The following is a 57671-nucleotide window of genomic DNA, read 5'->3' on the forward strand; positions in this document are numbered from 1 at the left end:
GGAGGTGCAATATGACAATACAATGGTTTCCAGGTCATATGGCCAAAGCAAGAAGAGAAGTTACCGAGAATCTAAAGCTTGTAGACATTATTTTTGAACTGATAGATGCACGTTTACCATTGTCTTCAAGAAATCCTATGTTAGACGAGGTAGTCCATCAAAAAACGAGACTACTTATTCTAAACAAAGTGGATATGGCTGATGATATGCAAACCAAAAAATGGATAGCTTATTTCGAGTCAAAAGGGCACCCTACTGTTGCAATAAACTCTTTGGAAGGGAAAGGACTCCAAGCGGTTTTTAAAGCCTCTAAAGAGCTTTTAAAGCCTAAATGGGACCGTATGAAAGAACGTGGGATTAAACCTAGACCAATTAGAGCTATGATTGTAGGCATTCCGAATGTTGGAAAATCTACTTTAATTAATCGCTTTGCCAAAAAGAATATTGCTAAAACCGGAAACACTCCAGGTGTAACCAAAAGACAGCAATGGATTAAAGTAGAAAAGGAAATAGAGCTATTAGATACGCCGGGTATTTTATGGCCTAGATTTGAAGACCAAATAATAGGCTATAAACTTGCTTTAACTGGCGCCATTAAGGATGCTGTTATCAACATGGAAGACTTAGCAGTATATGGGCTACGTTTTTTAGAAGAACATTATCCAAAGAGAATGGAAGAGCGATATAATATTACAAAAATCAGTGAGGATTTAGTAGACACTTTTGATCATATTGGTAAACTCAGAAGATGCTTTGCATCCGGCGGTGAAATTGACTATGATCAAGTGGCTGAGCTAATTGTTCGTGATATAAGAAATCAGCAATTAGGTAAGCTGACCTTCGATTTTGTAGATGAATATGAGTGAAAAAATTCCCTTTTTACCTTCTGGTAAAGAGGGTTTTCTCGATTTATAATATTTTTAACCGATACATACAGAAAGCAAAAGAAAGCTGAAGTGATTTTAATGTTACGTTTACAAGAAATAAAAGAAAAATTAATAGTTGCAGATGGCACAGAAGACTGGTTTAAAGAACTTGAAGAAGATCAACGGGCTGGAGCAAAGAAATTATTGGAAAGCTGGAAGAGAAAACAACAAGTCCAAAAACTAGAAAAAGAAGCTCATATTGAGAAGGTAATGTTTGATAAAAATTTTGTTGTTAATCGAAGTGGACTAATAGCGGGCGTAGATGAGGCCGGAAGGGGGCCGCTAGCAGGTCCAGTTGTAACTGCCGCGGTTATTTTAAGAGAAGATACAAATAACTTAATAGGATTAAATGACTCTAAACAAATATCCAGAGCAAAAAGAAATGAATTAGCTATGAAAATAAAAGAGAATGCTATTAGTTACTTCATACATTTTCAATCAGTTGAAAAAATTGATACGCTAAATATATATGAAGCAACAAAACAATCGATGTCAGAAGCTGTGCTTAGCTTAAAAATCCAACCGAGTGTTGTATTGGTAGATGCTATGAAACTACCAATAGATATAGAAAATCACTCCCTTATTAAAGGAGATGCTAAAAGTTTAGCAATTGCAGCTGCTTCTATTTTGGCAAAAACAGCAAGAGATGAATATATGGATAAACTTCACGAGGAGTATCCTGTCTATCTTTTCAATAAACACGCAGGCTATGGTACAAAGGAGCATATAGCAATGATTATGCAGCATGGTCCAAGTGAGCATCATCGAAAAACTTTTGAACCGATTAAATCTATATTAAAAAGCGAGGTGAAAGTATGAGTGGACCTTCTTTTTCGTCCATCCAATTGAACGCACCAAATGTTATTTCATCGAAGGTATCAGTTCCTATGAAAGAAGGACAAGTCATACATGGAACAATTAAAAACCTATTCCCAAATCAAACAGCAGAAATTCAAATAGGGAACCAAAAGATAATCGCAAAACTTGAAACGCCTTTAAAAACTGGGGATGCTCATTTCTTTCAAGTAACAAAGGCAGCACCTGAAATTCAGCTCAAAGTTGTGACTGGTCCCTTAAGTGGAGGAAATTCACTTGCCCATCAGTCTCAGCAATTGCTCCAGGCAATGAATTTAAGTAAATCAAGTGAGATGCAGGCAATCATTCAATTTTTTATAAAAGAACAATTACCTATCTCTAAGGAAATACTTATACAGGCTGAACAGCTGATTAAGAATTTACCTCCTAATGCCACCTTAAAAGGAGGACTAGAAGCAATTCAAAAAATGATAGAGTTAAAAATTCCAATGACGTCTAAAATGTTTGATACTTTATTGAGTGGTAAAACTACTACTGGTTTTCCTTCACTTATAACTAATTTGAAAACTGCATTACAGCAGGAACAACAACTTTCTCCATCACAAAAAGAAGCTATTGTCCAAAACCTACAGAAGATAGGGGAACCTTTTCATCTTCCTGTAGCAGGTGCTCTATTAGGTAAACAATTACAAACTCTTCTAAATACACAGCTTCCATCTGCTGTTCGTTTACCTATATTACAACAGCTTATAAACGCTTCTATCTTACCTTCTGAGGCGACATTGAATAATCCAGTGCCAATTTCAAATAACCCAGCATTAAAACAAACGGCAGGAGAAATCATTAGCAAATTAATGCAGCCAAATATAGAAAATAAACTGGTTGTTGAGCAGTTGCGAAGCTGGATTCAAAATCAGCCTTTGCTATCATCATCTCAAAAGGAACAAGTGTTAATGAATATTAAAGAAGGAGAAGCAAAACCTAATCTAGTAGCTCATTCATTAGTTAAGGTCTTCTCTGAGCAAAGCCAGCAAGCAGTTTTTAAAATTGACTCAAACGGTCTTACACCAAAAGATCATTTAGTGTCTATATTGGGAAAAGGAATGACTATTGATTCCATTAATCAAACTTTAGAGCAATTAACCAATCTTAATAAGGACTCTCCTCTTATCCAGTTTAGAAATCAAGCAGAGCAAACAGTACTGAGTCAACTAGATGGTAAAGCCTTTGAAATGGCAATGAAAGAAACTCTAAAAATGCTTGGATTTAGCTATGAAGGAAGTTTAGCGAGTGGGAAAGATGAAGTGCGTCAACTGGCAAGCCATCTGAAACCGCAACTTGTAGAACTACTACAAATGCCTAATATATCGGCTATTGTTAGAGATGGAGCCGAATCGATTGTTAGTCGGATGAATGGTTTGCAGCTCCTATCGGGAGAAAATGGTCCTCAACATCAATTATTAATGCAAGTTCCTTTAGAATTTTTAGGTAAACGAATGGATGCAACTCTTGAATGGAATGGGAGAATGAAGGAAGATGGGAAAATAGACTCGGATTTTGCTCGAATAATGTTTTACCTTCAATTAGATTCACTTAAAGAAACTGTAGTAGATATGCAAGTCCAAAATAAAATAGTGACGATTAACCTCTTTAATGATGATCAGACGATTGAAACGATAGCTAACAAACTTAAGCCTACATTAAAGGAGGGATTGGCAACTGCTGGTTATCAATTGTCTGGGATTTTTATAAAAACCTTTGCACAACAAAAAATGTCGAGCTTATGGCCAAATAACTCATCTTCCTCCAAAGAGCAAGGAGTGGATATTAGGATATGACAGAAGGAAAGTTTAAAAGGAAAGAAGCTATTGCCTTAACATATAAGCCTGGTCAATCGGATGCTCCTACTGTAGTAGCTAAGGGGAAAGGGAAAATAGCAGAAAATATATTAGAGAAGGCATTGGAGCATTCTGTACCTATACAAGAGGATGCTAGTCTAGTAGAACTGCTAGGAAAACTAGATATTAACCAATCCATACCCGAAGAACTTTATCAGGCGGTTGCAGAGGTTTTTGCATTTGTGTATAGGGTAGATAAAGAAAGAGGAGAGAAGTAATATTTTGTCCTTTTTATCACAGAATAGATTATGCAAGAGAAAGTTCTATAAAAGATTTAGAAGCTACGGATAGAAAATAATCTTTTTTGTAAATCGGTGTCGTATAAGCTTATTTTGAACAAATATTTTAGCAAAATAGGAAGTGCATTGTCGATTTCTAAAGATTGAATATTCTATGTTTTTTGTAGTTATAATACTTTTATGGACAATTTGTGACAGCTTTATTACAATGATAAAGGTAGCAAATAGTGACATAAGTTTGAGGGAGGATGTATAAATGAATATCCATGAATATCAAGGTAAACAGCTCCTTAGACAATATGGCGTAGCAGTTTCTAACGGAATCGTTGCTTTTTCACCAGAAGAAGCAGTGGAGGCCGCTAAGGAATTAGGTTCTGACGTTATTGTTGTTAAAGCCCAAATTCACGCAGGTGGACGCGGTAAAGCTGGTGGGGTAAAAATTGCAAAGAATTTAGACGAAGTACGTGAATATGCAAAAGAGCTTTTAGGTAAAGTTTTAGTAACTCACCAAACAGGACCAGAAGGTAAAGAGATCAAGCGTCTACTTATCGAAGAAGGTAGTAAAATTAAAAAAGAATATTATGTAGGTTTAGTTTTAGACCGCTCAACATCTCGTGTAACATTAATGGGCTCTGAAGAAGGCGGTATGGACATTGAGGAAGTAGCAGCAAATTCTCCAGAAAAATTATTCTATGAGGAAATTGATCCTGTAGTAGGATTAACTGGTTTCCAAGCTCGTAGAATGGCTTTCAATATGAACATTCCGGCTAAACTTGTAAATAAAGCAGCTAAATTTATGCTTGGTCTTTACCAAGTTTACAATGAAAAAGATGCTTCTATCGTTGAAATCAATCCATTAGTAGTAACTGAGGATGACAATGTATTAGCATTAGACGCTAAGTTTAACTTTGACAGTAATGCTTTATACAAACACAAGGACATCTTAGAGTTACGTGACTATGATGAAGAAGATCCAAAAGAAATCGAAGCATCTAAATATGACCTAAGTTATATTTCACTAGATGGAAACATCGGATGTATGGTTAATGGAGCAGGTCTAGCTATGGCAACAATGGATACAATTAGCTACTACGGCGGCTCACCCGCTAACTTCCTGGACGTTGGGGGCGGTGCTACAGCTGAAAAGGTTACAGAAGCATTCAAAATTATCTTAGCTGACAAAAATGTAAAAGGTATTTTTGTTAATATCTTTGGTGGTATTATGAAATGTGACGTAATTGCAGAAGGTGTTATCATTGCTGCAAAAGAAGTTGGACTTCAAGTGCCATTAGTTGTTCGCTTAGAGGGTACAAACGTAGATTTAGGTAAGAAATTATTAAATGAATCAGGCATCAATATTGTTGCAGCAGATTCAATGGCAGACGGTGCTCAAAAAATCGTTAATCTTGTAGGATAAGAAAGGCAGGGACATAAAATGAGCGTATATATTAATAAAGATACTAAAGTAATTGTTCAAGGAATTACGGGCTCAACTGCTCTTTTCCATACAAAACAAATGCTAGAATACGGCACTAAAATCGTTGCTGGGGTTACTCCTGGTAAGGGTGGAACAGAAGTAGAAGGCGTACCTGTATTCAATACAGTAGCGGATGCTGTTAAAGATACAGGAGCTAATGTATCTGTAATCTACGTACCTGCTCCATTTGCTGCTGATGCAATCATGGAAGCTGTTGACGCTGAGCTAGATATGGCTATTTGTATTACTGAACATATTCCTGTATTGGATATGGTAAAAGTTAAGCGCTATATGGAAGGCAAGAAAACACGTTTAGTGGGACCAAACTGCCCAGGTGTTATTACAGCTGATGAGTGTAAAATCGGGATCATGCCTGGATATATCCATACAAAAGGACATGTAGGCGTAGTTTCACGTTCTGGTACGTTAACATATGAGGCGGTTCATCAATTGACTCAAGCAGGCATCGGTCAAACGACTGCTGTAGGTATTGGTGGAGACCCTGTAAATGGTACAAACTTTATCGACGTGTTAAAAGAATTTAACGAAGATGAAGATACTTATGCTGTAGTAATGATCGGAGAAATCGGTGGTACTGCTGAAGAAGAGGCTGCTGAATGGATCAAAGCTAACATGAAGAAACCAGTAGTAGGATTTATTGGTGGACAAACTGCACCTCCTGGAAAACGTATGGGTCACGCTGGAGCAATTATCTCTGGTGGCCAAGGTACGGCAGAAGGTAAAATTCAAGCAATGGAAGCTGCTGGTATGAAAGTGGCTGCTACTCCATCTGTAATTGGCGAAACGTTAATCGAAGCTATTAAAGAAGCAGGAATTTACGACGCTTGTAAAACACATTAATTAAAAAAGTGCGGCTCATCGAATGATGGGTCGTACTTTTTATAAACTAATAATTACCCATTTACCTGTTAGAGCATACATATGCTCATACTTTTCGTATAAAAAAATTCATAAAAGGGGTTAATTGATGATAGAACAAACTTTCCAAAGAAGATTACTCGCTCTACATTATGTATTTCCTGTACCTCTCCCTAAAGTAATTCCACTTCTAAAAATAGATCCCGACTTATCCCAACTAGAAAACATTCAACCATCCCTTCTTGCTAAATTGTGTAATATCCCCATTGAAAGAGCTATTCACTTGAAAAATATGTATAAAGAGTTAGTTTATCACCCTCTTCTTGAAACCTATGAGAATCATAATATTCTCCCAATCGCTTATAATGATAATTATTACCCAGAAAGTCTTTTGAAATTATATGATCCTCCAGTGATTTTATATACTAAAGGAGATGTAAGCTTACTAGCTAACATTAAAAAGATTGCTATAATTGGTTCTAGAAAGGCAACTTCCTATTCAGAAAAAAGTATAGAAAAAATACTACCCCCTCTAATTCAACAAAATTATGTTATTGTAAGTGGTCTCGCGAGAGGTGCGGACACGCTGGCCCATAGAAAAACAATAGAAATGGGCGGAAAAACTATTGGGGTATTAGGTACAGGTTTTTCTAATATTTATCCAAAAGAAAATGAGGATTTAGCGAACTTTATGTCGAAGAGTCACCTACTAGTAACTGAATACCCTCCCTATATTACTCCAAAAAAGTGGAATTTCCCCATGAGAAACCGGATTATTAGTGGTTTGTCGTTAGGTGTCGTTATTACAGAGGCACATAAGAAGAGTGGTACAGTTTCTACAATGGAGCATGCCTTAGAAAATGGAAAAGAAATTTTCGCAGTTCCAGGATCTATTCATTCAGACCTATCAGAAGGCCCACATCACTTGATACTAGAAGGGGCAAAGCCTATTTGGGATGGCCACCAAATTCTCGAGGAAATGAGATAAAAAGTATAAAATTTTAAATTTAGAATTGAAAAGTCTTGCAATTACTAAGAAACTGTTATACATTTTGCAACAGGTATTTGTTTTGCAGATTGAAGCGAGTTACCTTCTATAAGGAGGCACATCTATGTCGGATTATTTAGTTATAGTAGAATCGCCAGCGAAGGCAAAAACGATTGAGCGATATTTAGGAAAGAAATATAAAGTAAAAGCATCGATAGGACATGTTATAGATTTACCAAAAAGTCAAATGGGTGTCGATGTAGAAAATAATTACGAGCCAAAATATATTACAATACGTGGTAAAGGGCCAGTCCTACAGGATTTAAAAAATGCGGCCAAAAAAGCAAAGAAAGTTTATCTCGCGGCTGACCCCGACAGAGAAGGGGAAGCAATCGCCTGGCATCTAGCAAAATCTCTAAACGTAGATTTAGAGTCAGACTGTCGTGTTGTATTTAACGAAATAACAAAAGATGCTATACTAGAATCATTTAAGCATCCTAGACCGCTTGATAAGGATTTAGTAGATGCCCAACAGGCAAGACGAGTTCTAGACCGTCTAGTAGGATATAATATCAGTCCTATTCTATGGAAGAAAGTTAAAAAAGGTCTTTCAGCAGGTCGTGTACAATCCGTTGCTCTGCGACTAATAATTGATCGTGAACGAGAAATCGAAAAATTTATCCCAGAGGAATATTGGTCTATCGAGGGTAAATTTGAAAAAGGTAAAAAAGCATTCGAAGCTCTTTACTTTGGCAAAGAAAAAGAAAAAGCAAAGCTTACCAATGAAGATGAGGTTAAGGCTGTATTAAATCTCATGAAAGGCAAAAATTTTGACGTTACTAATGTTACTAAAAAAGAAAGAAAGCGTAATCCTGCGCCTTCATTCACTACCTCCTCACTACAGCAAGAGGCAGCTAGAAAATTAAACTTTAGAGCTAGAAAAACAATGATGCTTGCTCAACAGCTTTACGAAGGAATTGACCTTGGTAAAAAAGAAGGTACTGTTGGTCTTATAACTTATATGCGTACGGATTCTACTAGAATTTCGGATACAGCTAAGGCAGACGCTGCTGAATTTATAAAAAGTGAATATGGATCAGAGTTTCTTTCGACTAAGAAAGCGGAGAAGCAAGATAAAAAAGCCCAAGATGCGCATGAAGCTGTTCGACCTACAAACGTACTAAGAACACCTGATTCGTTAAAGGCAATATTATCTCGAGATCTTTTCCGTTTATATAAACTTATATGGGAAAGATTCGTTGCAAGTCAAATGGCTCCAGCCACTTTGGATACAGTTGCAGTAGATTTGAAAAATGGAGAAGTCATTTTTAGAGCTAACGGTTCTCAAGTGAAATTTGCTGGTTTTATGAAGGTCTACGTAGAAGGCTCAGATGACCAAACAGACGACAAAGATAAATTGTTGCCTGTTATGGAAGTTGGAGATAAAGTAAGTGCTACAGAGATCGAGCCTAAGCAGCATTTCACTCAACCACCACCAAGATACTCCGAAGCGCGACTTGTTAAAACCTTAGAGGAACTAGGCATAGGTAGACCATCTACATATGCTCCAACTTTAGATACAATACAAAAAAGAGGCTATGTAGCTCTAGAAACGAAGAGATTTGTTCCAACAGAGTTAGGTACTATTATTCATCAGCTTGTATCAGAGTTCTTTCCGAAAATCGTAGATATTGAGTTTACTGCTCAAATGGAACGAGATTTGGATAGTGTAGAAGAAGGTCAAGTTGAATGGAAGAAAATTATTGATGCATTTTATGTTGAGTTTGAAAAACACTTGGAACACGCAGAAGCTGAAATGGAAAAAATCGTTATAAAAGATGAGCCTACTGGTGAGGATTGTGAAGAATGTAGTTCTCCAATGGTATACAAGCTAGGGCGCTATGGAAAATTCATGGCTTGTAGTAATTTCCCGGACTGTAGAAATACAAAAGCAATTGTTAAAGAAATTGGTGTGAAATGTCCATCATGTGAGGAAGGGCAAATTGTTGAGCGTAAAAGTAAAACAAAACGCTTATTCTATGGCTGCAATCAGTATCCTACATGTGAGTTTCTTTCTTGGGATAAGCCAATTAGTAGACAGTGTCCAAAATGTAATGAAATGCTAGTAGAGAAGAAGTTGAAAAAAGGAATACAAATACAATGTGTTGCGTGTGATTATAAGGAAGATCCGCAAAGCTAGAAAGAAGGATACGACATGACTGAAATAGTAAACGTTATTGGAGCAGGTTTAGCCGGAAGTGAGGCTGCTTGGCAAATAGCTAGCAGAGGAGTTAAAGTACGTCTCTTTGAAATGCGACCTGTCAAACAGACTCCAGCTCACCATACAGATAAATTTGCTGAGCTTGTTTGCTCAAACTCTCTTAGAGCAAATAACTTAACCAATGCTGTTGGGGTTATTAAAGAGGAAATGCGTATGTTGGATTCTCTGATCATCTCCTCAGCGGACAATAGTAGTGTTCCTGCAGGCGGTGCACTTGCCGTAGACAGACATGATTTTGCGGGTAGAGTTACTGATTCTATTAGAAGCCATCCATTAATTGAGATTGTAAATGAAGAAGTAACCGAAATACCGGAGGGCATTACGGTGATCGCTACAGGTCCTTTAACATCCCCGGCCCTAGCAGAGAAGGTAAAAGTGGTTACAGGTCAGGATTACCTTTATTTCTATGATGCAGCTGCACCAATTGTAGAAAAAGATAGTATTGATATGGATAAGGTATACTTAAAATCTCGCTATGATAAAGGGGAAGCAGCCTATTTGAACTGTCCTATGACGGAGGAAGAGTTTAATCGCTTCTACGATGCTCTTATTGAGGCAGAGGTTGTACCTTTGAAGGAATTTGAAAAGGAAATTTATTTCGAGGGCTGTATGCCAGTAGAGGTCATGGCTGCAAGAGGTAGAAAGACATTGCTATTTGGTCCTATGAAGCCGGTAGGCCTAGAAGATCCTAAGACAGGCAAAAGACCATATGCTGTAGTCCAACTAAGACAAGATGATGCTGCAGGCACTCTTTATAATATCGTAGGGTTTCAAACACATCTAAAATGGGGTCCACAAAAAGAAGTACTAAAGCTAATTCCTGGCTTAGAAAATGTAGAAATCGTAAGATATGGAGTAATGCATCGCAATACGTTCATTAATTCGCCATATGTTTTAAAGCCAACCTATCAGCTAAAAGCTAATGAACAAATCTTTTTTGCTGGTCAAATGACAGGTGTTGAAGGCTATGTGGAATCAGCTGGAAGTGGGTTATTAGCTGGCATAAACGCTGCAAAATTGGCAAAAGGTGAAGAACTAGTTGTATTCCCAGCCGAGACGGCTCTAGGGAGCATGGCCCGTTATATAACAGAAGCCAACCCGAAAAATTTCCAGCCAATGAATATTAACTTTGGTTTGTTCCCAGAGCTACAACCTAAAGTAAGAGATAAGAAAGTACGCACAGAGCAGATGGCTAATCGAGCACTAACAACGATTCAAAATTTTATGAAAAGTACATCGATATAATTGCTAAAAGCCTCTAAAAAGTTGTATACTTTTAGAGGCTTTTACAATAGATGAATTGGAGTGGTTACTTGTGATTGGTAAAGAGGAACTTCATTCTTTTATTGCACATATACAATTAGAAAAAAATTATTCTAATCTAACAGTTCGAGAGTACGAAAAAGATATTATTCAATTTTTAAAGTTTATAGAGGCGGAGGGTGTCCAAGAATTAAATGACGTTGAATATATTCATGCTCGGTTGTATATTACTAAGTTGTATGATGAAAATTTAGCAAGAACGTCTATTTCTAGGAAAATCTCGTCAATCCGATCTTATTACAAATTTTTAAACAAGGAATATAGTATTCGAGACGATGCTTTTCAATCTTTGTATCATCCGAAAAAAGAAACGAGATTACCACAATTTTTCTATGAAGAGGAAATGGAAAAGTTATTCGAGAAAAATAAAGGGACAGATCTATTGTCTGTTCGAAATATTGCCATACTTGAATTATTATATGCAACTGGGATGCGTGTGAGCGAACTTATTTCCATTGAAAACAGTCATATAGATAGTAGTTATGGTGTAGTGCGGGTTATGGGTAAAGGAAGAAAAGAGAGATACATACCAGTGGGAGACTATGCACTTGCTGCAGTTGAAGAGTATATGCACACTAGCCGACCTAAGCTGATGAAAAAGACTTCTCATCCATACTTATTTGTGAACAATCGAGGTGAGCATCTTACTACTGATGGGGTGCGTTATATCTTGAATAGTATGATTAAAAAAGCTTCTATGCATACAACTATATATCCCCATATGCTTCGCCATACATTTGCTACTCACCTACTTAACAATGGTGCTGATTTAAGAAGCGTCCAAGAGCTGCTAGGGCACGCTCATCTCTCCTCGACTCAGGTTTATACTCACGTAACGAAAGAGCATTTAAGAAAAACTTATATGAATGCCCACCCAAGGGCGTAACTACAGGAGGTCATACAATGGGTTCAATTCATGCAACTACTATATTTGCAGTTAGTCATAATGGAAGCTATGCAATGGCAGGCGATGGTCAAGTTACTTTAGGAAATCAAGTGGTAATGAAGCATACAGCAAAAAAAGTTAGAAGATTATTTAATGGTCAGGTTATAGCAGGTTTTGCAGGTTCTGTTGCAGATGCTTTTACGCTTTTCGAGATGTTTGAAGGAAAATTGTTAGAGTACAATGGTAATCTTCAACGAGCAGCAGTAGAGTTAGCTAAACAATGGCGTGGAGATAAAATGCTTCGCCAATTAGAAGCGATGCTTTTAGTAATGGATAAAAAGCACTTGTTGCTTGTCTCTGGTACCGGAGAGGTTATAGAACCCGATGACGGTGTTTTGGCAATAGGCTCAGGTGGAAATTATGCATTAGCAGCAGGAAGAGCATTAAAACAATACGCTGGAGACAAGTTGACTGCAAAGGAAATTGCAGAGGCTGCTTTGAACACAGCTGCAGACATTTGTGTGTTTACAAACCATCAAATAATTGTGGAGGTATTAGGTGAACATGAAGGAAACTAACTTAACCCCTAAACAAATAACAGAGCACTTAAATAAATATATTGTAGGCCAAGAAACAGCAAAGAAGGCTGTAGCAGTTGCTTTACGCAATCGTTATAGAAGACAAATGTTAAACGAAGAAATGAAAGCAGAAGTAATCCCGAAAAATATTTTGATGATTGGACCTACAGGTGTAGGGAAAACTGAAATTGCAAGAAGGATTGCCAAGCTAACAAAAGCCCCTTTTGTAAAGGTAGAAGCGACTAAATTTACGGAAGTAGGGTATGTAGGTAGAGATGTAGAGTCTATGGTTAGAGACTTAGTTGAGGCTGCTATTCGTATTGTAAGAGAAGAAAAAATGGAAGAAGTTAAGGATCAGGCTATACGTTTAGCCAATGATGCTATTGTAAAGCTTCTTGTACCTTCTCTTAAAAAGAAGAATGCGGGACAAAATCCATTTGAAGCTTTATTTGGTGGAAAGCCTGAAGATGATTCATCAGACACCGAGGATACAGATGTACGTATAAAACGTTCACAAATTGCCGAAGATTTAAGAGATGGCAAGTTAGAGGATGAAATAGTAACGGTAGAAGTGACAGAACAGTCACCATCTTTATTCGACGCCCTACAAGGTGGAGGAATGGAAAGCATGGGCATGAATATGCAAGATGCTCTTTCTAACTTAATGCCTAAGAAAAAGAAAAAAAGAAAAATGAAAGTAAGAGACGCTAGAAAAGTATTAATTCAAGAAGAAGCGGGTAAATTAATAGATAACGATGAGTTGTCACAAATTGCCATTGAAAAGACGGAGCAAACAGGTATTATTTTTATAGATGAAATGGATAAAATCGCTAGCAAAAATGGTGGAAGCTCTTCTGCTGATGTATCTCGTGAAGGGGTACAAAGAGATATATTACCAATTGTAGAAGGTTCAACAGTTACGACAAAATATGGAGCAGTAAAAACAGATTATATATTGTTTATTGCTGCTGGTGCTTTCCATATGTCTAAGCCTTCTGATTTAATCCCTGAACTTCAAGGACGCTTTCCAATTCGTGTAGAGCTTGAGAAGCTTACGAAGGAAGACTTTGTCCGAATTCTAAAGGAACCTCATCAGTCGCTAATAAAGCAGTATGAGGCTTTGTTATTAACTGAAGAAGTAACTATTTCTTTTTCAGATGAGGCAATTGAAAGAATTGGGGATATAGCATATCAGGTAAACCAAGAAACCGATAATATCGGAGCAAGACGTCTTCACACGATTTTGGAGAAAATTTTAGAAGACCTATCTTACGAGGCTTCAGATATTTCACCTGCTCAAATACAGATCACTCCTGCTTATATTGACTCTAAACTTGACAATATTGTGAAAAACAAAGATTTATCACAATTTATACTTTAAAATCCGATTCTTATTACTTTCAAAAACAATTAAAAACCTTTAGAATATTAAAATAAATAGGAAAATTACAATGGAGGCTTTATTTAAATGAATTTATTAGACAAAACACGCAAAATTAACTCGATGTTACAGGCATCTGCTGGGAAACCAGTTAACTTTAAAGAAATGGCTGCAACATTAAGTGATGTAATAGAATGTAACGCATTTATCGTTAGCAGAAAAGGAAAGCTATTAGGACACGAAGTACACCAACAAATCGAAAATGATCGTATCATTAAAATGATGGAAGAACGTCAATTCCCTGAGGAATATACAAAAAATCTTTTCCACGTTAGTGAAACGTCATCTAACTTAGATGTATATAGTGAACACTCTGTATTCCCTGAGGAAAATAGAGAATTGTTTAAAGATGGTTTAACTACAATTGTTCCTATTATCGGTGGTGGAGAACGTCTTGGTACACTTATTCTAGGACGTCTTAAAGATGAGTTCCAAAACGATGATTTAATCTTAGGTGAGTATGGTGCTACTGTAGTTGGTATGGAAATCCTACGTGAAAAATCAGAAGAAATTGAAGAAGAAGCTAGAAGTAAAGCAGTAGTACAAATGGCTATTAACTCATTATCATATAGTGAATTAGAAGCTATTGAGCATATCTTTGAAGAATTAGACGGAAACGAAGGACTTTTAGTAGCATCTAAAATTGCTGACCGTGTAGGAATCACTCGTTCTGTAATTGTTAACGCTCTTCGTAAACTGGAAAGTGCTGGAGTTATCGAATCAAGATCTCTTGGTATGAAAGGAACTTATATAAAAGTTCTTAATGATAAATTTTTAGCAGAACTTGCACAACTTAAAATGCGATAATAACCTAATAAATGGAGCCTACTCTAGAAAATTCTAGAGTAGGCTCTTTTTTTATTCTAAAAATGGATTTAGATGGATATATTTTTTCCAGGATAAGACACATTTCTACAAATTTGACAGTTGTTTTGTCGATTGTCTATAAAAAAAGGATAAAAGTCCTATGAAATTTCAAGAAATAGAATAGACACTGTGTTACATTTTCTTTACAATAAGATTATTGTGATTTTAATAGAAAATTAATAAAAATGACTCATAAAAAATAGATAGGGGGGATAAAGAATTGGGAATTTTTAACGGTACTATTGAGAATTTAGAACGAGGTTTGAATTTCGCATCTATGAAACAAAAGACTATAGCGCAAAATATAGCGAATGTTGACACACCAAATTACAAAGCCAAAAGTGTTAACTTTAATGAATTTTTAGAAAATGCTAAGAAGTCTTCAATATCTGCCTACCGCACGGAAGAAAAGCATTTTAACTTTCAAGCTAGTCAAGCCTCACCTGGAGCATTTGATTATTCCAATTTAAGATATAGCAGTAATGGGAATGGGGTAGACATGGATAAGGAACAGGCTAATTTAGCGACGAACCAGCTATACTATAATGCTTTAGTCGATCGTGTTAGCGGTAAGTTAAATAGTCTACAAACAGTTATTAAAGGAGGCGGTTGATAGTGTCTATATTTCATGGGATGAACACTACTGCGTCGGCACTTACAGCTCAACGTTTACGAATGGATGTTATTTCTTCTAATATGGCTAATGCAGAAACGACACGAGCGAAAATGGTCGATGGGGAATGGCAGGCATATAGAAGGAAAACGGTAACTCTACAACCAATCGAAGGTTCTTTTTCTAGCATTTTAAATGTAGCAAGAGGAACTTCTAGTAAAAGTGGGGTAGGCAATGGAGTTAAGGTGTCGGGAGTTAAAGAGGATGCAGAAACACCTTTTAAACTTGTATATGATCCAACACATATTGATGCTAACGAGGAAGGATATGTAGCAATGCCTAATGTCGATCCTTTAAGAGAGATGGTTGATCTTATCTCTGCTACTCGTTCATATGAGGCGAATGTCACTGTTTTTAATGCAAATAAGGCAATGCTTTCAAAGGCACTTGAAATAGGAAAATAGAAAGAAGGTTTAACGCTTAATGGCTATTGAATCAGTATCTATGTTTAATGTTGGCCAAGTAAATGCACCTTTGGCAACAAATAAGTTGAGTCCATCTCAAGCACAAGAAAACTTTGGTGATTTCCTTCAAAGTGCTATTAACTCGGTAAATGATACACAGAAGGCTTCAGATGTAGCAACAAACAAACTAATAAGTGGTGGAAACATTGAACTTCATGAAGTAATGATCGCATCACAGAAGGCAAGTATCGCATTAAATGCAACATTAGAGGTTCGTAATAAAGTCGTAGAAGCATATCAAGAAATAATGCGTATGCAGGTTTAGACCTCGGTTATTGTAATATATCGAGCTAAAATATTCACCATAACCGGAGGATAAAAATGAATGAGCGTATAACAAAAATTAAAAATGATATAACAACCTTTTGGAAGAGTCGGACTAAAGGTCAAAAAGGGACTATAATTGGCGGATTTCTAGGTGTAATAGTTCTTGCTGCGGTCCTGACCTTTTTTCTAACAAGAACGGAAATGGTTCCTTTATATTCAGAGGTAACACCTTCTGAAGTAGGACGCATAAAAGAAAATTTAGATTCTAAAGGTATACCAAATGAAATTGCTGTTGGAGGAACTTCTATATTAGTTCCAAAGGAACAGAAGGATACTTTATTGGTGCAAATGGCTGCAGAAGGATTTCCGCAATCAGGAATGATTGATTATAGCTTCTTCTCTCAAAATGCAGGCTTTGGGATGACAGATAACGAGTTTAATGTATTAAAGCTGGCTACTACTCAAACTGAACTAGCCAATTTGATTAAAAGCGTGGAAGGTGTTAAGGAAGCAAAGGTAATGATTACCTTACCTGAAGAAGGGGTATTTTTATCTCAAAGCAATGAAACAGCAAGTGCCTCTATCGTGCTAAACACAGAACCAGGCTATCAATTTTCAGAGACACAAATAGCGTCCTTATACAATTTAGTTTCTAAATCTATACCGAACTTATCTACTGAAGATATCGTTATAAGAAACCAATTCCTAGAATATTTCGACCTTCAGCAGGCAAATGGTTCTGGCGGTACAACTGTCACAGATCAAATGACATTGAAGAAGACCATTGAGCGAGACTTGCAACGACAAGTGCAAACTATGCTTGGCACCTTAATGGGTCAAGATAAAGTAGTAGTATCCATTACTACAGATATCGATTTTAAACAAGAAAATCGGGAAGAGAATCTCGTAGAGCCAGTCGATGTAGAAAATATGGCTGGAATTGAAATTAGTGCTCAGCGTATTTCTGAAACGTTTACCGGTAATAATCCAGTAGCTGGCGGTACTCCTCAAGGAGAGGATGCTACTGATAACTTCACCAACTATGTAGAAGGCACTACTGCTGATGGGGATTACGAAAGATCGGAAGATACAATAAACAATGAAGTAAATCGGATCAGAAAAGAAATTGTCGAAAGCCCATATAAAATTAGAGACATAGGTATACAAGTAATGGTTGAACCACCAGATGCAGAAGATGTTGCATCCTTACCGGACGATATACGAGGAGACATCGAACAGATGCTTGCTACGATTGTAAGAACCTCTATTGACAAGGGCGTAGGAGAACTAACAGAGGAACAAGTCGAAGACAAGATTGTAGTTTCGGTTCAAGAGCTGAGAGGGAAAACCTCGGTTGCTGAAGTATCTTCTCCAACAATCCCTTGGTGGATATATGTAATTGGTGGAATATTATTAGTCTCCATTATTCTTCTAGTCATTAGTTTACTTCGTTCAAGAAGAAGTGATGAAGAGGAAGAATTACTAATTGTTGAAGAGGCAAGAGAGATACCAAAAGTTGATGATATTAATAATGAAAAAGAAACAGAATCTACTTTAAGACGTAAGCAGCTAGAAAAAATGGCAAAAGACAAGCCAGAGGAATTTGCAAAGTTATTACGTACTTGGATAGCAGAGGATTAAGGAGGGACGGCTATGAGTAAAAAAGAGAAAGAAAAAGAATTAACAGGTAAGCAAAAAGCCGCGCTCCTATTAATTTCTCTAGGACCAGAAGTGTCTGCTTCCATTTATAAGCATTTAAATGAAGAAGAAATTGAACGATTAACTCTAGAAATATCTGGAGTGAAAAAAGTAGAGCCAGAAATAAAAGAAGGTATTATAGAGGAATTTCATCATATTGCTCTAGCACAGGATTATATATCACAGGGTGGTATTGGCTACGCAAGGACAGTTCTTGAAAAGGCACTTGGTAGTGAGCATGCTCAAGCCATTATCAACCGTTTGACGTCCTCCTTACAAGTCCGTCCTTTTGATTTTGCTAGAAGAGCAGAGCCAACGCAGCTGTTTAACTTTATACAAAATGAGCATCCTCAAACGATTGCTTTAATCTTATCTTATCTTGAACCACAGCAGGCGGGGATTATTTTATCTTCCCTGCCTCAAGAAGTACAAGCAGATATCGCTAGAAGGATTGCAACAATGGATTCTACTTCACCGGAAGTGATTAGTGAAATAGAATCAGTGCTTGAGAGAAAACTTTCCTCTACTGTAACTCAGGATTTTACAGAAACTGGCGGTGTAGATGCAGTTGTAGAAGTACTAAATGGTGTTGATCGAACTACTGAAAAAACCATTTTGGATGCTCTAGAGATTCAAGATCCAGAGCTTGCAGAAGAGATTAAAAAGAGAATGTTTGTATTCGAAGATATCGTTACGTTGGACAACCGTTCTATTCAAAGAGTTATACGTGATTGTGAAAATGAAGATCTAATTCTTTCTATGAAGGTATCGAGCGAGGAAGTGAAGGATATTATCTTCCGTAATATGTCTACGCGTATGGCAGAAACGTTCAAAGAAGAAATGGAAGTCATGGGTCCTGTTCGATTACGTGATGTAGAAGAAGCTCAAAGTAGAATTGTATCGGTTATTAGACGTTTAGAAGACGCAGGTGAAATTATCATTGCCCGTGGTGGAGGAGATGACATTATTGTCTAAAATTTTCCGAAACGTACAAATGGATGGAAATGCTGAAAAATTTCGTCCGATTCATATAAGAAATCTCACTGTAGAAGAGACAAGTGATGAAACACCGCTCGCTATAAAGGAAAACTTCAATATAGAGCGTAGCAAAATGTTGGAAGAGGTCAACCAAGAAATAACGAATAAACAGAAACAGCTGCAATTAGAAGTGGAAAATACTCGGCAACAAATACAACAGGAACTAAATGAATGGAATAACCAAAAGCTTAGCTATCAACAAAGTGCTTACGAAGAAGGATTTGCACAAGGTGTAGAAGAAGGTAGGCAAAAGGCACTAGCTGACATGCAAAGTTCACTAAAAACAGCCAACGAAGCGATGCAAACAGCATATGAAAATGCTGCTGCCTATTTACAGCAACAAGAGCAAGTAATTCTTGAGTTGAGTATTCGAAATGCAGAGCGCATTATTGGGGTTAAATTAGAGGAAAATCACGATTTATTTTTGTCTATTGTTCAAAGGGGCTTAAAAGAAGCTCGTGAAATGAAAGAAATAAAAATATATGTATCCCCGTATTATTTCAATCTAGTGTCTAAAAATCGAGAAGAGCTTGCTTCGATCTTCCCAATAGACGTGCCATTTATGATTTTCGTGGACGAGGAAATGAATGATACAGATTGTTATATTGAAACAAATCATGGTCGAATAGTTGTAAGTATTGATGAACAAGTAAAAGAGTTAAGACGTAAGCTTGTTGATATTCTTGAAAGCATGGAGTGAGAGTAATGAAAGCAATCGATTTAATCCAACAAATACCAAAAGTCTCTACTTTTAAAAAGTACGGCCGTGTAAATCGTGTAGTTGGATTAATGATTGAGTCGCAAGGCCCTGAGAGCTCTATTGGAGATGTATGTAAAATCCATATTAATTCTGCTAAAAATGGTCCATCTGTCATTCTTGCTGAAGTAGTAGGCTTTAAAGAAGAAACTGTAGTCCTGATGCCTTATACAAATATACGAGAAATTTCCACAGGGTGTTTAGTAGAAGGAACAAACAGTCCTTTAGAAATAAAAGTAGGTCCTGAGTTAATTGGGAAAGTACTTGATTCCATGGGTAATCCTATAGATGGAACCGTGCTACCTAAAGGCTTAAGTACGGTTGGTACCGAACAAGATCCTCCAAATCCTTTAACTAGGCCACCTATTCATGAGCAAATTGAGGTGGGTGTGAAGGCGATTGATGGTATGCTAACAGTTGGAAAGGGACAAAGGGTTGGTATTTTTGCTGGTTCAGGTGTAGGTAAAAGTACCCTACTTGGGATGATTGCAAGAAATACGAATGCTGACTTAAACGTAATTGCCCTTATTGGAGAACGTGGCAGAGAGGTTCGAGAGTTTATTGAACGGGATCTTGGCAAAGAAGGATTGGAAAAGTCAATCGTGGTAGCTGCTACTTCTGACCAGCCAGCTCTTATGCGTATTAAGGGAGCATTTACTGCAACTGCTATTGCAGAGTATTTTCGAGATAAAGGCTTAAATGTCATGCTAATGATGGATTCGGTTACCCGAGTAGCGATGGCTCAAAGAGAAATAGGATTAGCAGTTGGTGAACCTCCAGCTACAAGAGGATATACTCCCTCCGTATTTTCTATTTTACCTAAGCTGTTAGAACGAACGGGCACAAATGAAAAAGGAAGCATTACAGCGTTCTATACGGTACTCGTAGATGGAGACGATATGAATGAGCCTATTGCTGATACAGTCCGAGGAATACTAGACGGACATATAGTGCTTGATAGGGCGCTAGCCAACAAAGGGCAGTTTCCTGCTATCAATGTGTTAAAAAGTATAAGTCGTCTAATGAACCATATTTCAGATGAACAGCATGTGAAGGCTGCTGAAAGGCTGCGTGAGCTTTACTTTACTTACAATAAATCAGAGGATTTGATCAATATAGGGGCATACAAGCGAGGAACTTCCAAAGAGATTGATGAGGCCATTCAATATGAACCTTTAATTACTGCTTTTTTAAAGCAAGGATATTTGGATAAAGTTTCTTTGGACAATAGTGTTCATGAATTAGTGATGTTATCAGGCGGAGGAGCTTAAGATGGTTGCTTATCAATATAAATTTGCTAAGGTGCTTACGGTTCGTGAACAGGAAAAGTCAGAAACAGAAATAGCATACAAAGAATCAGTTAATGCCTTTGAACAGGTTGCTACGGAACTATACAATCTTTTGAAAAAAAGAGAGTCTACTCTAGACACTCAAAACGATTTGCTGTCCAATGGATTAAGTATTGATGGAATACATCATTATTCTAATTTTCTAGAGAGCCTACAAAAAAGAATCGAAGTTATACAAAAAGAGGTTATACAGGCTAGATCTAAGATGAACTGGTATGAGGAAAAACTGTTGGAAAAAAGCTTAGAGGTTCGGAAGTTCGAAAAAATGAAAGAAAAGGATTTTGAAAGTTTTCAACAAGAACAGTATCGCATAGAAGCGATTGTTTTAGATGAGATTTCTTCCTTAAAGTTTCAAAACAAAGAGATTAGGTGAGTAAAGCATGGCAAAAAAGAATAATCAAAAGAAAAGCCTTCATACGATGGACAACGGGCCAAGAAAAATCGGCTTAGGCAAGAAAATATTATATTTGTTTATTATACCGCTTCTCTTTGCTTTGGCTCTCCTTTTAACTTTTGCCCAAATAACAAATATTAATGTATTTGAAAAAGCTAAAGAACTTACATCATTTGGTGAGGATAAGCCATTGGATGACAATACAAAATCAATCCGCTTAGAAGAGCGAGTTGTTTCACTGCAAGCAGAGATTCAGCAAAAAGAAGTACAAATTAACCAACTTCATGACGAAATAGAAAACTCTGAGAAATCCCAAGAATCCCTGTTGTTAGAACAGGAAAACCTTTTGCAGGAAATTGAAGAACTGAAGAGACAAAATGAGCAATCTAAGAGAGATTATGCCGAGGTAGTTTCTACCTTCGAAAAAATGTCTGCAAAATCAGCAGCTCCCGTTATCTCGAATATGAGTGACGCAGAGGCAATGAGAATTTTGGCGAGTTTAAAACCAGATACTGTTGCAAAAATTTATGAAAAAATGTCACCTCAGGATGCTGCTAAATATACTGAGCTAATGACCAAGCAGTAAATCGTGTTTTGCATGTGAGAGGAGGTGAAAGAAAAATGAACATAGCGATTGTTAATATGAGACCTCCTGTAGCTGTGCAACCTAAAACAGAGTTACCAACAGGTAACAGTCAAGCCTTTGGAAATGTATTTGGACAAATTCTTTCCAGTCAGTCTGTACCATCTGTAAATGTGGAAAGTCCTGTGAATACAGAGCAAAGTCTTATCCAAGATTTACTTTCTCTATTAGATGTCGAATCCATAGAGGATGCACAGAAATTACTTCAAACGGATGAACTACTAGTAGATTCAAATGACTTACATCAATTGTTAAATAAACTGCTAAGCAAACTTGAAGATTTGGAGAATCCAGATCAGAAACAGGATGTCTGGGAAATTCTTGCGAATGTAATGGAACAGCCTCAAAAGCTTGTTGACTCTATCCTTTTAACTTTAAATGGGCAAGCATCGAATAATGTTACAAGTCCAGTGGAAGCAAAACAAGCAGTAGAACTTTTAAAGATAGTCCAACTTATAGGAAACAAAAGTGATTTGACATTCAAACAAGAAACGACACTTTTTGATCTAAAACAAACGTTGGAAACTTTAAAGGAAAACTTAACAAATTTACCATTAACACAAGGTAGAAACTCTACTCCCGTAGCTAAAGCATTTATACAACAAGTGGTAATGCATCAATCAGTAACTAAAGGAATGAGTACAGAAGTAGTAACAGAAAGTAAAGAAACCACTTCTGTAAATCAAGGTCAGACAACCACTGTACAAACAAAAGTAGAGACAGTGTCCATGACTCTCCCTACACAAAAATCTGCCCAGTCAGAGGAGTTTCTAAAAGAACTTCAAAAGGTGATGAATCGGGTACAATTTGGACAAGCAGCAGGAGCCAATAGATTAGTAATTAAGCTATATCCTGAACAGCTTGGAACGATCCGCATTGAGTTGATACAAAAGGATGGAATCTTAACTGCAAAAATGCTTGCATCAACTGCCTTAGGGAAAGAATTGCTTGACACGCATTCTGGTCAATTAAGACAAGGACTGGCAAACCAAAATATACAAATAGAGAAGCTGGAAATTACCCAGGCTTTGCAGGATGCAGCTAAACAGGAGAAAAACCAAGGTTTCCAAGACTCTACTTTTAAACAACATAGACAGCATGATGAACAAGAAGAAGACTCGGATGTTTCAGATACACAAACCACGTTCCAAGAATTCCTAAGTGAAATAGAGGTATAAAAATGGCTGATTTAACACCAATTACAAGCAATATGTACCTGTCATCTAAGAAAACGACAAAAACAACGGGTAATAGTACGCTCGGAAAAGATGAATTTTTAAAAATATTGATGACACAGCTTCAAAATCAGGATCCTACAAATCCAATGAAGGATAACGAATTCATTGCTCAAATGGCACAGTTTTCTTCCTTAGAGCAAATGACGAACTTAACGAATGCCTTTGAAAAGTTTGCCCAGGCACAAGAACAAACCCAAATGATTGAATACAGCAATTTTGTTGGTAAGCAAGTAAAATGGCACGAGCTAACAGATAAAAAAGATGAAGATGGTAAGCCAATTACGAATGAAGGAACTGGCTCTATAGCTGGAGTTAAATTCGTAGATGGTAGTGTAGAATTTACTCTATCTGATGGAAAGAAAATCACACCAGGCAATATTTCAGAAGTATTATCAAGCAATGCAAGCTCTAATAGTTTAGTAGAGGCAAGCATGATGATTGGAAAAACTATTGGTTATACTGCTGAAGCTGGACAAACTACAGGTGTTGTTGAATCCGTCTCTAAAAAAGATGGTGCGATTGTATTTAATCTTTCTGGTGGTACAACGATAACAGCAGATAAAATTAATTCTATTCAATAATAAATAGAACGGAGACTTGCAATGGACCAAGTTACTATTAACCGTGTCTCCATGCAGCCAGGTATCCGTCAACCAATAACAGCTAAGCAAGTCACACCGCCCAAACAGGCGTTTTTACAGCATTTACATGAAGCCACGGTAAAAACAGAATTAAAGGTAAGCAAACATGCCAATCAGCGATTACTAGAAAGAAATATTCATATTTCAGATGCGCAGTGGCAGCTTGTAAGTGACAAAGTATCAGAAGCGCGCTCCAAAGGTGTCAAGGACTCATTAGTATTGATGGAACAAGCAGCCTTAATCGTTAGTGCAAAAAATGCCACGGTTATTACTGCAATGGATCGCAAGGAAGCAAACAATCAATTGTTTACCAATATAGACGGCACAATAGTGCTAGGATAGCAGGACCTTTAAAGGATGCTATGTGCAGTGGACTGATTGAAGCTAGCACACAAATCGAAGGGAGAAATTCATCAATGATTCGCTCAATGTACTCAGGTATCTCAGGACTTAAAAACTTTCAAACAAAATTAGACGTAATAGGTAACAACATCTCTAACGTAAACACATACGGATTTAAAAAAGGTCGTACTGTTTTTAAAGATTTGATCTCACAAACAACTTCTGGTGCTTCTGCTCCAACAGATACAAGAGGGGGAGTTAACCCTAAACAAGTTGGATTAGGTTCTCAATTATCAGCGATAGATACTATTCATACAGGAGGTTCTTTGCAATCTACTGGTAATACATTAGATTTAGCTATTTCGGGAGATGGATTTTTTAATGTAGCAAATGAAGATGGGACCGATGTTCTTTATACTAGAGCTGGTAATTTCTATATGGATAATGAAGGCTTTATAGTTAGTGGTGACGGTAGGTATTTACTTGACGATAAGGACACAACGATTAAAATTCCTACCGATGCCCAAAGTATGTCTATAGGTCAAGATGGATCAGTTAAATTTGTAAATGCTGCTGGTGAGTTAGAGGGAGATCAATTCATCCGTCTTACAAAATTCTCAAATCCCGGCGGGCTAGATAAAGTTGGTGGTAACTATTACAGAGAATCTGCTAACTCAGGAAATGCAGCAGATGGTACTAAAATTGATGGTAGACCAACAGCTACTGGTTTAGGCTCAATTGAATCAGGTTTCCTAGAAATGTCAAATGTTGACTTATCTGAAGAGTTCACAGACATGATTGTAGCGCAACGTGGATTCCAAGCTAATACTCGTATTATCACAACTTCAGACCAAATCTTAGAGGAATTAGTTAACTTAAAACGATAAAGAATAGTTTAACAGCTTGACAGTAAGGGAGGGGTGGGCCGTTCCTTGAATGGCCCGGCCCTTAAATAAATGATTAGTTTAACTCGTTTAAACGGTAAAGAGTTTTCGTTAAATGCATTATACATAGAGACGATTGAATCTTTTCCAGATACTACGATAACGCTAACGAACGGTCATAAATATGTGGCGTTAGAATCACGAGAAGATGTGTATGAAAAAATCGCTCAGTTCTACAAGGAAATACATATTTTATCGAATCCTTATTTAAGAGGTGAACAGGATGAAGAATAACAACAAGCTATTAACAATGATGCTAATTATTTTAGTTTCTCTTACTTTGGTAGGTGTGGTTGCAATTTTACTATATTTTCAATTCAATAAAGGTGAAGAAGCAAACGAACCTACAATTGATGAGATTGTCGAGTCTTCTGTGGACATTCAGGAAATTACAACTAATTTAGCAGGCGACAAATTTATCCGGATTTCTATGAAAGTTCAAACGGATAGTACAAAGGCGGCAGAGGAGCTTACAAAACGCGATTTCCAAGTGAAGAATATTTTGATCACGGAGCTTTCGGAAATGACGCCAGAGGATTTAGAAGGTAAGCAAGGAAAGCTAACCTTAGAGTCCTCGCTTAAAACTAAAATAAATGAATTGATGAATGAAGGAGAAGTACAGCAGGTTTATATTACTTCTTATATTATTCAGTAAAGTACTTTTTTGAATGGAGGTGGGCAGATTGGCAGGAGATATATTATCTCAATCAGAAATAGATGCATTGTTAAGTGCCCTTTCGACAGGTGAAATGACAGCGGACGAAATGAAGAGCGAACAGGAATCAAAGAAAATTCGTACTTATGATTTTAAGAGAGCTCTGCGTTTCTCGAAAGACCAAATACGAAGTTTGACACGTATACATGAAAATTTCGCACGTCTTTTAACCACATTTTTTTCTGCCCAGTTAAGATCATATGTTCAAATATCTGTAGTGTCCGTAGACCAAATTCCTTTTGAGGAGTTTATACGCTCTGTACCTCATATGACACTCATAAATGTGTTTGAGGTTCCGCCTCTAGAAGGCAACATTCTAATGGAGATAAATCCCAATATCGCATACTCCATGCTGGATTTGTTAATGGGAGGGAAGGGTCAGACGCATACAAAGGTAGATAATCTAACTGAAATAGAAACAAAAATAATGACAAATCTCTTTGAAAAATCCTTTGATAATTTAAGAGAAGCATGGAGTAATATAGCGGATATTGATCCAATCTTAACGGAACTAGAGATAAACCCGCAATTTTTACAAATGATTTCTCCAAATGAGACGGTAGTTGTCATATCGTTTAATACGGTTATTGGAGAAACCAGTGGAATGATTAATATTTGTATTCCTCATGTAGTATTAGAACCAATTGTACCTAACCTATCTGTACGCTACTGGATGCAAACGAATAAAAAAGAAGTGTCACCGGAACAATTAGCAGTCCTTAAAAAACGTGTTAAATCAGCAGAAATACCAGTTGTGGCTGAATTAGGTTCTACTGAAATCACAATGGAAGATCTTTTATATCTTCAGTTGGGCGATGTCATTCAATTAAATGCTAAAGTGGAAGATGCTCTTACAATTAAAGTAGGAGATATACCAAAGTTTAAAGCACAGCCCGGTAAGCTTAAAAAGAAAATGGCAGTACAAATAATTGAAACTTTGAAAGGAGGAGAGGATGATGATGAGTGATGATATGCTCTCCCAAGAAGAAATTGAAGCCCTCCTACGTGGAACGGTTGACAATGTGAAGGAAGAAAAAGCAAACATAAATACAACGAATATTGAAGATTACTTAGACTCTTTTGCTATAGATACGTTAGGGGAAATCGGTAATATTTCCTTTGGAAGCTCTGCTACTGCTCTATCTTCCTTATTAGGTCAAAAAGTGGATATTACTACTCCACATATTAGCATGATTAATAGAAGCAAGTTAGTGGAGGAATTTCCACATCCTTATGTCGCCGTACAAGTCCAATATACTGCTGGACTAATAGGTATGAATCTATTAGTTATTAAGCAGTCAGACGCTGCAGTAATTGCTGACTTAATGCTAGGTGGAGATGGGATAGATCCAAGCCCTCAACTAAGTGAAATTCAATTAAGTGCCGTACAAGAGGCTATGAACCAAATGATGGGCTCTGCAGCTACTTCAATGTCCACTGTATTCAATAAAAAGGTAGATATCTCTCCACCTTCCATAGATATTTTAAATCTGATCGAAGGGGAAGGCGAGGAAGCGATCCCTAATGATGACTTGCTTATTAAAATATCTTTTAGACTACGAGTAGGAAGCTTAATAGATTCTAATATTATGCAGCTTATACCATTAGAGTTTGGTTTAAGCCTTGTTAAGACACTTCTGGGAGAGGGAGAAGATGCTCAGCCAGAGGCAGCAGCAACGATATATGAGGAAAGAGTAGAAACTAACCACGTATCTGCTCCTGTGCCAGACTATTATGAGGCACCACCAGTTCAACAATCAGTTGTACCACCAGTTCAACAGCCAGTAGTACCGCAGCATCAACCAAGACAAAGTAATACACCACCTGTAGAGGTGCAACAAGCTCAATTTGCTAGTTTTGAAGCAACAAATCTTACACCTAATGAGTCTAGAAATTTAAATTTACTGCTTGATATTCCTCTTCAAGTAACAGTAGAATTAGGTCGTACTAGAAGAACGGTGAAGGAAATTTTGGAACTTACTAGTGGTTCTATCATAGAGCTGGATAAATTAGCCGGAGAGCCTGTAGATATCCTTGTAAATAATCGTCATATTGCCAAAGGGGAAGTAGTTGTAATTGATGAGAACTTTGGTGTTCGAATTACAGATATTCTAAGCCAGGCGGAACGAATTAATAATTTACGTTAAGTAATGGAGGAGACATAATATGTCGAAGAGAATTTTAATAGTGGACGATGCTGCATTTATGCGCATGATGATTAAAGATATTTTATCAAAAAATGGTTTTGAAGTAGTGGGTGAAGCCGCAGATGGTGTACAAGCAGTAGAAAAGTACGCTGAACTAAAACCTGATTTAGTGACGATGGATATTACGATGCCTGAAATGGATGGTATCGAGGCTTTAAAGAAAATTAAAGAAAAAGATCCTAGTGCAACTATTATTATGTGTTCTGCTATGGGACAACAGGCGATGGTTATTGATGCTATTCAAGCTGGGGCAAAGGACTTTATCGTAAAACCTTTCCAAGCTGACCGAGTAATTGAAGCAATCTCTAAAGCGATAGGGTAAGAAATGATGTGGAAGCTTTACCTAAGTATTTGTATTGCATTTCTTTTATCAATCTCTGTCCCCTTAGCCACGGAGGCAGCTGTAGATTCAAATGAGAGTATTAAAGAGAGTTTTGAACGTATAAACAAGGGAACTGCCCCAGACGCAGAGTCCGAGGAAAACAAAGAATTAGATCAGGAAGAAAATACTCCACAAGAAGCAAGTTCAAGTGGAGTATCTATTACAGCTTGGGATTACATTAAAATGATTTTTGCCTTGTTATTTGTCATTGCTTTGTTGTATGGGTTATTACGTTTCATCAATAAACGAAATAGAAGCTTCCAGCATAACCAGCTCATCCATAATCTTGGAGGAGTTGGGGTTGGTCAAGGCAAGTCAATTCAGTTAATGCAAATTGGCAACTCTCTCTATCTAGTAGGAATTGGAGAAAATATAAATTTACTGAAAGAAATTACAGATCCTCAAGAAATAGAAGAGTTAACAAAGCTATATGAGGACAAGCTTGGAACTGCTCAAACGCTTCCTTATATTATGGAGTTAATGAATAAACTAACAAAAAACAAGACTCAAAAGACAAAAAATAACGAAAATCCTTCATTTAATGAAACTTTTCAAAAGAAGCTAGAAGATATAAAAAGAGACCGTAGTGAAGTATTAAAGGATTGGAAGACAAAGGAGCGCAAAAACAATGAATGATTTCGTCCAATTCTTCTCGGACAGTGATCCGTCAAATGTCTCCACTTCTATCAAATTAATGCTTTTACTAACGGTTTTATCTTTGGCACCGAGTATTTTAATATTAATGACTTCCTTTGCTAGAATCATGATTATTTTGTCTTTCGTTCGTACAGCTTTAGCAACCCAACAAATGCCACCTAACCAAGTATTAGTTGGTTTAGCCTTATTCTTAACGTTTTTTATCATGGCACCAACACTCCAGGAAGTGAATGAAACTGCCTTGACTCCTCTCTTTGATGAGGAGATTACGTTAGAACAGGCTTATGAAAATGCTAGTGGACCATTTAAGGATTTCATGAGTGAGCATACAAGGCAAAAGGATTTAGAGCTATTTCTAAGATATACCGAAGCAGAACGACCAGAATCGATTGATGATATTCCATTGACAGTGATGGTACCTGCTTTTGCTTTAAGTGAAATTAAAACAGCCTTTCAAATAGGCTTTATGATCTTTATCCCTTTCTTGGTAATTGACATGATTGTGGCAAGTGTCCTGATGTCGATGGGGATGATGATGTTACCACCGGTAATGATATCCTTACCATTTAAGATTTTATTGTTTGTGTTAGTGGACGGATGGTATTTAGTTATGAAGTCCATCCTACAAAGTTTTTAGGAGCTGATTGTATTGAGTAACGAAATGGTAATATCAATTGCAGAAAGAGCCATTTGGGTCATTCTTCTTGCATCAGGTCCTCTTTTGTTAGTGGCTTTAATAACAGGTCTTGCAGTATCTATCTTTCAAGCAACAACACAAATTCAAGAGCAGACTCTTGCATTTGTTCCTAAAATTATTGCAGTTTTAGTGGCTATCGTCTTTTTTGGACCATGGATGCTATCGCAAGTGACCTCCTATGCTGCAGATATTTTTGAAAACTTAGTGAGATATATTGGTTAGTTCAATGGAAGAAATCATACCTAGCCTAACTGTATTACTATTAATTATTGCAAGAGTTTCAGCGTTCATGATTACATTGCCACTGTTTTCACATCGTACTATTCCAGCTACGCATAAAATTGCCTTTGCAGTAATTCTTTCGTGGATGATGTATTACACGATGGATGTGAGTCCTTTTGATATTAACGGAGAATACATACTATTAATCATCAAGGAAGTAATGGTAGGTTTGTTTGTAGGGTTACTAGCCTATATCATTCTTTCTGCAATTCAAATTGCCGGCGGATTTATCGACTTCCAAATGGGGTTTGCAATCGCCAACGTAATAGACCCTCAAACTGGAGCACAAAGTCCGTTGATAGGACAATTTTTAAATATTATTGCACTTTTATTATTGTTAGCTTTAAATGGTCATCATTTGCTCTTAGATGGAATTTTTTATAGCTATCAGTTTATCCCTATGGAAACGACTTGGCTTGCTTTTGGACAAGAAAATTATGTGGAATTCATTATGAAAAAATTTGCGGGAGTTTTTGCAGTTGCCTTCCAGATGTCTATTCCTATCGTGGCGACTCTATTTCTAGTGGATATCGCTTTAGGAATAACAGCTCGTACAGTTCCTCAGTTAAATATTTTTGTAGTGGGATTCCCTATAAAAATTGGGGTTACGTTTATTGTGTTATTAGTCATGATGGGAGTCTTACTGGCTGTTATGCAAAAAGTATTCGAGATGATGATCATCGCTATGCGAGATTTAATGATAATTTTAGGTGGTGGCTAATATGTTGATGCTCCGATTGGATCTACAGTATTTCGCAGGAGAAAAGACAGAAAAGGCTACTCCTAAAAAAAGACAGGACTCTCGGAAAAAAGGACAAGTGCTAAAAAGTCAGGATGTCACAAGTGCCATTGTGTTACTAGCAGTATTCGTCTTTATGTTTTTCTTTGCAGGATTTTTACGAAATGAGATTTTTACTTTCTTCAATGTTACTTTTACAAAGTATATGTTAATGGATTCAATTTCCATCCCCATAGCTATTGAGATTTATAAGGATATGCTAATGGAAATGGCTATGATTTTGCTTCCTATCATGCTAGTAGCAGTAGTTGCTGCTGTTGCTGCAAATTTCTTTCAGTTTGGCTTGCTGTTTACGACGGAGCCTTTGAAATTTGATTTGAAGAAAATAGATCCGATAAAGGGACTTAAGCGAATCTTCTCGATGAGGGCGGTCATTGAACTATTAAAATCCATTCTTAAGATTACATTTATAGGATCTGTTACAACGATGATTTTATGGATGAACCTTGAGCAAGTCCTCTCTTTGTCCTTCAAAACTGCTTGGGATACCTTATCAACGATAGGCTGGCTTACAGGGATGATGGGTATTGTCGCTTCCCTTGTCTTGTTGTTTATATCGATCTTAGATTTCTTCTATCAGCGTTTTGATTACGAGAAAAATTTGAAGATGTCTAAGCAGGATATAAAGGACGAACATAAGAACTCAGAGGGAGATCCTATTATTAAATCACGTATTCGGCAGAGACAAAGAGAAATGGCCATGCGTCGAATGATGCAGGAAATTCCTACAGCTGATGTTGTTATTACGAATCCTACTCATTATGCTATTGCACTAAAGTACGATGACCAATCAATGGAAGCCCCAATCGTAGTGGCGAAAGGTGCCGATTACGTTGCTCAAAAGATTAAAATGATTGCTAAGGAAAATGACGTGGTAATGGTTGAAAATCGGCCACTGGCTAGAGGAATGTATGACCAGGTTGAAATTGGTCAACGAATTCCCGATGAATTCTTTAAGGCGGTAGCTGAGGTATTAGCTTATGTGTACCGCATTAAACAAAAAATTTAAAGATTGAGGTGGAAGTATATGCAAGTCCGCGATATATCCGTTTTAGCAGCAGTAATTTCTATTGTGGCTATGCTCGTGATACCTCTTCCTCATTGGTTATTGAGTTTTTTAATCATTGTTAATATTACTATTGCTCTTTTAATTTTAATGACGGCAATGAATATGCAAGAGGCATTACAATTTTCTGTCTTCCCAACATTATTATTATTAGTAACCTTATTTAGACTTGCGCTTAATGTTTCCACTACACGCGCGATTTTGGCTGAAGGGGATGCGGGGAAAGTAGTAGAAACGTTTGGAACTTTTGTTACAGGTGGGAATATGTTAGTTGGTTTAGTAGTTTTTGCAATTTTAGTTATAATCCAATTTATCGTAATTACTAAGGGGGCGGAACGTGTATCAGAGGTTGCTGCCCGTTTTACCTTAGATGCCATGCCTGGTAAACAAATGAGTATTGACGCTGACTTAAATGCCGGAATGATTTCGGAAAAGGAAGCAAGAGAGAGACGTGAAAAGGTAAGTGGAGAAGCCGACTTTTATGGAGCAATGGATGGTGCAACCAAATTTGTAAAGGGTGATGCGATCGCTGGTATTATTATCGTAATTATTAACTTACTATTTGGTATTATCATCGGTGTAGTTCAATTTGGACTACCTTTTGGTGAGGCTGCAGTTTTATTCTCCACAATGACTGTTGGGGATGGACTTGTGTCCCAGATTCCAGCTCTCCTAATATCGACTGCTACTGGTATTGTTGTTACAAGAGCTGCATCTAAAGGTAATTTAGGTGGAGATATTACAGGACAGTTATTAAGTCAGCCTAAGCTACTTTATGTAGCAGCTGCCTCAATTGCACTTCTGGGAATTGTGACTCCTATAGGAGTAATTCTTACTTTTCCTATCTCGGCTATTTTAGTTATTGGGGCTTATATGATGGGTAAAACAGAAAAAGAGGATCCAGAAGAGCTAGAGGAGTTTCAGGAGGAAGCAGCTACAGATAATATGAAGAGCCCAGAGAATGTTATTAATCTATTAAATGTAGATCCTATAGAATTTGAATTTGGCTATGGTTTAATTCCACTTGTTGATACAGCACAGGGCGGAGATTTACTAGATCGCGTAGTAATGATCCGAAGACAACTTGCACTAGAGCTCGGTATAGTAATTCCTGTCGTACGTATACGAGATAATATTCAGCTACAGCCAAACGAGTACCGCATCAAAATAAAAGGAAATGAAATGGCTCGAGGAGAATTGCTGTTAGATCACTATCTTGCTATGAGTCCTGGAGACGATGATACGATCGAAGGGATTGATACGATTGAACCTTCTTTTGGATTGCCGGCTAAATGGATAACTGAAGCGGTCAAGGAAGAAGCAGAGATTATGGGATATACAGTCGTAGACCCACCTAGCGTTGTTTCTACTCATATGACAGAAATTATCAGAAACCATGCCCATGAGTTACTTGGTAGACAAGAGACGAAGCAGCTCATTGATCACATTCGTGAAACATCACCAATTCTAGTGGACGAATTGACTCCAACTCCGATGACGATAGGAGAGATTCAAAAGGTACTAGGAAACTTACTAAGAGAGCATGTTTCAATCAGAAACTTGCCAATTATTTTCGAAACACTTGCAGATTATTCAAAAATGACATCCGATGTCGATATATTAACTGAATACACTAGACAAGCTTTAGCAAAACAAATAACTTCTCAATATGCTGGGAGCAGTAATACACTCAAAGTTTTAACGGTGTCTGGTAAGGTAGAGAAAATGGTTGCTGATAGTATTCAACAAACTGAGCATGGTAACTACCTTTCAATTGATCCTACTGATTCGCAAGCTATATTGGAATCTATGGCAAGAGAGGTGGAACGAGCTTCTCTGATGGAGCAGTCGCCGATAATATTATGTTCACCAGCAGTAAGAATGTACTTAAGACAAATGACCGAAAGATATTTCCCTCAAATCCCGATTCTTTCGTATAACGAACTAGAATCATCTATTGAGGTACAAAGCGTTGGGGTGGTGAATGTTGAATGAAAATGAAAAAATATATCGCAGCCACTATGCCTGAAGCAATGAAGGCTATTCGAAAAGAATTAGGAGACGAAGCAGTAATCTTGAGTTCTAAGGTTGTATACTCAAAGGGTTTTCTAGGGATGTTTAAAAAGAAATCCATTGAGGTTTTAGCTGGAATGGATAGTATAGAACTTCCAAATAAAGCACCAAATTTACCGACTGTTCAACTTGATCCAGATTCTAATCAAACATCCGAGATAAAAAAAGAATTAGAAGATATAAAGAATATGGTTAAATCGATTCAACGTCCACAGTTGGAACAACAATATTCGGAAGAACTTCATACACTTATTCACCACCTTAAGCAACAGGAACTAGCAGAGGAGCTTATCACACGAGTAAGTGATGAGCTTTTTGTGCATGGTAAAAAAACGATTGATGAACAATTAGACTTCACAAAAAACTATTTAAATAATCTCCTAAGTGACCTTTCATTTGGGGGGATCTCCTACGAAAGAAAATTTATTAATGTTCTAGGGCCAACAGGTGTTGGTAAAACAACGACGATTGCGAAAATGGCGGCCCGTGCAGTTCTTGAAAAGAAGAAAAAAGTAGGTTTTATCACAACAGATACTTACCGCATTGCCGCAATAGAACAATTAAAAACATATGCGGGTCTTCTACAGGCACCTATCGAAATTGTCTACAGTCAAAAAGACTTCCAACAAGCTGTTCATCAGTTTGAGAAATTGGACCTGGTCTTTATCGATACGGCAGGTAGAAACTATAAAGAAGTTAAATTTGTAGAGGACTTACAAAAGTTAATCGATTTTAAGGACAACACAGAAACTTTTCTCGTACTTTCTTCTACCTCTAAAGAAAGAGATATGGAAGTAATAATAGAGCAATTTACAGAGTTTCCAATTGAAAAACTGATATTTACTAAAATCGATGAAACAAATTCTATTGGCTCGATGATTAATTTAATGGTTAAATATAACAAGGGACTTGCTTACTATACAGATGGGCAAGAAGTACCGGAAGATATTGTAGAGGCTAGTCAAGATGGAATAGTCGAGTTGCTATTAAAGGGGATTCATAATGAGAGATCAAGCTGAGGAATTACGATTGAGAATGCTTAGCAATCATAGTCAGTTAGGCCGTTCAATTGCAGTAGTTAGTGGAAAGGGTGGTGTAGGGAAAAGTAATTTTTCTACAAACTTCACATCGATGCTAAGTGCGCAAGGGAAAAAAGTAGTCTTAATCGATATGGACATTGGAATGGGTAATATTCACATTTTACTTGGAAAATCGGCACCTCATAATTTAAAAGATTATTTAGTGGGAGAAAAATTATTAGAAAGTGTCATGTTTGATGGACCAAATGGACTGAAATATATATCTGGAGGTTCAGGGCTAAATGGAGTCTTAGAGTGGTCGGACAGTATGTTTGACCGGCTAATTGAAGCGTTTGAATTTCTTCAAAAGTCCTATGATTATATTATCTTCGATATGGGTGCTGGGGCAACATCTCAAACATTAGACTTGTTAGTTGCATTAGATGACATTATCGTCATAACAACGGCAGAGCCTACATCAATTACGGATGCCTACTCTATGATGAAATATATATATCTTAAAGATCCACAGAAAAGCTTCTTTCTTTTATGCAATCGAGCTTTTTCAAAAGAAGAGGGAGAAGATACGACGGCTAGATTGAAGTTGGCTATGTCCAAATTCCTTTCTAAGGATGTTGTTGTTCTAGGGAGCTTACCAGAGGATCCCACCGTACGTAAAGCAGTCCAACAGCAGGTACCTTTTTCCATTTTATATCCGCAAAGTGAAATCTCTAAAAAGCTTTCCTCTATTGTTAGCAAGTTTACTGAAGAACAGTTGGAAGTAGTTCCTTCTAATCCGAGTAAGTTTATTGATAAATTGAAAAGCTTATTTAAAGGAGGCGGTAAGTAGGATGGGACCAAAGAAAAAATTACTTATCGTGGATGATTCAGCTTTTATGCGTAAATTAATCGGAGACTTCTTTAAGGAAAGCAAAACAATTGAAGTAGTAGGTATAGCCCGAAATGGATCAGATGCCCTCAGAAAAATTAAAACACTACGTCCTGATGTTATTACGATGGATGTAGAAATGCCAGAGATGAATGGGATAGAAGCACTAAAACAAATAATGATTGATTCTCCTGTTCCAATCATTATGCTTTCTAGTACTACTCAACGGGGTACGGAAAGTACTTTACTAGCTATGGAATATGGTGCAGTAGACTTTGTAGCTAAACCTAGCGGCACCATATCTTTAGATTTACATAAGATTAAAGATGAATTAGTTGAAAAAGTAGAACATGCTTCAAGAATCACTATAAGTAAATTAAAAAAAGTAAAACTACCAACAAGAGAAGAGCCAAAGGTAGCGGTGAACCAATCTGTTACACATAGGCTGCTAAACAAAAAAAAAATGGTATTGATTGGTACTTCTACAGGGGGACCACGAGCTTTACAAGAGGTTCTACCCAATTTACCAGGAGATTTAAAGGCTCCTGTTCTAATAGTCCAGCATATGCCTCCTGGGTTTACTAAATCACTTGCGGATCGTTTAAACCAACTATCCGAGATAGAGGTAAAGGAAGCAAGTGAAGGAGATATTATTCGGAATGGACATGCCTATATAGCTCCAGGTGGATATCATATGCGCATAAAAAAAGTAGGAACCGCTTATACGATAAAACTAGATGACGTAGAGCCCCCTAGAGGAGGACATAGACCGTCTGTGGACGTTCTATTGGAAGACAATAGCAGCTATAATGACTTTGATAAAATCGTAATCATTATGACTGGTATGGGTTCGGACGGCTCTAAAGGCCTGAAGCGGTTAGTTGAGGCTGGTAATGTAGTAACAATTGCTGAATCCTCGAATACATGTATTGTTTATGGCATGCCTAAAGCAGCAGTAGAGACAAAATTAGTGAACGAAGTCGTAGATTTAGAGAGAATTGCAAACACAATCACACGGTATTTACCTTAAAGGGGAGTTAAGTTCATGGATATCAATCAATATTTAGAGATGTTTATAGAAGAAAGTAAGGAGCATTTACAGGCATGTAATGATCATTTACTAGAACTAGAGAAAAATCCCCAGGATCTTTCTATTGTTAATGAAGTATTTCGTTCTGCTCACACATTAAAAGGCATGTCTGCAACTATGGGGTACGAGGACATAGCTAATCTTACTCATAAGATGGAGAACGTTCTAGACGAAATACGAAATAGCCGTTTAAATGTTACTCCAGAGCTTCTTGACGTAGTTTTCGTAGCGGTGGACCAGCTAGAAGAAATGGTCTTTAACATTGCTGAAGGCGGAGATGGAAAACTGAATGTAGAAGAGACTGTAAGAAAGCTTCATGAGATTGAAACCGGAGAAATAGAAGTTGCTGCTACTGTTGTAAATAATGTTTCTTCAACCTCTCTAGAAAATTATTTAACTTATGACGATTATGAAATGACTGTCATACAGCAATCTGCAGAACAAAATTATTATTCATATGAGATCTCTATCAAACTTCGTGAAGATTGCTTGCTTAAAGCTGCCCGCGTGTATATGGTTTTTGAGCTACTTGAAAAAATGGGGGATGTTATTAAATCTTCTCCTTCAGTTGAAAAGCTCGAAGATGAGGATTTTGATGAGCAGTTCTATGTAGCCTTCGTTACGACGGAGACGCAAGCTGATGTCCAGAAGAAGCTGATGAAAGTATCAGAGGTTACGGAAGTAATCGTAAACACGGTTAGCCTGGAACAATTAAAGAAACGACAAAGTGAAGCATTTGAAAAAGAAGGAAGCACTGTCATAGAACTACAGACAGAAGAGAAACCAACAACAGAAGTCAAGGCTACCGGCGAAAAACAAGTAGCTACAAAGAATAACCAGACCCACGGCAACAAAACAATTCGGGTTAACATCGAGAGATTAGACATTTTAATGAACTTGTTTGAAGAGTTAGTAATTGATAGAGGTAGGCTTCAATCGATTTCTGAAAATCTCCATGATAGTGAATTAGAGGAAACGGTAGAACGTATGGCAAGAATTACGGGTGATTTACAGAATATTATTCTCACAATGCGTATGGTACCAGTAGATACAGTATTTAATAGATTTCCTAAAATGGTTAGACAGCTGGCAAGAGACTTGAACAAAAAGATTAATCTACAAGTTATCGGTGCAGACACAGAATTAGATCGTACGGTAATAGATGAAATTGGAGATCCACTTGTTCATCTTATTAGAAACTCTTTAGATCACGGCATTGAAAGTCCTGAAATTCGAAAAGCAAAAGGTAAACCGGAAGAGGGTACTGTTATACTTCGAGCTTATCATAGTGGTAATCACGTCTTTATTGAAATCGAGGACGATGGTGCAGGGATTAGTCGTGAAAGAGTATTGAAAAAAGCAATAGCTAAAAACATTGTTACACCAGAGGCCGCAACGGCAATGAGTGATAAACAGGTTGCGGAGTTAATATTATCATCTGGTTTTTCGACGGCGGAAGTTATTTCTGATGTATCAGGACGTGGCGTAGGTCTTGATGTAGTAAAAACAACGATTGAATCATTGGGAGGATCTATTGATATTTCTTCTACTGAAGGACAAGGGTCCTTGTTTTCTATTCAGTTACCTTTAACGCTGTCTATTATTTCAGTCATGTTAGTGGAACTAGGAGAAGAAATTTTCGCTGTCCCTCTTTCTTCTATTATTGAGACCGCAATCATTCGTTCTTCCGACATTTTAAATGCTCACAATCAGAAGGTCATCGATTTCCGTGGCAAAGTTGTGCCGCTTGTATTCTTAGAAGAAGTATTTGAAGTTCCTAATGAGCGTCTAGAGGAAGAATTTCATTCCGTAGTGCTTGTAAGAAAAGGAGATAAAATGGCTGGCTTAGTTGTTGATTCATTTATTGGCCAACAAGAGATTGTATTAAAAACTCTTGGAACATACTTGTCTAGTGTCTTTGCTATTTCAGGAGCAACTATTCTAGGAAATGGGAAAGTAGCCTTAATAATTGATTGTAACGCTTTAATAAGGTAGGGGGAAAAATAATGACAGAGGCTTTAGAAACAGAAAACTTAAAAGTAGTTGTTTTTCAATTAGCAGACAAAGAATACGTAATACCAGTAAGCCAAGTACAAGGAATTGAGAAACTGATTCATATAACAAGAGTTCCCAAGACTCCTTCTTTTGTAAAGGGTGTCATAAATTTACGTGGTGTAGTTACACCTATTATCGATTTGAAAAGCAGATTTGGTTTAGGTGAAAGTAATTTAAATGATTCCTCTCGAATTATTATAATTTCATTAGATGATATGAATGTAGGGGTCATCGTAGACTCTGCAAATGATGTATTAGATATTCCGAAGGATTCCATTGAACCACAGCCAGAAGTAGTTGGAGGATTAGAACAAGACTTTATAGCAGGTGTTACTAAAATTGACAAGCGTCTATTAATATTGCTGCATCTAGATTTAGTTTTAAACCCTATTAAGACAGGAGCTTAGTCTAATGTTTGAAAAGCAAATTACTTCCGTCCATCTGGATGTCCTACGAGAAATTGGGAATATTGGAGCAGCTCATGCTGCTACTGCACTCTCCATGCTATTAAACAAAAAAATAGACATGAATGTTCCTAAGGTAGAAATGGTGACCTTCGATGAAATGATGGAGCTAGCTGGCGGAGCAGAAAGTGTTGTGGCAGGTATATATCTTCGAATTGCGGGAGATGTCAATGGGAGTATGTTCTTTGTATTACCTGTGGAGCAAGCAAATCAATTTATTCGAAGATTAGTTCAAGATGACCAAATAGATTTCGAAAAGGCTCAAGTAACTGAGATTGGCGCATCTGCTCTTCAAGAACTAGGTAACATATTATCAGGCTCTTATTTATCCGCTCTCTCTGATTTTACAAAGCTAAATATATATCCATCTGTTCCTGCATTGTGTGTAGATATGGTAGGAGCAATCATCAGTTTTGGTCTTGTAGAGCTTTCACAAATAAGTGATTATGTTATTGTCATTGATACAGCTATTAATGAGGAAGAAATGGAAAATGGAAAAAGTGTCCACGGACATTTCTTCTTACTTCCAGATCCAGAATCATTTCAGACGATCTTTCAAGCCTTAGGAGTAGAATAATATGATGGAACAAGCTCAAATGGCAGCGGTGGTGAAGGTAGGAATTGCTGATATGAACATTGTAAAGGCTCCTCAAATTATAAGGACCACAGGCTTGGGGTCTTGTGTTGGAGTAGTTTTATATGATGATAAATCTCAGATAGCTGGTATGGTTCATATAATGCTTCCTAACTCTTCTTTAGGTAGAGGTGAAAACATTAATGCGGCCAAGTTTGCTGATACGGGTATTCAAGCGCTTATTAACCTCTTAAAGCTTGAAGGGGTAAGTAGTGATAGACTACGAGCTAAAATAGCTGGCGGTGCACAAATGTTTCAATTTTCGTCCAGTAGAGACACGATGAGAATAGGTCCTAGAAACGTAGAAGCAGTAAAAGAATATTTAAAAAAATACTCCATCCGAATAATTTCAGAAGATACTGGAGGGAATAGCGGGAGAACAATTGAGTTTGATCCTCTAACCAAGCTGTTAAATGTACGGACGGTTAACCAAGGGGTGAAAAATATTTAATGGTTGGAACGATTATGTCTAATTTTTGGATAGCGTTGCTAACATTTAGCATTCTTTTTCTCTTCTCTTACCCATTTATAGAAGGGGCAATTATTCTTATACCGTTTATTTTGTGGGCTATCCTATCTTTCTTTATAACTTTTGGGGGACGTGCAATTTTATCTTATGTACTAGACGATAGAATGAAAAAAATAGAAGTTGAGGTTCCTTTTACCCAGGATAGTTCTCAAACTACGGTTGTCGGATCAAAAGAATACGCTGAAATTATAAAAGATATGTTAAATGAGGAATCTTAAGTGGGGGGCGATTTTTCTTCGTCTCCCCTTTTTATACGAAATTTTGGTATAATATCCATAAATAATAGAATGCAGTGTCGAAAGGAGGATATTTGTGTCAAAACAAAACTTGACAGAGGAGCAGCTCCTTTGGAGAAGATGGACTGAAAGCAAGGATCCTCAAGCGGGCGATTTACTTCTAAAAAAATATACTCCACTAGTTACGTATCATGTGCAACGGATCGGTGCGGGTATACCTCAAAATGTTTCGAGAGATGAGCTCAAGAGCCTTGGTATGATGGGCTTATTTGATGCATTAAATAAGTTTGACCCTTCTAGAGATCTGAAGTTTGATACGTATGCATCCTTCCGGGTAAGAGGGGCTATAATAGATGGGCTAAGAAAAGAAGACTGGCTCCCTAGATCATCTCGTGAAAAAGCTAAAAAACTAGATCAGAAAATAGAAGAATTAGAGCAAAAACTAATGCGACATGCGACACCAGAAGAACTGGCCGATTTTGCAGAAATCCCTTTAGAGGATGTATATCAGACTGTCCAAGAACACTTCTTTTCTAATGTTTTGTCTATAGATGAGCAATTACATGATCAGGATGAAATGGATAGCAAATCCTTTGTGATTCGAGACGATACACAAACTACGCCTGAACAAAAGCTGGTAAAAGATGAGCTAATTAATGACCTTGTCAATCAAATCCAACATTTAAATGAAAATGAGCAATTAGTATTAAGTTTATTTTATACAGAAGAATTAACCCTAACTGTTATCGGGGAGATGCTCGGCTTATCCACCTCGAGAATATCTCAAATACATTCTAAGGCACTTTTTAAGCTTCGGAAGCTATTAGTAAATGAAATGATGAATACCTAAAGGGTGGAGGGCGGACAGATGAGTCTTAAAGGTTTGGAATTACAAATAGCTATCCCAAAGACCGTGGACGCAGGGAAAATGGCTGATCAGATGCAGCAGCAAAGCCTAGTTAACCAAGCCAACGCCCAAGCTGCGACAGAAAGGCAAATAGAAAAAAACAGGGAAACTGTTATAAAATCTAATCATATAGAAGCAGACGCAAAGGGAAACCAACAGGAGCAGGATGAGCAAGAGAAGAAAGATAGGAAAAAAGGACAAGAGAACAACAGTATAAAGCATCCTTTTAAAGGGAACTTTGTGGACTATAATGGATAGGAGAAAAAATGACAACAATTATTATAATAGCACTGTTTCTTCTCCAAATTATTAGCTTTTATTTCATTGCATTATTGAATATGAAATTATCAAAATATAAAGATTTGGAAGTCAGACAAGAACAAACTATGAAAGAAATAGAAGATTCATTTAGTGCCTATCTAGCAGACATGAAGGATGAAAATGATCGCCTTCTATATGAATTAAAGGAAAACAGTTTTGTTCCTCCTCTAAAGGAACATGCTTCCGCACAAGAAGAAGTTTCTACTACTATAAAAAATGATATAGATCCGTCCTTTGTGCTTTCAAGACCACTCGTATCCAAACATAAGGTAGCAAATAGTTATGTCCAGGCAGCTAGTTTGCCAGAAAAAAAACAGCCAGTTACGATGAAAGAGAAGGTACTATATTATAGTGAAGAAGGAAAAAGTCCAATGGAAATAGCCAAATTACTTCAAATAGGAAAGACGGAAGTAGAACTTTTCTTAAAGTTTAAGTAATAAATAGTTGAAAGTATAAAATAACTATGGTATATTACAATACGGTATGAATACACACGCATTACGGATGAACTTGGCAGGTGCTCTAGAAATAGAGTAGCCAATGACAGATGATGGATGCGGAAGACTAAACCAAACCAGGAGGAAATAAAATGTCAGTAATCTCTATGAAACAACTACTTGAGGCCGGTGTACACTTCGGTCATCAAACTCGCCGTTGGAATCCAAAAATGAAAAAATACATTTTTGTTGAACGTAACGGAATCTATATCATCGATCTTCAAAAAACGGTGAAAAAATTAGAAGAAGCTTATGATTTCATGCGCCAAGTAGGTCAAGATGGCGGGAAAGTTCTTTTCGTTGGAACTAAAAAACAAGCTCAAGAAGCTATTAAAGAAGAAGCTGAACGTTCAGGTAACTACTACATCAACCAACGTTGGTTAGGTGGTACTTTAACAAACTTCGGTACTATTCAAAAACGTGTTGCACGCTTAAAAGCAATCGAAAAAATGGAAGAAGACGGTACTTTCGCTGTACTTCCTAAAAAAGAAGTTGTTCAACTTAAAAAACAACACGAACGTCTAGTTAAATTCTTAGGCGGTATCCGTGATATGAAAGCTGTTCCAGATGTAATGTTCGTAGTTGACCCACGTAAAGAGCGTATTGCAGTAGCAGAAGCTCGTAAATTGAACATTCCATTAGTAGGAATTGTTGATACTAACTGTGATCCAGATGAAATCGACTATGTAATCCCTGCAAATGACGATGCAATCCGTGCAGTAAAATTATTAACTGCTAAAATGGCGGATGCATTACTTGAAGCAAGACAAGGTGAAGATGCAGAAGTAGCTTCAGCTGAAGTTGCTGCTGAGTAAGACACATGTAAGTACAGGTGATAAGCGGCCAAACCACTTATCACCTTTTTTTGAGAAACGACATGATTCGTACTAGGAGGAATTTATAATGGCAGTTACAGCACAAATGGTAAAAGAATTGCGTGAAAAAACTGGCGCAGGTATGATGGATTGCAAAAAAGCTTTAGTTGAAACAGACGGAAACCTAGAAGCAGCAATTGACTTCTTACGTGAAAAAGGTCTTTCTTCTGCAGCTAAAAAAGCTGACCGTATCGCAGCGGAAGGTACAACTTACATCCAAATCGATGGAAACAAAGCTGTTTTATTAGAAATGAATGCAGAAACGGATTTCGTTGCTAAAAACGAAGGATTCCAAACATTAGTTAAAGACGTAGCTTCTCACTTATTAGCTACTGAACCTGCTTCAGTTGAAGAAGCATTAGCTTCTAACATTCAAGAAGGCGTTACAGTTGAAAATGCTATCTCTAATGCAGTAGCAAAAATCGGAGAAAAAATTACTCTACGTCGTTTTGTTATTGAAACAAAAACAGATGCAGACGCTTTTGGACCGTACCTACACATGGGAGGACGCATTGGTGTTCTAACTGTTCTTGAAGGATCTACTGATGATCAAGCAGCTAAAGATGTTGCTATGCACATTGCTGCATTAAGCCCATCATATATCTCTCGTGATGAAGTATCTGCTGAAGAAGTAGAGCATGAGCGTAAAATTTTAACTGAACAAGCATTAAACGAAGGTAAACCTGAAAATATCGTTGCAAAAATGGTAGAAGGTCGCCTTGGTAAATACTTTGAAGAAGTGTGTTTATTAGACCAATCTTTCGTTAAAAATCCAGACCAAAAAGTACGTGCTTTTGTTGAATCAACTGGTGGTAAACTAGTTTCATTCACTCGCTATGCTGTTGGTGAAGGAATCGAAAAACGTGAAGACAACTTTGCTGAAGAAGTAATGAGCCAAGTTAAAGGAAATAACTAATAATAAGAACTTTAAGTTCTTATTTTATAGAAAAACTCTAGGGAGCACGTAATTTGTGTTCCCTATTTTTCAAGAAAAGAGATGGAGGATATCTATGAGCACACCATATAAAAGAATCGTTTTAAAACTAAGTGGCGAAGCATTAGCTGGAGAAAAAGGATTCGGATTGTCACCTGAAATTATCAAATCAGTAGCTGAGCAAGTGAAAGAGGTAGTGGATCTTGGTGTAGAGGTTGCTGTTGTAGTTGGTGGAGGCAATATCTGGAGAGGTAAAATTGGAAGTGAGATGGGTATGGACCGTGCGAATGCTGACTATATGGGCATGTTAGCTACGGTAATGAATTCATTGGCACTACAAGATTCTCTAGAGCAATGTGGAGTTGAAACTCGTGTACAGTCTTCCATTGAAATGCGTCAAGTGGCAGAGCCGTACATAAGAAGAAGAGCTATTCGTCATTTGGAGAAAAAACGTGTAGTAATCTTTGCAGCGGGAACAGGAAATCCATACTTCTCGACTGATACTACAGCAGCCTTAAGAGCGGCAGAAATTGAAGCAGATGTAATCTTAATGGCTAAGAATAATGTAGATGGTGTGTATTCTGCTGATCCTAAGACGGATAAAACAGCAGTGAAATATGATGAATTGTCTTTCTTGGAAGTAATTCAACAAGGTCTGCAAGTAATGGACTCAACAGCGTCCACGCTATGTATGGACAATGATATTGCACTTATTGTATTCTCAATTATGGAGAACGGAAATATTAAAAAGGCTGTCCTAGGTGAATCTATCGGTACAGTCGTTAGGAGGAATTCATAATGCCGAAACAAGTAATAGAGCAAACAAAAGATAAAATGGCCAAAACTATTCAAGTATATACAAGAGAATTGGCTTCTATCCGTGCTGGTCGTGCAAGTGCAGCATTATTAGACAAAATAACTGTAGATTATTACGGTGCTCCAACTCCAATTAACCAAATGGCTGGTATTTCAACACCTGAAGCTCGTTTACTAACGATTCAGCCATATGATAAATCCATTTTAGGAGATATCGAAAAAGCGATTATGAAGTCAGATTTAGGGATTACGCCAACAAACGATGGTAACCTAATTCGTATCGCTATTCCTGCACTTACAGAGGAACGTCGTAAAGACTTAGTGAAACAAGTGAAAAAAGAAGCAGAAGAAGCTAAAGTAAATATTCGTAACGTACGACGTGATGGAAATGACGACTTGAAAAAGTTGGAGAAAGCCGGAGAAATCACAGAAGATGATTTAAGAAGCTATACTGAAGAAATTCAAAAAATAACAGATGCAAATATTGAAAAAATTGATGCAATCACGAAAGACAAAGAAAAAGAAATTCTAGAAGTTTAAGCGCTTCTAGCCAGTCTTACAGTTGAACTTTTATTCGAGGAAGGCGTCCTTTTAGTAGGACGCCTTTTTATATTCGTCTTTATTTGTTATGATAAGATATATGCTTCGAGAAGGTTTAAAGTGGAGGTTAATGCATGCTAAAAAAACTTATGCGTAAAAATGATCAAGCGATAAGTAACTGTTTAAATGAACGGATTGAAAATGTCCGAAAAGAACAATTGCCAGACCATATAGCCATTATAATGGATGGGAATGGTAGATGGGCTAAAAAAAGAGCTCTACCACGAATCGCGGGTCATCATGAAGGAATGCAAACGGTTAAGAAAATAACGAGGTTTGCAAACGATGTTGGAATAAAAACGCTCACTCTATATGCATTTTCGACAGAAAACTGGAAAAGACCGAAAGTCGAAGTTGAATTTTTAATGCGGTTGCCTGAGGAATTTCTTAATACGTATTTACCAGAATTGATTGAACAAAATGTTCAAGTACGAATGATGGGTAATATTGAACTACTGCCAGAGCATACTAAAAAGGCAGTAACTAAGGCTATGGAAAAAACAGCGAATAATAATGGCCTAATATTAAATTTTGCTTTAAATTATGGAAGTAGAGATGAAATTGTTCAAGCTATAAAGAAAATAGCTAGTGATGTGCAAAAAGGAAACATGACAGTAGAAGATATATCAGAAAGTAAGTTCAATGATTATCTAATGACAAAGGACCTGACCGAACCGGACTTACTTATTAGAACAAGTGGAGAGGTTAGATTAAGCAACTTCATGCTTTGGCAGCTTGCTTATACTGAATTTTGGTTTACAGACACATTATGGCCAGACTTTGATGAAGGCTGTTTACTAGATGCGATTGAAACTTTTCAAAAACGTAATAGAAGATATGGTGGAATTAAGGAGGAAGAAACAAATTGAAAACAAGAATCATCACGGGTGCGGTGGCTTTAGCGCTCTTTCTTCCTATTGTTCTGCTAGGAGGACCTGTATTTACTGTTCTAATTTATGCGATTGCTGCAATAGGATTATATGAAATATTAAAAATGAAGGGTATAAGCTTAATTAGTTTTCCAGGTATTATATCAATTCTTCTTTTATTCTTACTATTATTCCCTTCCGTATATACAGAGAAAATAGTTAATCTTACTGGGCATACAAAGCTCGAATGGATATTCGTAGCAGTATTCATTTTATTAATATTTACCGTATTAACGAAAAATAAATTTACATTCGAAAATGCATCATTTGTGCTATTAAGTACGTTATATGTTGGGATTGGCTTTTATTACTTTATTGAAACACGAGCAATAGAAGGTGGTTTGGCATATGTCATTTTTGCCTTATTAATCGTTTGGACCACGGATTCTGGAGCTTATTTTACAGGGAGAAAGTTAGGTAAACGAAAGCTTTGGCCAGAAATATCTCCAAATAAGACGGTTGAAGGTTTTGTTGGGGGTATAGTTTGGGCAATAGTAACAGCACTAATTATCCAATCGATCAGCCCGCTTACATCTTCATACATAATATTGATAGGGATTACAATCGTAGCCTCTATATTCGGGCAACTTGGGGATTTAGTAGAGTCAGGTATTAAAAGACATTTTAATGTAAAAGATTCAGGTAATCTTCTTCCTGGGCATGGTGGTATATTAGACCGTTTCGACAGTCTTCTTTTTGTCTTGCCATTATTGCATTTTTTACATTTTATATAAGGGAGACGACATTATTTCATGAGTAAAAGAATAAGTTTATTAGGTGCAACAGGTTCTATCGGGATACAAACATTAGATATAATAAGGGAGCATCCAAATAGATTTCAATTAGTTGCATTTTCTGTTGGTAAAAATATAGAAGAAACAAAAAAGATTCTAAAAGAGTTCAAGGTAGAGGTTGTGTCTGTCCAAAAAGAGGAGGATGCTATTTTACTTCAACATGAGTTTCCAAAAGTAGAAGTTGTTTTTGGCGATGAAGGTTTAATACAAGTGGCTGCTCATACGAAAGCAGATGTTCTAGTGAACGCTGTTCTAGGAAGCGTAGGTTTAAGACCTACTTTAGAAGCGATTAATAAAGGTATTACTATAGCGATCGCTAATAAAGAAACATTAGTTACTGCTGGTCATTTAGTAATGCAGGCCGCTAAAGAACATAATGTGCCGATATTACCAGTGGATAGCGAGCATTCAGCACTTTTTCAAGCAATGAATGGAGAGAAAAAATCTGAAGTATCTAAACTAATCATTACTGCATCTGGTGGTAGCTTTAGAGACCGTACACGCGAAGATTTAAAAAACGTCACTGTAAAAGAAGCATTGAACCATCCAAACTGGTCTATGGGTTCTAAGATCACAATTGACTCAGCTACGATGATGAACAAAGGCCTGGAAGTAATTGAAGCGCACGTTCTTTTTGATATCTCTTATGATGACATTGAAGTTTTATTACATAGAGAAAGCATCATACACTCTATGATTGAATTCAAAGATACCAGTGTGATTGCTCAATTAGGAACACCAGACATGCGAGTACCAATTCAATATGCCTTGTCATATCCAGATCGATTGGAGCGTTCAAGTGCTCAACGATTAAATTTAGCGGAAATTGGAAAACTTCATTTTCAAGAGATGGATTATAAGAGATACCACGCCTTGAAGCTTGCGATAGACGCAGGCCGAGCAGGAGGTACAATGACGACTGTCTTAAATGCTGCTAACGAAGCTGCTGTAAGTCTATTTTTACAAGAAAAGATTAAATTCCTAGAAATCGACGAGTTAATCGAACGGGCAATGGACGAGCATTCTAATATTTCTTCACCAGATTTAGATACTATATTATTTGTTGATAGCCAAACGAGAAAAACTGTTCAAAACATGGTAAAATAATGTATTGAGGAAAGATAAGCAGGAGAAAAAGGTGGGGTATAATGGAAACAGCCATTGCGTTTATAATCATATTTGGAAGTATTGTTTTTTTTCATGAGCTAGGGCATTTTATTTTTGCCAAAAGAGCTGGAATAATGGTTCGAGAGTTTGCTATTGGCTTTGGTCCTAAAATATTTGGTATGACTAAAGGCGAAACTCTATACACAATCCGTTTATTACCAATGGGTGGTTATGTACGGATGGCTGGAGAAGATTTAGATTCTGTTGAATTGCAGCCTGGTTATCGTCTAGGTATTCGCGTAAACAAGGATAACAAAATCGACCAAATCGTACTTAACCAAAATAAACAGTTTCCGGATATGCTCTTTTTAGAAGTAGAAAGATCAGATTTGATGAAGGACATGTATATTGAAGGCTATGATGAGGAAGAGCGTTTGGTTCGTTATCAAGTGGCGAGAGACGCTGTTATTATTGAGAATAATACAGAAACATTTATAGCTCCATACGATCGACAATTTGGTTCGAAAACAGTTGGACAACGTGCCTTGACGATTTTCGCAGGACCTTTGTTTAACTTTATATTAGCTTTCTTTATATTTTTAGCTCTAGGTCTGATACAAGGTATTCCAACTAATGAGCCTATCATTACGTCCGTAGTAGATGATAGCCCAGCTGAAATGGCAGGCATGAAAGACGGCGATTTAGTTAAAGAAATTGACGGAGTGCAAATTACAGAATGGGAGCAGCTATCTAATGCTGTGAGAGAAAGTGCAAACGAGCCGATGACTTTCGTCGTAGAACGAGATGGTATGACGGAAGAATTGATGATTACTCCAAAAGAAGTGTCTACAAAAGAAGGAAAAGTCACACAAATCGGCGTCATGTATTCAAGTCCTTTAGAGAAAAATCCAATCGGAGCAATAGCCTTTGGAGCTGAACAAACCTATGAATGGACTAAACGAATCTTTACTATTTTGGGGACATTAATAACTGGTTCATTTAGTATAGATGACTTGTCTGGGCCAGTCGGTATATATCAAGCGACAGATACGGTAGCACAATCAGGTGTATTTAATTTAATGCATTGGGCTGCAGTGTTAAGTATAAATTTAGGGATTATGAACTTGTTGCCATTACCAGCATTGGATGGCGGTAGATTATTGTTCTTCCTATTTGAAGCGGTAAGAGGAAAACCAATTGATAAACAGAAGGAAGGAATGGTTCATTTTGTTGGAATCATGCTTCTAATGGTATTGATGGTAGTAGTTACCTGGAATGATATACAACGATTCTTCCTATAGAGTAACTTGGTGAATACTGGGCAATCTTTTTGTTTATAGATTTGATAGAATATGTTAGAGGGGGAGTTCGAGTAGCTGAACTTCCTTTCTTTTTCTGTTAATTGTTCAGTTTTATCTATAATTATGTTTAAGATGGTACTTTATATAAAAGAATCTTATTTAATAAGGCTATGTTAAAGGTTAGGGATGATTTATGATGCAAAGAAACCTTTGACCAGAGTGTAGAATTGATTTCCGCGCCAGCCGGACGCTTTCCGTGGGGTGAGCGATAAGCCATCACCCGTCGCTAACGCGCGCGGTTGTGATGTCTTATCTGTCTCACTCATCCCACTGGAGTCGCCGTCTGTCGCTCCAATCAATAAATGGGAACAGCTTTAATGCATCGAAAAGTGCTTATAATTTACTCGCATAAACAAAGCTGAAAACGGTCACCAACCCTAATTTCAAAATCTATTTATGTTTTTAATAGCCATTTGAAAGTACTTTTGTTTATGTTTACTGTCACTATAAAAAAGAATTGATAGTCAAAATAAACCCAAATCTTTAACAAAGCTTTTAAGAAAAAGTATAAATAATGATTTCAAAAAAAGAATTGATTTTCCTTTCTCCCGACTGCTTTTTCGTTGGAAATAGGATGTCTTAGAGAATAATCTCATTCAACATAACAAATAAAAGATATATAATAACTTTTAAAATAAGGGGGGATAGGTAATATGCAAGATGGCAAAATGAGAATGCATCTATTGTTGCAACAGCTAGAGTTGACCGAAGACACTGTTGTTAAGCATTTCGAGAATGCTTCTATTACAAGATTTACAGTTCATAAAAAACAAAGACAATGGCATTTTCAAATCAATATAGCTGCCGTTCTTCCTATCGATGTCTATAACCAATTCCAAACAAGATTAGAAGAAAAATTTCAAGGGATTGCTACAATATATTTAGAAATCAATTGTGAACATCCAGAAGTAACAGAATCGCTCATAAAAGCTTATTGGACAAGTGTGCTTAAAGAATTGAGCGACATGGCTCCTCCTTTAAAAGATTGTCTACTTGGTCAAGAGCCAGAGTGGAACGGCCAGATGATTCAGCTGACATGCGGACAAGAATTACAACAACGCACTTTTAAAAAGAAATATATTGATCAAATTGCAAGTGTATATGAGAGCTTTGGTTTTCCTAAACTTGCGATAGACTTTAAGTTAGTCGAGGATACAGAGGCTTTAGCTGAAGCACAGGTAGCTTTTTTAGAACAACGAAGAATGGAAGAAGAGCAACTTGGGAAAAAGGCTTTAGAAGATATGCAAAAGAGAGACTCTCGTCAGGATAGTGGTGAAGCCAGCGAAGATGGTCCATTCCAGCTAGGTACTCCACTGAAAAAAGAAGAGGCAAGTGTAGAGATACGTTCTATACAAGATGAAGAGCGCCGTGTAACGATTGAAGGCTTTGTGTTTGATGTCGAGGTGAAAGAGCTGAGAAGTGGTAGATCTCTATTGACGGCTAAGGTCACTGACTACACAGATTCTATTCTTGTAAAAATGTTCTCTCGCGACAAAGAAGACGCTGGAATGATGGAGCGCCTTAAAAAAGGAATGTGGATAAAGGTAAGAGGATCAGTTCAAAACGATACATTTGTGCGTGATTTAATCATTATGGCTCAAGATATGTGTGAGATTAACCCTGTACTAAGATATGATACTGCAAAAGAAAAAAGAGTCGAGTTACATATGCACACTCCGATGAGTCAAATGGATGCGGTTTCTTCTGTATCGGCGTTAGTTTCTCAAGCAGCAAAGTGGGGCCACCAGGCAGTAGCCATAACGGACCATGCGAATGTGCAATCATTTCCGGAAGCGTATGCTGCTGGTAAAAAGAATGGCATTAAAATTTTATATGGACTAGAAGCTAATCTAATTCATGACGGTGTTCCAATAGCTTATGACGAGCAGCATATCCCACTTGAGGATGCAATTTATATAGTTTTTGACGTAGAAACAACCGGTTTATCCGCCACATATGACAAAATCATTGAGCTTGCTGCAGTTAAAATGCAAAATGGCAATATTATAGATAAGTTTGAAAGATTTGCGAATCCACATCATGCTTTATCAGCTACAACAATTGAGCTTACAGGTATCACAGATGATATGGTTCGCAATGCACCAGAAATAGAAGACGTTATACGGGATTTTCATGAGTTTATTGGAGACGGCATAATTGTTGCCCATAACGCATCGTTTGATATGGGCTTTTTATACGAGGGGTATAGAAAGTGTGGCATTGATCACTTTGATCATCCAGTAATTGATACGTTAGAGCTGGCTAGGTTTTTACATCCAGAGATGAAAACACATAAACTAGGTACTCTAGCCAAAAAGTTTAATATTGAATTAACACAGGCCCACCGAGCAATTTTTGACTGTGAAGCAACTGGCTATTTACTTCTTCACCTACTAAAAGAAGCTGAAGAAAACAATATTCATTATCATGATGACTTTAACAAGCACATCGGCCAAGGTGATTCATACAAAAGAGCTAGACCATCTCACTGCACAATTTTAGCTGTTAATGATGAGGGGCTTAAAAATCTATTTAAGCTAGTGTCCTTGTCACATACAACAACATTCTATCGAGTTCCACGTATTAAGCGTTCAGTACTACAAAAGCATAGAGCTGGATTGATCATTGGCTCTGGCTGCGATAGAGGTGAGGTATTTGAGGGACTCATGCAAAAGCCGTTAGAAAAGGTTGAGGAGATTGCAAGTTTCTATGATTATCTGGAGGTTCATCCGAAAGAAGTCTATGCTCATTTAATAGAAATGGAACTAGTAAGAGATGAGTGGAATCTAGAAGATATTATTCGTAAATTAATTAAAGTAGGGAAAAAGCTGGGAAAACCAGTAGTAGCGACAGGTAACGTACATTATTTACATGAGAATGATGCAATGTTCCGAAAAATCCTTGTCAATTCACAAGGGGGGGCAAACCCGCTTAATAGGCATGAGCTTCCTAAAGTACATTTTAGAACGACAAATGAAATGCTTGATGCCTTCTCCTTCTTAGGGGAAGAGCTAGCAAAAGAGATAGTTATAACAAACCCTAATAAAATTGCGGACTCAATCGAAGACATAAAACCGATTAAAGACGATTTATATACTCCAAAAATTGAAGGTGCGGATGAAGAGGTTAGAGAACTGACCTATACCAAAGCAAAAGAAATTTATGGAGAGAATATACCTGAGATTGTGGAAGCTCGTATAGAAAAAGAACTTACCTCAATTATCGGACATGGCTTTGCCGTTATCTATCTAATCTCTCATAAGCTAGTAAAGAAATCTTTAGATGATGGTTACTTAGTTGGTTCTCGTGGTTCTGTAGGCTCGTCCCTTGTAGCAACATTAATGGATATAACAGAGGTCAATCCTATGCCTCCTCATTATGTCTGCCCAAACTGTAAGCATTCGGTGTTCTTCCAAGACGGCTCAGTCGGCTCTGGATTCGATTTACCAAATGCCAACTGTGAAAAATGTGATACACCTTATGTAAAAGAAGGACAAGATATTCCATTCGAAACATTCTTAGGATTTAAAGGCGATAAGGTACCAGATATCGACTTAAACTTTAGTGGAGAATATCAACCAATCGCACATAATTATACGAAGGAACTGTTTGGGGAAGAATATGTTTTTAGAGCGGGAACGATAGGAACTGTTGCAGAGAAAACTGCTTATGGGTACGTCAGAGGCTACATGAATGATAACAATATAAATTTACGTGGAGCTGAAATCGATCGCCTTGTACAAGGATGTACAGGAGTAAAACGAACTACAGGGCAACATCCCGGCGGTATTATTGTTGTACCTGACTATATGGATATTTATGATTTTTCACCAATCCAGTTCCCAGCAGATGCTCAAGATTCTGAATGGAAAACAACACACTTTGACTTCCATTCCATTCACGATAATCTACTTAAGCTGGATATATTAGGACACGATGATCCAACGGTCATTCGTATGCTCCAAGACTTATCTGGAATTGATCCTAAAACAATTCCAACAGATGATCCTGAAGTGATGAAAATATTTAGTGGGCCAGAGTCACTTGGTGTCACAGCAGAACAAATCGATTGTAAAACTGGAACACTTGGTATCCCGGAATTTGGGACCCGTTTCGTTAGACAAATGCTTGAAGAAACAAAGCCATCTACTTTTTCCGAGCTTGTTCAGATTTCCGGGCTGTCCCATGGGACGGATGTTTGGTTAGGCAATGCTCAAGAGCTTATACAAGCAGGCACCTGTCAGCTTTCTGATGTTATCGGTTGTCGTGACGACATTATGGTCTATTTGATTTATCAGGGACTTGAGCCATCACTTGCTTTTAAAATTATGGAATCTGTGCGTAAAGGGAAAGGTTTAACACCTGAGTTTGAAGCAGAGATGAAATCGAAAGGCGTAGCCAACTGGTATATTGAATCGTGTAAAAAGATTAAATACATGTTCCCAAAAGCGCATGCCTCTGCCTATGTTTTAATGGCTGTTCGTATTGCATATTTTAAAGTTCATTTCCCAATACTATATTATGCGGCATATTTTACAGTACGAGCGTCAGACTTTGATTTGATCTCTATTGTAAATGGCTCTCATACGATAAGAGCTAAGTTAGATGAGATTAATGCTAAGGGATTAGAAGCATCTAACAAAGAAAAAAGTTTAGCTACTGTGCTAGAGCTTTCCCTAGAAATGTCAGAGCGTGGAATTAAGATGCAAAAGATTGATCTTTATAAATCCAAGGCGCATGAGTTTACTATAGAAGGTAATACATTAATACCACCTTTTGATGCAGTACCAGGGTTAGGGACAAATGTAGCAGTTCAAATTGTTAATGCTCGCAAAAATGGTGAATTTCTCTCTAAAGAGGATTTACAGCAAAGAGGAAAAGTATCCAAAACAATCATTGATTATTTAGATGCAATGGGTTGCCTAGAAGGGCTTCCTGAAGCAAATCAGCTTTCGTTGTTTTAGTCACTAATTTGCAAACAAACCTATGGTATGGTAAGATAAATCTACCAATGTTTCATAGTTCTGTGACGAAAGAGTGGGATTTCCCGCTCTTTTCTGTTGTTATATAGAAAATCACGGTTTTGTAAGGAGGCCTTTATGAGTAATATAACTAGTAAAATGGAAGAGCTTGTTTTACCGATTTTACAAGAAATGAACTTAGAGCTCGTTGATATTGAATATGTAAAAGAAGGTCGCGATTGGTTTTTACGTGTGTATGTCGATACACCAACTGGTGGAATCGATATTGAGCAATGTGCACAAGTAAGCAACAAACTAAGCGAAAAGCTGGATGAAGAAGATCCTATTAAGGAAAATTACTTTTTAGAAGTTTCCTCTCCAGGGGCAGAGCGTCCATTGAAAAAAGAAGCTGATTTTATTGCAGCTGTAGGGAAATATGTTTTTATTAAAACTTATGAGCAGATTAATGGTGCAAAAGAGTTTGAAGGAACATTACTTTCTTATACTGCAGAAGAAGGCGCTTTAATAGAAATTCGCATCAAAACAAGAAGAGTAAAAATTCAAATTGAAAAAGAGAAAATTGCGCTAGCTCGTTTAGCAATCGATTTCTCTGCATAATGTATATTGAGGAGTGGTGGCTGTGAGTAGTGAGTTATTAGATGCGTTAACAGCGCTAGAGAAACAAAAAGGGATTTCAAGAGATGTATTAATCGAGGCAATCGAGGCTGCTTTAGTTACGGCTTATAAAAGAAATTTCAATCAAGCTCAGAATGTTCGCGTCGACATTAATTTAGCAAATGGTTCGATGATCGTTTATTCAAGAAAAGATGTAGTGGAAGAAGTAGGAGATGGTCGTTTAGAGATCTCTTTAGAGGATGCACAAGCTATTAATCCACATTATGCAATTGGAGATGTAGTGGAAGAAGAGGTTACTCCACGTAATTTCGGTCGCATTGCTGCACAAACAGCGAAACAAGTTGTAACGCAAAGAGTCCGTGAGGCTGAACGAGGATTAATATACGAAGAGTATGTTGATCGTGAAGATGATATAGTAAATGGTATCGTTGAACGACTAGATGCGCGTAATATATATGTAGGATTAGGGAAAGTGGAAGCTGTTTTACCAGTAAACGAACAAATTCCAACTGAAACATATCGTCCCCATGATCGTATCAAAGTGTATATTACAAAGGTTGAACGAACAACTCGTGGACCACAGGTGTTTGTTTCAAGAACACATCCAGGATTACTTCGTCGCTTATTTGAAATGGAAGTACCTGAAATTTTCGAAGGTATTGTAGAGATTAAATCTATCGCTCGTGAAGCTGGAGATCGTTCAAAAATATCTGTGTTTGCACATAACGAAGAAATTGATCCGGTTGGCTCATGTGTAGGTGCGAAAGGTGCTCGTGTTCAAACGATTGTAAACGAACTAAGTGGAGAAAAAATTGACATTGTTGAATGGTCAGAAGATCCTATTGTTTTCGTTGCAAATGCACTTAGTCCTTCGAAAGTTTTAGATGTTCAAGTAAATGAAGAAGAAAAATCCACTACTGTAGTAGTACCAGATTATCAATTATCCCTAGCTATTGGTAAAAGAGGCCAAAATGCAAGACTTGCAGCTAAGCTAACTGGCTGGAAAATTGATATTAAAAGTGAAACTGATGCTAGAGAGCTAGGAATTTATCCTAACGAGAATTCTCCGCAGCTAATTGTAGAAGAATTAGAAAATGATATGGATGATTTTGATTTTTACAAAGACGAAGAGTAAGAATAGGAGGCTGATTTAGTATGGCCACTCAAAAAAAAATCCCATTACGAAAATGTGTTGCTACTGGAGAAATGTTTCCTAAAAAAGAAATGATTCGAGTAGTTCGTTCTAAGGAAGGCAAGGTTAGCGTGGACCCGACAGGAAAAAAATCTGGTCGTGGTGCGTACGTCTCTAAAACCGTAGAAGCTGTTAACCAAGCGAAGAAAAAGAATTCTTTAGGTAATCATTTAGAAGCAAGCATTCCAAATGAAATATATGACGAGTTAATCGTCATGATTGAAAGAGAAAAGTTGAAATGAATATAGAACAACAAATTACGCAACTATTAGGACTCGCCACTAGAGCTAGAAAAACAATTTCTGGTGAAGAGTTAGTCGTAAAAGAAATTAGAAGTAAGAAAGCAAAGCTAGTTATATTAGCTAACGATGCTTCACATAATACTGCTAAAAAATTGAATGATAAATGTGCATCTTTTAACGTTGAGCTGCATGTCTTTGGAGACCGGCACGATCTCGGACATGCGACGGGAAAAGAGGCCAGAGTGGCAATAGCCATTATGGATGACGGTTTCGCTAAAAAACTGTCCGGCCTTCTCAACGAATATAACCGGGGGTGAGCTAATGACTAAAATCAGAGTTCATGAATACGCGAAACAAATTAATAAATCGAGTAAAGAAGTTATAGAGCAACTAGGAAAGTTGAATATAACAGTAACGAATCACATGTCTACGCTTGAAGGAGATGCTGTTAGTAAATTAGACGGCATTTATAAAAAAGGTGGAGCTGGAAACAACTCTAATTCACAACAGTCTAAACCTGCTAACCAAGGACAAAGACCAAGTAATCAGAACCAGTCTAGACCAGCTTCACAAGGACAGCAAAGACCAAATAACCAAAACCAGTCTAGACCGTCTTCACAAGGTCAACAAGGACAACAAAGACCAAGTAATCAGAACC

At 37.2% G+C, this 57671-nt stretch carries 62 protein-coding genes (1 of these 62 only partly in view); all 62 read left to right on the forward strand.

Annotation, left to right across the window (positions count from 1 at the left end):
* Nucleotides 1-11: 11 nt before the first annotated feature.
* A complete protein-coding gene (gene ylqF / locus HF876_RS03020; RefSeq protein WP_169358577.1) occupies nt 12-866 on the forward strand; it encodes a ribosome biogenesis GTPase YlqF in 855 nt (284 codons plus the stop codon).
* Nucleotides 867-965: 99 nt separating this feature from the next.
* Complete coding sequence (locus HF876_RS03025; protein ID WP_169358578.1) at nt 966-1745, forward strand: ribonuclease HII; 780 nt, start codon at nt 966-968, stop codon at nt 1743-1745.
* Nucleotides 1742-3580, forward strand: a complete 1839-nt coding sequence (locus HF876_RS03030) for a hypothetical protein (RefSeq protein ID WP_169358579.1) — start codon at nt 1742-1744, stop codon at nt 3578-3580. Before HF876_RS03025 ends, HF876_RS03030 begins: the two co-directional genes overlap by 4 nt.
* A complete protein-coding gene (locus HF876_RS03035; RefSeq protein ID WP_169358580.1) occupies nt 3577-3858 on the forward strand; it encodes an EscU/YscU/HrcU family type III secretion system export apparatus switch protein in 282 nt (93 codons plus the stop codon). The genes HF876_RS03030 and HF876_RS03035 overlap by 4 nt, the downstream gene beginning before the upstream one ends.
* A 277-nt stretch (nt 3859-4135) precedes the next feature.
* Complete coding sequence (gene sucC / locus HF876_RS03040; protein ID WP_169358581.1) at nt 4136-5296, forward strand: ADP-forming succinate--CoA ligase subunit beta; 1161 nt, start codon at nt 4136-4138, stop codon at nt 5294-5296.
* A gap of 18 nt (nt 5297-5314) precedes the next feature.
* Nucleotides 5315-6217: a succinate--CoA ligase subunit alpha gene (gene sucD, locus HF876_RS03045; RefSeq protein WP_169358582.1), complete on the forward strand. Its 903-nt coding sequence runs from the start codon at nt 5315-5317 to the stop codon at nt 6215-6217.
* A 127-nt stretch (nt 6218-6344) separates the two neighbouring features.
* Nucleotides 6345-7223 carry a DNA-processing protein DprA gene (dprA, locus tag HF876_RS03050; protein WP_169358583.1) on the forward strand — a complete coding sequence of 293 codons (879 nt, stop codon included), beginning with the start codon at nt 6345-6347 and terminating at the stop codon, nt 7221-7223.
* 124 nt (nt 7224-7347) lie between these two features.
* Nucleotides 7348-9423, forward strand: coding sequence for a type I DNA topoisomerase (gene topA / locus HF876_RS03055; RefSeq protein WP_169358584.1), 2076 nt, complete (start codon nt 7348-7350; stop codon nt 9421-9423).
* 15 nt (nt 9424-9438) lie between these two features.
* Nucleotides 9439-10749, forward strand: a complete 1311-nt coding sequence (gene trmFO, locus HF876_RS03060) for an FADH(2)-oxidizing methylenetetrahydrofolate--tRNA-(uracil(54)-C(5))-methyltransferase TrmFO (RefSeq protein ID WP_169358585.1) — start codon at nt 9439-9441, stop codon at nt 10747-10749.
* 70 nt (nt 10750-10819) lie between these two features.
* The gene (xerC, locus tag HF876_RS03065; RefSeq protein WP_445678195.1) at nt 10820-11713 is read left to right on the forward strand and encodes a tyrosine recombinase XerC; all 894 of its coding nucleotides are present in this window, start codon (nt 10820-10822) and stop codon (nt 11711-11713) included.
* A 17-nt stretch (nt 11714-11730) separates the two neighbouring features.
* Complete coding sequence (gene hslV, locus HF876_RS03070; protein WP_169358586.1) at nt 11731-12291, forward strand: ATP-dependent protease subunit HslV; 561 nt, start codon at nt 11731-11733, stop codon at nt 12289-12291.
* Nucleotides 12278-13672, forward strand: coding sequence for an HslU--HslV peptidase ATPase subunit (gene hslU / locus HF876_RS03075; RefSeq protein WP_169358712.1), 1395 nt, complete (start codon nt 12278-12280; stop codon nt 13670-13672). The genes hslV and hslU overlap by 14 nt, the downstream gene beginning before the upstream one ends.
* Nucleotides 13673-13759: 87 nt before the next feature.
* On the forward strand, nt 13760-14539 hold the full coding sequence (gene codY, locus HF876_RS03080; RefSeq protein ID WP_169358587.1) for a GTP-sensing pleiotropic transcriptional regulator CodY: 780 nt from the start codon (nt 13760-13762) through the stop codon (nt 14537-14539).
* A 280-nt stretch (nt 14540-14819) separates the two neighbouring features.
* Nucleotides 14820-15212, forward strand: coding sequence for a flagellar basal body rod protein FlgB (gene flgB / locus HF876_RS03085; protein ID WP_169358588.1), 393 nt, complete (start codon nt 14820-14822; stop codon nt 15210-15212).
* A 2-nt stretch (nt 15213-15214) separates the two neighbouring features.
* Complete coding sequence (gene flgC / locus HF876_RS03090; RefSeq protein ID WP_169358589.1) at nt 15215-15676, forward strand: flagellar basal body rod protein FlgC; 462 nt, start codon at nt 15215-15217, stop codon at nt 15674-15676.
* A 19-nt stretch (nt 15677-15695) separates the two neighbouring features.
* Nucleotides 15696-16001: a flagellar hook-basal body complex protein FliE gene (gene fliE / locus HF876_RS03095; protein WP_169358590.1), complete on the forward strand. Its 306-nt coding sequence runs from the start codon at nt 15696-15698 to the stop codon at nt 15999-16001.
* 56 nt (nt 16002-16057) lie between these two features.
* Nucleotides 16058-17644: a flagellar basal-body MS-ring/collar protein FliF gene (gene fliF, locus HF876_RS03100; RefSeq protein ID WP_169358591.1), complete on the forward strand. Its 1587-nt coding sequence runs from the start codon at nt 16058-16060 to the stop codon at nt 17642-17644.
* A gap of 12 nt (nt 17645-17656) precedes the next feature.
* On the forward strand, nt 17657-18676 hold the full coding sequence (fliG, locus tag HF876_RS03105) for a flagellar motor switch protein FliG (protein WP_169358592.1): 1020 nt from the start codon (nt 17657-17659) through the stop codon (nt 18674-18676).
* Nucleotides 18660-19439: a flagellar assembly protein FliH gene (gene fliH, locus HF876_RS03110; protein ID WP_169358593.1), complete on the forward strand. Its 780-nt coding sequence runs from the start codon at nt 18660-18662 to the stop codon at nt 19437-19439. The genes fliG and fliH overlap by 17 nt, the downstream gene beginning before the upstream one ends.
* A 5-nt stretch (nt 19440-19444) precedes the next feature.
* The gene (fliI, locus tag HF876_RS03115; RefSeq protein WP_169358594.1) at nt 19445-20767 is read left to right on the forward strand and encodes a flagellar protein export ATPase FliI; all 1323 of its coding nucleotides are present in this window, start codon (nt 19445-19447) and stop codon (nt 20765-20767) included.
* A gap of 1 nt (nt 20768) precedes the next feature.
* Complete coding sequence (fliJ, locus tag HF876_RS03120; protein WP_169358595.1) at nt 20769-21218, forward strand: flagellar export protein FliJ; 450 nt, start codon at nt 20769-20771, stop codon at nt 21216-21218.
* Between the two features lie 7 nt (nt 21219-21225).
* Nucleotides 21226-21825: a MotE family protein gene (locus HF876_RS03125; RefSeq protein WP_169358596.1), complete on the forward strand. Its 600-nt coding sequence runs from the start codon at nt 21226-21228 to the stop codon at nt 21823-21825.
* 35 nt (nt 21826-21860) lie between these two features.
* A complete protein-coding gene (locus tag HF876_RS03130) occupies nt 21861-23060 on the forward strand; it encodes a flagellar hook-length control protein FliK (protein WP_169358597.1) in 1200 nt (399 codons plus the stop codon).
* Between the two features lie 2 nt (nt 23061-23062).
* On the forward strand, nt 23063-23701 hold the full coding sequence (flgD, locus tag HF876_RS03135; RefSeq protein ID WP_169358598.1) for a flagellar hook assembly protein FlgD: 639 nt from the start codon (nt 23063-23065) through the stop codon (nt 23699-23701).
* A 21-nt stretch (nt 23702-23722) separates the two neighbouring features.
* The gene (locus tag HF876_RS03140; RefSeq protein WP_169358599.1) at nt 23723-24103 is read left to right on the forward strand and encodes a TIGR02530 family flagellar biosynthesis protein; all 381 of its coding nucleotides are present in this window, start codon (nt 23723-23725) and stop codon (nt 24101-24103) included.
* A gap of 74 nt (nt 24104-24177) precedes the next feature.
* Nucleotides 24178-24990, forward strand: coding sequence for a flagellar basal body rod protein FlgG (gene flgG / locus HF876_RS03145; RefSeq protein ID WP_169358600.1), 813 nt, complete (start codon nt 24178-24180; stop codon nt 24988-24990).
* 69 nt (nt 24991-25059) lie between these two features.
* Nucleotides 25060-25281, forward strand: coding sequence for a flagellar FlbD family protein (locus HF876_RS03150; RefSeq protein ID WP_169358601.1), 222 nt, complete (start codon nt 25060-25062; stop codon nt 25279-25281).
* Nucleotides 25271-25702, forward strand: a complete 432-nt coding sequence (gene fliL / locus HF876_RS03155) for a flagellar basal body-associated protein FliL (RefSeq protein WP_169358602.1) — start codon at nt 25271-25273, stop codon at nt 25700-25702. Before HF876_RS03150 ends, fliL begins: the two co-directional genes overlap by 11 nt.
* A 28-nt stretch (nt 25703-25730) precedes the next feature.
* Complete coding sequence (gene fliM / locus HF876_RS03160) at nt 25731-26729, forward strand: flagellar motor switch protein FliM (protein ID WP_169358603.1); 999 nt, start codon at nt 25731-25733, stop codon at nt 26727-26729.
* Nucleotides 26722-27909, forward strand: coding sequence for a flagellar motor switch phosphatase FliY (gene fliY / locus HF876_RS03165; protein WP_205963997.1), 1188 nt, complete (start codon nt 26722-26724; stop codon nt 27907-27909). The genes fliM and fliY overlap by 8 nt, the downstream gene beginning before the upstream one ends.
* 19 nt (nt 27910-27928) lie before the next feature.
* Nucleotides 27929-28291 carry a response regulator gene (locus HF876_RS03170; RefSeq protein ID WP_169358604.1) on the forward strand — a complete coding sequence of 121 codons (363 nt, stop codon included), beginning with the start codon at nt 27929-27931 and terminating at the stop codon, nt 28289-28291.
* A 6-nt stretch (nt 28292-28297) separates the two neighbouring features.
* Nucleotides 28298-28987 carry a flagellar biosynthetic protein FliO gene (locus tag HF876_RS03175; RefSeq protein ID WP_205963985.1) on the forward strand — a complete coding sequence of 230 codons (690 nt, stop codon included), beginning with the start codon at nt 28298-28300 and terminating at the stop codon, nt 28985-28987.
* On the forward strand, nt 28980-29645 hold the full coding sequence (gene fliP, locus HF876_RS03180; RefSeq protein WP_169358606.1) for a flagellar type III secretion system pore protein FliP: 666 nt from the start codon (nt 28980-28982) through the stop codon (nt 29643-29645). Before HF876_RS03175 ends, fliP begins: the two co-directional genes overlap by 8 nt.
* A 12-nt stretch (nt 29646-29657) precedes the next feature.
* Nucleotides 29658-29927, forward strand: a complete 270-nt coding sequence (gene fliQ, locus HF876_RS03185; protein ID WP_144538065.1) for a flagellar biosynthesis protein FliQ — start codon at nt 29658-29660, stop codon at nt 29925-29927.
* 4 nt (nt 29928-29931) lie between these two features.
* Nucleotides 29932-30708, forward strand: coding sequence for a flagellar biosynthetic protein FliR (fliR, locus tag HF876_RS03190; protein WP_169358714.1), 777 nt, complete (start codon nt 29932-29934; stop codon nt 30706-30708).
* A gap of 1 nt (nt 30709) precedes the next feature.
* Complete coding sequence (gene flhB / locus HF876_RS03195) at nt 30710-31795, forward strand: flagellar biosynthesis protein FlhB (RefSeq protein WP_169358607.1); 1086 nt, start codon at nt 30710-30712, stop codon at nt 31793-31795.
* Between the two features lie 18 nt (nt 31796-31813).
* Nucleotides 31814-33847, forward strand: a complete 2034-nt coding sequence (gene flhA / locus HF876_RS03200; protein ID WP_169358608.1) for a flagellar biosynthesis protein FlhA — start codon at nt 31814-31816, stop codon at nt 33845-33847.
* A complete protein-coding gene (gene flhF / locus HF876_RS03205) occupies nt 33844-34944 on the forward strand; it encodes a flagellar biosynthesis GTPase FlhF (protein ID WP_169358609.1) in 1101 nt (366 codons plus the stop codon). The genes flhA and flhF overlap by 4 nt, the downstream gene beginning before the upstream one ends.
* A complete protein-coding gene (locus HF876_RS03210; protein WP_169358610.1) occupies nt 34928-35794 on the forward strand; it encodes a MinD/ParA family protein in 867 nt (288 codons plus the stop codon). Before flhF ends, HF876_RS03210 begins: the two co-directional genes overlap by 17 nt.
* Before the next feature lies 1 nt (nt 35795).
* Nucleotides 35796-36863 (forward strand): protein-glutamate methylesterase/protein-glutamine glutaminase, encoded by a 1068-nt coding sequence (locus tag HF876_RS03215; protein ID WP_169358611.1) that lies wholly within the window; start codon nt 35796-35798, stop codon nt 36861-36863.
* A gap of 15 nt (nt 36864-36878) precedes the next feature.
* Nucleotides 36879-38918, forward strand: a complete 2040-nt coding sequence (locus HF876_RS03220) for a chemotaxis protein CheA (RefSeq protein ID WP_169358612.1) — start codon at nt 36879-36881, stop codon at nt 38916-38918.
* Nucleotides 38919-38929: 11 nt separating this feature from the next.
* Nucleotides 38930-39385, forward strand: coding sequence for a chemotaxis protein CheW (locus tag HF876_RS03225; protein WP_169358613.1), 456 nt, complete (start codon nt 38930-38932; stop codon nt 39383-39385).
* 4 nt (nt 39386-39389) lie between these two features.
* Nucleotides 39390-40019, forward strand: coding sequence for a chemotaxis protein CheC (locus tag HF876_RS03230; RefSeq protein WP_169358614.1), 630 nt, complete (start codon nt 39390-39392; stop codon nt 40017-40019).
* A 1-nt stretch (nt 40020) separates the two neighbouring features.
* Nucleotides 40021-40527, forward strand: a complete 507-nt coding sequence (locus HF876_RS03235) for a chemotaxis protein CheD (RefSeq protein ID WP_481900275.1) — start codon at nt 40021-40023, stop codon at nt 40525-40527.
* Nucleotides 40527-40823, forward strand: a complete 297-nt coding sequence (locus tag HF876_RS03240; RefSeq protein ID WP_169358615.1) for a hypothetical protein — start codon at nt 40527-40529, stop codon at nt 40821-40823. Before HF876_RS03235 ends, HF876_RS03240 begins: the two co-directional genes overlap by 1 nt.
* Nucleotides 40824-40917: 94 nt before the next feature.
* Nucleotides 40918-41691: a FliA/WhiG family RNA polymerase sigma factor gene (locus HF876_RS03245; protein ID WP_169358616.1), complete on the forward strand. Its 774-nt coding sequence runs from the start codon at nt 40918-40920 to the stop codon at nt 41689-41691.
* 18 nt (nt 41692-41709) lie between these two features.
* Entirely contained in the window at nt 41710-42006 is a 297-nt protein-coding gene (locus HF876_RS03250) for an RNA polymerase subunit sigma (RefSeq protein WP_169358617.1), read from the forward strand.
* 8 nt (nt 42007-42014) lie between these two features.
* Nucleotides 42015-42506, forward strand: coding sequence for a DUF6115 domain-containing protein (locus tag HF876_RS03255; protein ID WP_169358618.1), 492 nt, complete (start codon nt 42015-42017; stop codon nt 42504-42506).
* A gap of 152 nt (nt 42507-42658) precedes the next feature.
* The gene (rpsB, locus tag HF876_RS03260; protein ID WP_169358619.1) at nt 42659-43381 is read left to right on the forward strand and encodes a 30S ribosomal protein S2; all 723 of its coding nucleotides are present in this window, start codon (nt 42659-42661) and stop codon (nt 43379-43381) included.
* 88 nt (nt 43382-43469) lie between these two features.
* Nucleotides 43470-44357, forward strand: a complete 888-nt coding sequence (gene tsf, locus HF876_RS03265; RefSeq protein ID WP_169358620.1) for a translation elongation factor Ts — start codon at nt 43470-43472, stop codon at nt 44355-44357.
* Between the two features lie 94 nt (nt 44358-44451).
* Nucleotides 44452-45174, forward strand: coding sequence for a UMP kinase (pyrH, locus tag HF876_RS03270; RefSeq protein WP_169358621.1), 723 nt, complete (start codon nt 44452-44454; stop codon nt 45172-45174).
* The gene (gene frr / locus HF876_RS03275; protein WP_169358622.1) at nt 45174-45731 is read left to right on the forward strand and encodes a ribosome recycling factor; all 558 of its coding nucleotides are present in this window, start codon (nt 45174-45176) and stop codon (nt 45729-45731) included. The genes pyrH and frr overlap by 1 nt, the downstream gene beginning before the upstream one ends.
* 134 nt (nt 45732-45865) lie before the next feature.
* Complete coding sequence (locus tag HF876_RS03280) at nt 45866-46660, forward strand: isoprenyl transferase (RefSeq protein WP_169358623.1); 795 nt, start codon at nt 45866-45868, stop codon at nt 46658-46660.
* Nucleotides 46657-47454, forward strand: a complete 798-nt coding sequence (locus HF876_RS03285; protein WP_169358624.1) for a phosphatidate cytidylyltransferase — start codon at nt 46657-46659, stop codon at nt 47452-47454. The genes HF876_RS03280 and HF876_RS03285 overlap by 4 nt, the downstream gene beginning before the upstream one ends.
* Before the next feature lie 18 nt (nt 47455-47472).
* The gene (gene dxr / locus HF876_RS03290; protein ID WP_169358625.1) at nt 47473-48621 is read left to right on the forward strand and encodes a 1-deoxy-D-xylulose-5-phosphate reductoisomerase; all 1149 of its coding nucleotides are present in this window, start codon (nt 47473-47475) and stop codon (nt 48619-48621) included.
* 41 nt (nt 48622-48662) lie between these two features.
* Nucleotides 48663-49922 (forward strand): RIP metalloprotease RseP, encoded by a 1260-nt coding sequence (gene rseP / locus HF876_RS03295; protein ID WP_169358626.1) that lies wholly within the window; start codon nt 48663-48665, stop codon nt 49920-49922.
* A 704-nt stretch (nt 49923-50626) separates the two neighbouring features.
* Nucleotides 50627-54946: a PolC-type DNA polymerase III gene (locus HF876_RS03300; RefSeq protein WP_169358716.1), complete on the forward strand. Its 4320-nt coding sequence runs from the start codon at nt 50627-50629 to the stop codon at nt 54944-54946.
* A 135-nt stretch (nt 54947-55081) separates the two neighbouring features.
* A complete protein-coding gene (gene rimP / locus HF876_RS03305) occupies nt 55082-55561 on the forward strand; it encodes a ribosome maturation factor RimP (RefSeq protein ID WP_169358627.1) in 480 nt (159 codons plus the stop codon).
* 22 nt (nt 55562-55583) lie between these two features.
* Complete coding sequence (gene nusA, locus HF876_RS03310; RefSeq protein ID WP_169358628.1) at nt 55584-56714, forward strand: transcription termination factor NusA; 1131 nt, start codon at nt 55584-55586, stop codon at nt 56712-56714.
* A gap of 20 nt (nt 56715-56734) precedes the next feature.
* Complete coding sequence (rnpM, locus tag HF876_RS03315; protein WP_169358629.1) at nt 56735-57013, forward strand: RNase P modulator RnpM; 279 nt, start codon at nt 56735-56737, stop codon at nt 57011-57013.
* Nucleotides 57010-57330 carry a YlxQ family RNA-binding protein gene (locus HF876_RS03320; protein WP_169358630.1) on the forward strand — a complete coding sequence of 107 codons (321 nt, stop codon included), beginning with the start codon at nt 57010-57012 and terminating at the stop codon, nt 57328-57330. The genes rnpM and HF876_RS03320 overlap by 4 nt, the downstream gene beginning before the upstream one ends.
* A 4-nt stretch (nt 57331-57334) precedes the next feature.
* Nucleotides 57335-57671 carry the 5' end (the start) of a translation initiation factor IF-2 gene (infB, locus tag HF876_RS03325; RefSeq protein ID WP_169358631.1) on the forward strand. It continues 2093 nt past the right edge of the window, so only the first 337 of its 2430 coding nucleotides appear in the window; the start codon lies at nt 57335-57337; the stop codon falls past the right edge of the window.

Source organism: Psychrobacillus sp. BL-248-WT-3 (assembly GCF_012843435.1).
Taxonomy (GTDB): Bacteria; Bacillota; Bacilli; order Bacillales_A; family Planococcaceae; genus Psychrobacillus.

What these genes read in the sequence shown, in the direction of transcription:
- ylqF (WP_169358577.1), top strand. Translation starts at nt 12, where the DNA reads ATGACAATACAATGGTTTCCAGGTCATATGGCCAAAGCAAGAAGAGAA.
- HF876_RS03025 (WP_169358578.1), top strand. Translation starts at nt 966, where the DNA reads ATGTTACGTTTACAAGAAATAAAAGAAAAATTAATAGTTGCAGATGGC.
- HF876_RS03030 (WP_169358579.1), top strand. Translation starts at nt 1,742, where the DNA reads ATGAGTGGACCTTCTTTTTCGTCCATCCAATTGAACGCACCAAATGTT.
- HF876_RS03035 (WP_169358580.1), top strand. Translation starts at nt 3,577, where the DNA reads ATGACAGAAGGAAAGTTTAAAAGGAAAGAAGCTATTGCCTTAACATAT.
- sucC (WP_169358581.1), top strand. Translation starts at nt 4,136, where the DNA reads ATGAATATCCATGAATATCAAGGTAAACAGCTCCTTAGACAATATGGC.
- sucD (WP_169358582.1), top strand. Translation starts at nt 5,315, where the DNA reads ATGAGCGTATATATTAATAAAGATACTAAAGTAATTGTTCAAGGAATT.
- dprA (WP_169358583.1), top strand. Translation starts at nt 6,345, where the DNA reads ATGATAGAACAAACTTTCCAAAGAAGATTACTCGCTCTACATTATGTA.
- topA (WP_169358584.1), top strand. Translation starts at nt 7,348, where the DNA reads ATGTCGGATTATTTAGTTATAGTAGAATCGCCAGCGAAGGCAAAAACG.
- trmFO (WP_169358585.1), top strand. Translation starts at nt 9,439, where the DNA reads ATGACTGAAATAGTAAACGTTATTGGAGCAGGTTTAGCCGGAAGTGAG.
- hslV (WP_169358586.1), top strand. Translation starts at nt 11,731, where the DNA reads ATGGGTTCAATTCATGCAACTACTATATTTGCAGTTAGTCATAATGGA.
- hslU (WP_169358712.1), top strand. Translation starts at nt 12,278, where the DNA reads ATGAAGGAAACTAACTTAACCCCTAAACAAATAACAGAGCACTTAAAT.
- codY (WP_169358587.1), top strand. Translation starts at nt 13,760, where the DNA reads ATGAATTTATTAGACAAAACACGCAAAATTAACTCGATGTTACAGGCA.
- fliE (WP_169358590.1), top strand. Translation starts at nt 15,696, where the DNA reads ATGGCTATTGAATCAGTATCTATGTTTAATGTTGGCCAAGTAAATGCA.
- fliF (WP_169358591.1), top strand. Translation starts at nt 16,058, where the DNA reads ATGAATGAGCGTATAACAAAAATTAAAAATGATATAACAACCTTTTGG.
- fliG (WP_169358592.1), top strand. Translation starts at nt 17,657, where the DNA reads ATGAGTAAAAAAGAGAAAGAAAAAGAATTAACAGGTAAGCAAAAAGCC.
- fliH (WP_169358593.1), top strand. Translation starts at nt 18,660, where the DNA reads ATGACATTATTGTCTAAAATTTTCCGAAACGTACAAATGGATGGAAAT.
- fliI (WP_169358594.1), top strand. Translation starts at nt 19,445, where the DNA reads ATGAAAGCAATCGATTTAATCCAACAAATACCAAAAGTCTCTACTTTT.
- fliJ (WP_169358595.1), top strand. Translation starts at nt 20,769, where the DNA reads ATGGTTGCTTATCAATATAAATTTGCTAAGGTGCTTACGGTTCGTGAA.
- HF876_RS03125 (WP_169358596.1), top strand. Translation starts at nt 21,226, where the DNA reads ATGGCAAAAAAGAATAATCAAAAGAAAAGCCTTCATACGATGGACAAC.
- HF876_RS03130 (WP_169358597.1), top strand. Translation starts at nt 21,861, where the DNA reads ATGAACATAGCGATTGTTAATATGAGACCTCCTGTAGCTGTGCAACCT.
- flgD (WP_169358598.1), top strand. Translation starts at nt 23,063, where the DNA reads ATGGCTGATTTAACACCAATTACAAGCAATATGTACCTGTCATCTAAG.
- HF876_RS03140 (WP_169358599.1), top strand. Translation starts at nt 23,723, where the DNA reads ATGGACCAAGTTACTATTAACCGTGTCTCCATGCAGCCAGGTATCCGT.
- flgG (WP_169358600.1), top strand. Translation starts at nt 24,178, where the DNA reads ATGATTCGCTCAATGTACTCAGGTATCTCAGGACTTAAAAACTTTCAA.
- HF876_RS03150 (WP_169358601.1), top strand. Translation starts at nt 25,060, where the DNA reads ATGATTAGTTTAACTCGTTTAAACGGTAAAGAGTTTTCGTTAAATGCA.
- fliL (WP_169358602.1), top strand. Translation starts at nt 25,271, where the DNA reads ATGAAGAATAACAACAAGCTATTAACAATGATGCTAATTATTTTAGTT.
- fliY (WP_205963997.1), top strand. Translation starts at nt 26,722, where the DNA reads ATGAGTGATGATATGCTCTCCCAAGAAGAAATTGAAGCCCTCCTACGT.
- HF876_RS03170 (WP_169358604.1), top strand. Translation starts at nt 27,929, where the DNA reads ATGTCGAAGAGAATTTTAATAGTGGACGATGCTGCATTTATGCGCATG.
- HF876_RS03175 (WP_205963985.1), top strand. Translation starts at nt 28,298, where the DNA reads ATGTGGAAGCTTTACCTAAGTATTTGTATTGCATTTCTTTTATCAATC.
- fliP (WP_169358606.1), top strand. Translation starts at nt 28,980, where the DNA reads ATGAATGATTTCGTCCAATTCTTCTCGGACAGTGATCCGTCAAATGTC.
- fliR (WP_169358714.1), top strand. Translation starts at nt 29,932, where the DNA reads ATGGAAGAAATCATACCTAGCCTAACTGTATTACTATTAATTATTGCA.
- flhB (WP_169358607.1), top strand. Translation starts at nt 30,710, where the DNA reads ATGTTGATGCTCCGATTGGATCTACAGTATTTCGCAGGAGAAAAGACA.
- flhA (WP_169358608.1), top strand. Translation starts at nt 31,814, where the DNA reads ATGCAAGTCCGCGATATATCCGTTTTAGCAGCAGTAATTTCTATTGTG.
- flhF (WP_169358609.1), top strand. Translation starts at nt 33,844, where the DNA reads ATGAAAATGAAAAAATATATCGCAGCCACTATGCCTGAAGCAATGAAG.
- HF876_RS03210 (WP_169358610.1), top strand. Translation starts at nt 34,928, where the DNA reads ATGAGAGATCAAGCTGAGGAATTACGATTGAGAATGCTTAGCAATCAT.
- HF876_RS03215 (WP_169358611.1), top strand. Translation starts at nt 35,796, where the DNA reads ATGGGACCAAAGAAAAAATTACTTATCGTGGATGATTCAGCTTTTATG.
- HF876_RS03220 (WP_169358612.1), top strand. Translation starts at nt 36,879, where the DNA reads ATGGATATCAATCAATATTTAGAGATGTTTATAGAAGAAAGTAAGGAG.
- HF876_RS03225 (WP_169358613.1), top strand. Translation starts at nt 38,930, where the DNA reads ATGACAGAGGCTTTAGAAACAGAAAACTTAAAAGTAGTTGTTTTTCAA.
- HF876_RS03230 (WP_169358614.1), top strand. Translation starts at nt 39,390, where the DNA reads ATGTTTGAAAAGCAAATTACTTCCGTCCATCTGGATGTCCTACGAGAA.
- HF876_RS03235 (WP_481900275.1), top strand. Translation starts at nt 40,021, where the DNA reads ATGATGGAACAAGCTCAAATGGCAGCGGTGGTGAAGGTAGGAATTGCT.
- HF876_RS03240 (WP_169358615.1), top strand. Translation starts at nt 40,527, where the DNA reads ATGGTTGGAACGATTATGTCTAATTTTTGGATAGCGTTGCTAACATTT.
- HF876_RS03250 (WP_169358617.1), top strand. Translation starts at nt 41,710, where the DNA reads ATGAGTCTTAAAGGTTTGGAATTACAAATAGCTATCCCAAAGACCGTG.
- HF876_RS03255 (WP_169358618.1), top strand. Translation starts at nt 42,015, where the DNA reads ATGACAACAATTATTATAATAGCACTGTTTCTTCTCCAAATTATTAGC.
- rpsB (WP_169358619.1), top strand. Translation starts at nt 42,659, where the DNA reads ATGTCAGTAATCTCTATGAAACAACTACTTGAGGCCGGTGTACACTTC.
- tsf (WP_169358620.1), top strand. Translation starts at nt 43,470, where the DNA reads ATGGCAGTTACAGCACAAATGGTAAAAGAATTGCGTGAAAAAACTGGC.
- pyrH (WP_169358621.1), top strand. Translation starts at nt 44,452, where the DNA reads ATGAGCACACCATATAAAAGAATCGTTTTAAAACTAAGTGGCGAAGCA.
- frr (WP_169358622.1), top strand. Translation starts at nt 45,174, where the DNA reads ATGCCGAAACAAGTAATAGAGCAAACAAAAGATAAAATGGCCAAAACT.
- HF876_RS03280 (WP_169358623.1), top strand. Translation starts at nt 45,866, where the DNA reads ATGCTAAAAAAACTTATGCGTAAAAATGATCAAGCGATAAGTAACTGT.
- dxr (WP_169358625.1), top strand. Translation starts at nt 47,473, where the DNA reads ATGAGTAAAAGAATAAGTTTATTAGGTGCAACAGGTTCTATCGGGATA.
- rseP (WP_169358626.1), top strand. Translation starts at nt 48,663, where the DNA reads ATGGAAACAGCCATTGCGTTTATAATCATATTTGGAAGTATTGTTTTT.
- rimP (WP_169358627.1), top strand. Translation starts at nt 55,082, where the DNA reads ATGAGTAATATAACTAGTAAAATGGAAGAGCTTGTTTTACCGATTTTA.
- rnpM (WP_169358629.1), top strand. Translation starts at nt 56,735, where the DNA reads ATGGCCACTCAAAAAAAAATCCCATTACGAAAATGTGTTGCTACTGGA.
- HF876_RS03320 (WP_169358630.1), top strand. Translation starts at nt 57,010, where the DNA reads ATGAATATAGAACAACAAATTACGCAACTATTAGGACTCGCCACTAGA.